Source organism: Rhizorhapis sp., assembly GCF_035276005.1.
GTDB lineage: Bacteria > Pseudomonadota > Alphaproteobacteria > Sphingomonadales > Sphingomonadaceae > Rhizorhapis.
The window spans coordinates 1-57,671 of sequence record NZ_DATEMB010000055.1 but is presented as its reverse complement, the minus strand read 5'-3'; the positions used below and the strand labels follow the sequence as shown (position 1 = coordinate 57,671).

The 57,671-nt window shown below is 60.6% G+C and carries 48 protein-coding genes and 2 pseudogenes (1 of these 50 running past the window's edge); 20 read left to right on the top strand and 30 right to left on the bottom strand.

All coding sequences use genetic code 11. The features are described from left to right. The 3 genes from VJS46_RS11790 to VJS46_RS11780 all read right to left on the bottom strand — a co-directional run. Positions 1-1,304, bottom strand: the beginning of a protein-coding gene (locus VJS46_RS11790) for a site-specific DNA-methyltransferase (RefSeq protein ID WP_324060255.1). Its footprint begins 1,729 nt before the window's first position; 1,304 of the gene's 3,033 nt are visible here — the first part of the coding sequence; the start codon lies at positions 1,302-1,304; the stop codon falls past the left edge of the window. Further along, entirely contained in the window at positions 1,304-2,119 is an 816-nt protein-coding gene (locus tag VJS46_RS11785; protein WP_324060254.1) for an NYN domain-containing protein, read from the bottom strand. Before VJS46_RS11785 ends, VJS46_RS11790 begins: the two co-directional genes overlap by 1 nt. A gap of 169 nt (positions 2,120-2,288) precedes the next feature. Next, a complete protein-coding gene (locus VJS46_RS11780) occupies positions 2,289-5,345 on the bottom strand; it encodes a BPTD_3080 family restriction endonuclease (RefSeq protein ID WP_414708010.1) in 3,057 nt (1,018 codons plus the stop codon). 532 nt (positions 5,346-5,877) lie between these two features. On the opposite strand from VJS46_RS11780, the gene VJS46_RS11775 reads away from it, so the two are divergent. Then, complete coding sequence (locus VJS46_RS11775) at positions 5,878-7,413, top strand: class I adenylate-forming enzyme family protein (protein WP_324060252.1); 1,536 nt, start codon at positions 5,878-5,880, stop codon at positions 7,411-7,413. A 271-nt stretch (positions 7,414-7,684) separates the two neighbouring features. On the opposite strand, the gene VJS46_RS11770 is transcribed toward VJS46_RS11775, so the two are convergent. The 7 genes from VJS46_RS11770 to VJS46_RS11740 all read right to left on the bottom strand — a co-directional run bounded on the left by VJS46_RS11770 (position 7,685) and on the right by VJS46_RS11740 (position 10,854). Continuing rightward, a protein-coding gene (locus VJS46_RS11770) for an IS5 family transposase (protein ID WP_324060251.1) occupies positions 7,685-8,466 on the bottom strand; the annotation gives its coding sequence in 2 pieces (ribosomal slippage) (positions 7,685-8,142 and positions 8,142-8,466; 783 coding nt in all). A gap of 75 nt (positions 8,467-8,541) precedes the next feature. Further along, complete coding sequence (locus VJS46_RS11765) at positions 8,542-9,003, bottom strand: hypothetical protein (protein ID WP_324060250.1); 462 nt, start codon at positions 9,001-9,003, stop codon at positions 8,542-8,544. 167 nt (positions 9,004-9,170) lie between these two features. Further along, on the bottom strand, positions 9,171-9,470 hold the full coding sequence (locus VJS46_RS11760) for a CcdB family protein (RefSeq protein ID WP_324060249.1): 300 nt from the start codon (positions 9,468-9,470) through the stop codon (positions 9,171-9,173). Then, complete coding sequence (locus VJS46_RS11755; RefSeq protein ID WP_324060248.1) at positions 9,470-9,712, bottom strand: type II toxin-antitoxin system CcdA family antitoxin; 243 nt, start codon at positions 9,710-9,712, stop codon at positions 9,470-9,472. Before VJS46_RS11755 ends, VJS46_RS11760 begins: the two co-directional genes overlap by 1 nt. Before the next feature lie 148 nt (positions 9,713-9,860). Next, complete coding sequence (locus tag VJS46_RS11750; RefSeq protein ID WP_324060247.1) at positions 9,861-10,097, bottom strand: hypothetical protein; 237 nt, start codon at positions 10,095-10,097, stop codon at positions 9,861-9,863. A gap of 81 nt (positions 10,098-10,178) precedes the next feature. Beyond that, positions 10,179-10,577, bottom strand: a complete 399-nt coding sequence (locus VJS46_RS11745) for a PIN domain-containing protein (protein ID WP_324060246.1) — start codon at positions 10,575-10,577, stop codon at positions 10,179-10,181. Beyond that, positions 10,567-10,854, bottom strand: coding sequence for an AbrB/MazE/SpoVT family DNA-binding domain-containing protein (locus tag VJS46_RS11740; protein WP_324060245.1), 288 nt, complete (start codon positions 10,852-10,854; stop codon positions 10,567-10,569). Before VJS46_RS11740 ends, VJS46_RS11745 begins: the two co-directional genes overlap by 11 nt. A 264-nt stretch (positions 10,855-11,118) precedes the next feature. Between VJS46_RS11740 and VJS46_RS11735 the strand changes: the two genes are divergently transcribed. Genes VJS46_RS11735 through VJS46_RS11695 form a run of 9 tightly spaced genes read left to right on the top strand, consistent with a single transcriptional unit; the run spans position 11,119 to position 22,412 of the window. Then, positions 11,119-11,583: a CheW domain-containing protein gene (locus tag VJS46_RS11735; RefSeq protein ID WP_324060244.1), complete on the top strand. Its 465-nt coding sequence runs from the start codon at positions 11,119-11,121 to the stop codon at positions 11,581-11,583. Beyond that, positions 11,580-13,082 (top strand): CheR family methyltransferase, encoded by a 1,503-nt coding sequence (locus VJS46_RS11730; RefSeq protein WP_324060243.1) that lies wholly within the window; start codon positions 11,580-11,582, stop codon positions 13,080-13,082. Before VJS46_RS11735 ends, VJS46_RS11730 begins: the two co-directional genes overlap by 4 nt. Beyond that, entirely contained in the window at positions 13,079-13,624 is a 546-nt protein-coding gene (locus tag VJS46_RS11725; protein WP_324060242.1) for a chemotaxis protein CheW, read from the top strand. The genes VJS46_RS11730 and VJS46_RS11725 overlap by 4 nt, the downstream gene beginning before the upstream one ends. A 5-nt stretch (positions 13,625-13,629) precedes the next feature. Then, positions 13,630-15,099: a HAMP domain-containing methyl-accepting chemotaxis protein gene (locus tag VJS46_RS11720; RefSeq protein WP_324060241.1), complete on the top strand. Its 1,470-nt coding sequence runs from the start codon at positions 13,630-13,632 to the stop codon at positions 15,097-15,099. A gap of 3 nt (positions 15,100-15,102) precedes the next feature. Further along, on the top strand, positions 15,103-17,145 hold the full coding sequence (locus VJS46_RS11715) for a hybrid sensor histidine kinase/response regulator (RefSeq protein ID WP_324060240.1): 2,043 nt from the start codon (positions 15,103-15,105) through the stop codon (positions 17,143-17,145). Further along, positions 17,142-18,218: a chemotaxis-specific protein-glutamate methyltransferase CheB gene (cheB, locus tag VJS46_RS11710; protein ID WP_324060239.1), complete on the top strand. Its 1,077-nt coding sequence runs from the start codon at positions 17,142-17,144 to the stop codon at positions 18,216-18,218. The genes VJS46_RS11715 and cheB overlap by 4 nt, the downstream gene beginning before the upstream one ends. Then, complete coding sequence (locus VJS46_RS11705) at positions 18,185-20,167, top strand: response regulator (RefSeq protein WP_324060238.1); 1,983 nt, start codon at positions 18,185-18,187, stop codon at positions 20,165-20,167. Before cheB ends, VJS46_RS11705 begins: the two co-directional genes overlap by 34 nt. 17 nt (positions 20,168-20,184) lie before the next feature. Further along, a complete protein-coding gene (locus VJS46_RS11700) occupies positions 20,185-20,631 on the top strand; it encodes a response regulator (RefSeq protein WP_324060237.1) in 447 nt (148 codons plus the stop codon). Between the two features lie 23 nt (positions 20,632-20,654). Beyond that, positions 20,655-22,412 (top strand): response regulator, encoded by a 1,758-nt coding sequence (locus VJS46_RS11695; protein ID WP_324060236.1) that lies wholly within the window; start codon positions 20,655-20,657, stop codon positions 22,410-22,412. Between the two features lie 229 nt (positions 22,413-22,641). Here the strand turns inward: VJS46_RS11695 and putA are convergent, their stop codons facing one another. Continuing rightward, complete coding sequence (gene putA / locus VJS46_RS11690; RefSeq protein ID WP_324060235.1) at positions 22,642-26,259, bottom strand: trifunctional transcriptional regulator/proline dehydrogenase/L-glutamate gamma-semialdehyde dehydrogenase; 3,618 nt, start codon at positions 26,257-26,259, stop codon at positions 22,642-22,644. A gap of 98 nt (positions 26,260-26,357) precedes the next feature. Between putA and VJS46_RS11685 the strand changes: the two genes are divergently transcribed. The 3 genes from VJS46_RS11685 (at position 26,358) to VJS46_RS11675 (ending at position 30,227) form a co-directional block, all read left to right on the top strand. Next, positions 26,358-26,834: an Lrp/AsnC family transcriptional regulator gene (locus VJS46_RS11685; protein WP_324060233.1), complete on the top strand. Its 477-nt coding sequence runs from the start codon at positions 26,358-26,360 to the stop codon at positions 26,832-26,834. Positions 26,835-26,916: 82 nt separating this feature from the next. Then, a complete protein-coding gene (locus tag VJS46_RS11680) occupies positions 26,917-29,127 on the top strand; it encodes a TonB-dependent receptor (protein ID WP_324060232.1) in 2,211 nt (736 codons plus the stop codon). Next, positions 29,124-30,227, top strand: a complete 1,104-nt coding sequence (locus VJS46_RS11675; RefSeq protein WP_324060231.1) for a PepSY-associated TM helix domain-containing protein — start codon at positions 29,124-29,126, stop codon at positions 30,225-30,227. Before VJS46_RS11680 ends, VJS46_RS11675 begins: the two co-directional genes overlap by 4 nt. A 23-nt stretch (positions 30,228-30,250) precedes the next feature. Here the strand turns inward: VJS46_RS11675 and VJS46_RS11670 are convergent, their stop codons facing one another. The 3 genes from VJS46_RS11670 to VJS46_RS11660 all read right to left on the bottom strand — a co-directional run bounded on the left by VJS46_RS11670 (position 30,251) and on the right by VJS46_RS11660 (position 31,010). After that, positions 30,251-30,451, bottom strand: a complete 201-nt coding sequence (locus VJS46_RS11670; RefSeq protein WP_324060230.1) for a hypothetical protein — start codon at positions 30,449-30,451, stop codon at positions 30,251-30,253. Between the two features lie 60 nt (positions 30,452-30,511). After that, on the bottom strand, positions 30,512-30,718 hold the full coding sequence (locus VJS46_RS11665; RefSeq protein ID WP_324060229.1) for a cold-shock protein: 207 nt from the start codon (positions 30,716-30,718) through the stop codon (positions 30,512-30,514). Between the two features lie 130 nt (positions 30,719-30,848). Further along, positions 30,849-31,010, bottom strand: coding sequence for a hypothetical protein (locus VJS46_RS11660; protein WP_324060228.1), 162 nt, complete (start codon positions 31,008-31,010; stop codon positions 30,849-30,851). Between the two features lie 233 nt (positions 31,011-31,243). Between VJS46_RS11660 and VJS46_RS11655 the strand changes: the two genes are divergently transcribed. Next, positions 31,244-32,998, top strand: coding sequence for a DEAD/DEAH box helicase (locus VJS46_RS11655; protein WP_324060227.1), 1,755 nt, complete (start codon positions 31,244-31,246; stop codon positions 32,996-32,998). Positions 32,999-33,117: 119 nt separating this feature from the next. On the opposite strand, the gene VJS46_RS11650 is transcribed toward VJS46_RS11655, so the two are convergent. From VJS46_RS11650 to VJS46_RS11640, 3 genes are all read right to left on the bottom strand, one after another. After that, positions 33,118-34,305: a hypothetical protein gene (locus VJS46_RS11650; RefSeq protein WP_324060226.1), complete on the bottom strand. Its 1,188-nt coding sequence runs from the start codon at positions 34,303-34,305 to the stop codon at positions 33,118-33,120. A gap of 437 nt (positions 34,306-34,742) precedes the next feature. Further along, positions 34,743-36,203, bottom strand: a complete 1,461-nt coding sequence (locus VJS46_RS11645; RefSeq protein ID WP_324060225.1) for an MOP flippase family protein — start codon at positions 36,201-36,203, stop codon at positions 34,743-34,745. Continuing rightward, complete coding sequence (locus VJS46_RS11640) at positions 36,203-37,150, bottom strand: sulfotransferase (protein WP_324060224.1); 948 nt, start codon at positions 37,148-37,150, stop codon at positions 36,203-36,205. Before VJS46_RS11640 ends, VJS46_RS11645 begins: the two co-directional genes overlap by 1 nt. A gap of 427 nt (positions 37,151-37,577) precedes the next feature. On the opposite strand from VJS46_RS11640, the gene VJS46_RS11635 reads away from it, so the two are divergent. Next, positions 37,578-38,051, top strand: coding sequence for a nuclear transport factor 2 family protein (locus VJS46_RS11635; protein ID WP_324060223.1), 474 nt, complete (start codon positions 37,578-37,580; stop codon positions 38,049-38,051). A gap of 62 nt (positions 38,052-38,113) precedes the next feature. On the opposite strand, the gene VJS46_RS11630 is transcribed toward VJS46_RS11635, so the two are convergent. Continuing rightward, positions 38,114-39,802, bottom strand: a complete 1,689-nt coding sequence (locus tag VJS46_RS11630) for a methyl-accepting chemotaxis protein (protein ID WP_324060222.1) — start codon at positions 39,800-39,802, stop codon at positions 38,114-38,116. A gap of 518 nt (positions 39,803-40,320) precedes the next feature. Then, a complete protein-coding gene (locus VJS46_RS11625) occupies positions 40,321-40,485 on the bottom strand; it encodes a hypothetical protein (RefSeq protein ID WP_324060221.1) in 165 nt (54 codons plus the stop codon). Positions 40,486-40,925: 440 nt separating this feature from the next. On the opposite strand from VJS46_RS11625, the gene VJS46_RS11620 reads away from it, so the two are divergent. Then, positions 40,926-41,666: a glutamine amidotransferase gene (locus VJS46_RS11620; RefSeq protein ID WP_324060220.1), complete on the top strand. Its 741-nt coding sequence runs from the start codon at positions 40,926-40,928 to the stop codon at positions 41,664-41,666. Here the strand turns inward: VJS46_RS11620 and VJS46_RS11615 are convergent. From VJS46_RS11615 to VJS46_RS11600, 4 genes are all read right to left on the bottom strand, one after another. After that, a complete protein-coding gene (locus tag VJS46_RS11615) occupies positions 41,623-42,297 on the bottom strand; it encodes a response regulator transcription factor (protein ID WP_324060219.1) in 675 nt (224 codons plus the stop codon). The two genes, VJS46_RS11620 and VJS46_RS11615, sit on opposite strands and share 44 nt — an antisense overlap. Beyond that, entirely contained in the window at positions 42,294-43,733 is a 1,440-nt protein-coding gene (locus VJS46_RS11610) for a sensor histidine kinase (RefSeq protein ID WP_324060218.1), read from the bottom strand. Before VJS46_RS11610 ends, VJS46_RS11615 begins: the two co-directional genes overlap by 4 nt. Positions 43,734-43,739: 6 nt before the next feature. Then, on the bottom strand, positions 43,740-45,641 hold the full coding sequence (locus VJS46_RS11605) for a potassium transporter Kup (RefSeq protein WP_324060217.1): 1,902 nt from the start codon (positions 45,639-45,641) through the stop codon (positions 43,740-43,742). A gap of 163 nt (positions 45,642-45,804) precedes the next feature. Next, the gene (locus VJS46_RS11600) at positions 45,805-47,472 is read right to left on the bottom strand and encodes a hypothetical protein (protein ID WP_324060216.1); all 1,668 of its coding nucleotides are present in this window, start codon (positions 47,470-47,472) and stop codon (positions 45,805-45,807) included. Between the two features lie 267 nt (positions 47,473-47,739). Between VJS46_RS11600 and VJS46_RS11595 the strand changes: the two are divergent. Together VJS46_RS11595 and VJS46_RS11590 are read left to right on the top strand one after the other, a co-directional pair. Then, positions 47,740-48,153: pseudogene (locus VJS46_RS11595) on the top strand (hypothetical protein); the annotation flags it as partial. Further along, positions 48,146-48,472, top strand: a pseudogene (locus tag VJS46_RS11590) (ATP-dependent DNA ligase); the annotation flags it as partial. The pseudogenes VJS46_RS11595 and VJS46_RS11590, both read left to right, overlap by 8 nt. Before the next feature lie 2 nt (positions 48,473-48,474). On the opposite strand, the gene VJS46_RS11585 reads toward VJS46_RS11590, so the two are convergent. Together VJS46_RS11585 and VJS46_RS11580 are read right to left on the bottom strand one after the other, a co-directional pair. Further along, positions 48,475-49,935, bottom strand: a complete 1,461-nt coding sequence (locus VJS46_RS11585; RefSeq protein WP_324060215.1) for a glycerol kinase — start codon at positions 49,933-49,935, stop codon at positions 48,475-48,477. After that, entirely contained in the window at positions 49,910-50,206 is a 297-nt protein-coding gene (locus VJS46_RS11580; protein WP_324060214.1) for a hypothetical protein, read from the bottom strand. Before VJS46_RS11580 ends, VJS46_RS11585 begins: the two co-directional genes overlap by 26 nt. On the opposite strand from VJS46_RS11580, the gene VJS46_RS11575 reads away from it, so the two are divergent. Then, a complete protein-coding gene (locus tag VJS46_RS11575) occupies positions 50,205-52,241 on the top strand; it encodes a TonB-dependent siderophore receptor (protein WP_324060212.1) in 2,037 nt (678 codons plus the stop codon). The genes VJS46_RS11580 and VJS46_RS11575 overlap by 2 nt on opposite strands. 129 nt (positions 52,242-52,370) lie before the next feature. On the opposite strand, the gene VJS46_RS11570 is transcribed toward VJS46_RS11575, so the two are convergent. The 5 genes from VJS46_RS11570 to VJS46_RS11550 all read right to left on the bottom strand — a co-directional run bounded on the left by VJS46_RS11570 (position 52,371) and on the right by VJS46_RS11550 (position 57,185). Further along, the gene (locus VJS46_RS11570; protein ID WP_324060211.1) at positions 52,371-53,240 is read right to left on the bottom strand and encodes an NAD(P)-dependent oxidoreductase; all 870 of its coding nucleotides are present in this window, start codon (positions 53,238-53,240) and stop codon (positions 52,371-52,373) included. Positions 53,241-53,299: 59 nt separating this feature from the next. Continuing rightward, the gene (locus VJS46_RS11565) at positions 53,300-53,674 is read right to left on the bottom strand and encodes a cupin domain-containing protein (protein ID WP_324060210.1); all 375 of its coding nucleotides are present in this window, start codon (positions 53,672-53,674) and stop codon (positions 53,300-53,302) included. An 83-nt stretch (positions 53,675-53,757) separates the two neighbouring features. Continuing rightward, positions 53,758-54,723, bottom strand: coding sequence for a sugar phosphate isomerase/epimerase (locus tag VJS46_RS11560; RefSeq protein ID WP_324060209.1), 966 nt, complete (start codon positions 54,721-54,723; stop codon positions 53,758-53,760). Between the two features lie 7 nt (positions 54,724-54,730). Next, positions 54,731-56,446 (bottom strand): CocE/NonD family hydrolase, encoded by a 1,716-nt coding sequence (locus tag VJS46_RS11555; protein WP_324060208.1) that lies wholly within the window; start codon positions 56,444-56,446, stop codon positions 54,731-54,733. A gap of 217 nt (positions 56,447-56,663) precedes the next feature. Then, entirely contained in the window at positions 56,664-57,185 is a 522-nt protein-coding gene (locus VJS46_RS11550) for a MarR family winged helix-turn-helix transcriptional regulator (RefSeq protein WP_324060207.1), read from the bottom strand. A gap of 258 nt (positions 57,186-57,443) precedes the next feature. Here VJS46_RS11550 and VJS46_RS11545 point away from each other — a divergent pair. After that, on the top strand, positions 57,444-57,671 hold a 228-nt coding region (locus VJS46_RS11545; RefSeq protein WP_324060205.1), incomplete at its 3' end, for a Rieske 2Fe-2S domain-containing protein.

Here is a 57,671-nt window from a genome sequence, read left to right as displayed (position 1 = left end):
CGGCTCATCCCGAGTTCGCTGGTTTTCCATCGAACCTTGAGGCTGGGGCGCAGCGCCCGTCCCTGAAAATCAACGGGAAACCAAGAGGCGGCTCCTTCGCCCTTTTCGCGCCCAACGCTCTGGCTGGTAAGGTTGTCAATCCGGTAGATGCGCCCATCGTCGGGAAGTGTTTCGGGCGCAAGCTTCTCCGCTGCCGTCAACGATCGTGATGAAAGATCGCCGTTGCGAAAGCGAGAATAAGCTGATCCACCTTCGCCGGATAGTTTCTTTCTCTTGTGCGGTAAGCGGAACTTCAATGCCTCCTTTCGTTTGGCATAGAAGAGAATGATGTCATAGGTTCCGGGAATGAACTGCGAGGTTGCGCCAGCCGTCTTTGAGAAGACGATCTGAGAAACAAAGTTTTCTGCCCCAAACACCTCGTCCAGAAGCGCCCGCACACGATGCACATTCTCATCGCTAATCTGCACAAAGATCGAACCGCTCTCGGTCAGCAACTCCCGCATCACCGTCAGCCGGTCGCGCAGATAGGTGAGGTAGGAGTGGATGCCATCCTTCCACGTATCGCGGAATGCCTTCACCTGCTCGGGCTCCCGGCTCACATCCGTTTGCTTGCCGTCCTTCACGTCGCGGCTTTGCGTCGAGACCTGCCAGTTCGAGTTGAACTTGATACCATAGGGCGGATCAAAATAGATCGCCTGCACCTTGCCTTTCAGCGACTCGCGCTCGACAAGGCTGGCCATCACCTGAAGACTGTCGCCCAGGATCATCCGGTTCGACCAGTGCTGATCGTGCTGGTAGAATTCGGTCCGCGCCATCGGATCGGTCAGGCCGTTGAAATCGGCGAACAGGTCCGGCGCGTCGGTCGCTTCCTCTCGCGCTGCCTTCGACTGGCGGACCAGATCGTCGATGATTGCCTTTGGGTGGACCTTCTCCTGAATATAGAGCGGCGGCGCGGTGACGATCAGGTCGGACCAGTCCTGCCGGTCCTTGCCCCGCCAGACCAGTTGCGCGTCGCCGATCTCGACCTCGCCAGTCTCGGCCAGCCGCGCGACCTGATCCTTCGTCAACCGGATGCGCGCGCCGTTCCAAACGATCTGCGGGTCAAGGTCTTCGTCTCGCTCCCGCACCTCAGCTTCCGCCAGTGGCCGGGCGCGCGGATAGACGGCGGGAGCAAGCGGATCACGCTCCTCCAGCATCGCAGCCAGATCGGCCATCTCCGCCGTGGGAATGTTCAGCCGATTTTCCGGGTGATTGAGCGTGTCGACCTGCTTGGGGCCTTTGGGTGAACGGGGCGCACGCGCCATTATTGATTTCCTTCGTTCTGATTTTTGGCAACGGCTTCCTTCTTTTCCGGGCGCTTGAGCACGGTTTGAAGGCCATCAATATGCTCGAACAGGTCATTCGAGACGGATTGCCAAAGAGGGTCGAGTATGAATTGCACGCCCTCTCGACGCGCCAGCTTGGCGGCGGGGACAAAATCCGCATCGCCGGCAACCAAGATGATGGTCGATGCCTGCCGCTTGAGCGTGATGGAAGCGATGTCGAGGCCGATCCGCATATCAACGCCCTTCTGACGAAGGTCGAGGCGGACCATCCAGTCCTCAAGAGCTGTCCAATGCGCGGCATGGGCTTGCATCTGTTCAGCGAGTTCGACCGACAGGGTTATTGTGCCGTCCTCAGCGCGCGGGAGGGCAGCCAGTTCGGTCAACGCCCCCTTTACCCTGAGGAGTTTGGTCACTCGGCCATGATCGACCGTCCAGCCGCTGAAATTGCTCAGATGCCCGAGGCGGAGCGCCATGTTCCGCTGCTTACGCAGCAGGGCGAACAACTCATTCTGAAATATCGCCTGATCGCTCTTCTTAAAGTTGATCTGCCGACCGGAGAGCGGATGATGCGCCTGTCCCTCAAACGGTGGAGCGTCGTAATAGAAGATGCGGTAGACGTGCCGATGCCAGTTCGAGCTTTTGTCATCCGTCAGCTTTTGAACATGGGCGCGGCACATGGACCGAATCACACCGCACATGGCGTGAGGGGTCAGTCGGTCCGGCTCGGCTACCAACTTCGCTAATCGCTTGGTCAGAAAACCGCCGTCGATCAGGATTGCGATCTCGCGACTCATGCGCCGCAACCCGTCGCAAACGCAAAAGCCCCAAGATTTCGGTAGCGCTCTGGATGGTCGAGCGAACCTACTCTCAAGGGGCGGATTTCGCCTGTATATGGGAAAAAGGTTCGCAAATTGCAAACGGAATTCGGCTCCGAATTTTTGCGCGGATTTTTTACAGCCATTCCTATTCGACCTCGTTCGGTGTCGATACCCGCGCCAGCAGGCGTTCGACCAGCTTCGCAAACGCGTCCTCAATCTCGAAAACATCAGTAAATTCGGCGAAGGCCCAGCGCCCATGCGTGCCGAGATTATTTACCCCCGGCACCCAGAGGGTTTTCATCGTCTCCGCCTTTAACTGCGCATCGCACTTGCGATAGCCCTTGGTCTCCAAAACAAGATTGAGCAGATCGTCAGGGCCTTTGCCGTCATCCAGCCGCACGACCATATCGGGGATGTAGCGGCGCGGCGTCGAGCCATCGCGATAGGGCACCTCCAGCCCGAAACCCTGATTTTTCACATAGGCAACGATACGAGGATGGGTTTCGAGCACGCGGGCCAGTTCCGCCTCCCATGTGCTGTCGCACACGACATGGCTGACATGGCTGCGCCGGGGATCGGTCGCGTAGGTGTCCTTGCTGGTCGTGAAATTGACGTGGCGGCTGGTGGAGCGGGGATTGTAGGGATCGAGGATAGCCTTGATCGCCTGTTCGCCATGCTCATAACGCTGGCAGGCAAGGAAGATGCGCTCCGCTGCCTGATCCTTGATCTCCAGATAGTCGAGCACGCCCATCGGCACGCCCTTCAGCACCAGATAACCACCATCGAGCCATTCGCGGACGATCCGGCGCACCTGCCCGAAGAGATGAACCGGCAGGCCGTCGCTGCCATCGCCGAACCGCTTCAGCAGATGGGCAGCCAGCGAATAGGCGATAGCGCTGGGTCGCTGATCGCCGACGCCTTGCGCCGTCAGTTCCTCTGTCGCGCCGACGATGCCCGACATGGTGACGCGCGACGGGCCGATGTCCTCGGGGCTGACGATAAGGCGACTGTCTTCGGTAAACGTCGCACTCAAGCGCTCGTCGGGTAGATCGACGCGATAGCCCTCGACATGGGGGAAGGCGATTTCCAGTTCCGGTCGCTGGACGACCCGTTCCTTGACCGCCTGCACGCGGGTAACGAGCTTGGGCGGCGTGGGCTTCACCACCACCGGCTTGGCGGTGAAATCGAAGGGGATGCCGAGCACATCGGCATATTCCACGTCGAACAGGCCGTGTTCGTTCAACTCATAGGACTGACGGCGCAAGCCGCGCCCCACGACCTGTTCGCATAGCAATTGCGTGCCGAACGCCCGCACACCGAGAATATGGGTGACGGTGTTTGCGTCCCAGCCTTCGGTGAGCATCGAGACCGAGACGACGCAGCGGATTTGCTCGCCCAGCCTGCCTACCTGGCCCACGGTGTTCATCACCTCGCGGAGCAATTCGGCATCGTCGATCTGATCGGCATCCTGCGCGACGCCGGTGCGTTCCTGCTTCTCACGCCGGAACTGTTCGATTTCCGCCGCAGCGAGTTTGCGGAAATCGGCATCCAGCGCCTCTCCGCTCTCGAGCTGGGCGCTGTCGATCAGCAGGGTTGGCGCACGGGCAATACGCTGTCCATGCTCGTCATAGTTGCGGAACAGTTCGAGATGGCCACGATGGATATTGACCATCTCGCCATCGGCGTTGGGGCGATCCCAGCCGGAGATATATTCGTAGATCAGCTTAGACGTGGAGGTGTTGTTGCAGACCACGATGAACACGGGTGGCACCGGGATGCCAGCGCGTTTCCATTGCTCGTCCACCTTCACATAATGGTTGTAGAGGGCGTCGAGCGCGGTCAGCAGTTCGGTCGGCAGCTTCAGCGGATCGAGGTCTTCGGACTTCTTCGCGCCCTTCTTGGGCATTTCTTTGCCGATATGATCCCAGAGCTTCCGGTAGATCGGCATGTCGGCGATGGGCAGATTGTCGGCCACCGGGACACGTGGCAGCTTGACGATACCGCATTCGATGGCGTCCATCAGCGAGAAGTCGCTGACGACCCACGGGAAGAGCGTGCCTTCAACATAGCCCGACCCGGCAAGGAAGAACGGCGTGGCCGACAGGTCATAGACCGCACGGACACCGACTTTCCGCTTCAACGCCTTGATGCCGTTGATCCAGAGCCGGGCCGCTTCCTTGTTTTCCTTCGCTTCGGCCTTGGTGTCGGCGTCGGTCAATTCCTCCACGCTGCCCTGCGGGCGTTCCTCGTAGCAATGATGTGCCTCATCGTTGATGACGACGACATGCTTCAAGGCCATCAGGTCGCCGCAGGCACGCTGGAGCATCTGCCCCTCGGTCTCGATCGTCACCGGGGCTTCGCCACGCCCCTGCAAGAGCGCCTTGCCGACCTTGGACACATCCATCGTCTCGCGCCGCTTGAAGGCGTGATAGTTAGTGATGACGACCTTGGCCTTGCCAATCTCGGGCAGCATGTCGGACGGCACCAGGTCGCGATGACGATAATAGTTGTCGGGATCATCGGGGAGCAGCACCCGCAGCCGGTCGCGGATGGTGATGCCGGGCGTGACGATGAGAAAGCCCCGGCTGAAATGCGAGCTGGCCGGTGAGCGAACCGCATTGATCGCCTGCCACGCGATCAGCATGGCCATCACGGTCGTCTTGCCCGCACCCGTTGCCATCTTCATCGCAATACGCAACAGGTCCGGGCTGGACTGCTTGTTGGCGGCGTCGATGTGCGCCCACAGATGGGCATAGCGTTTCTGGCTCCGCGCGACCTCGGTCAGCCAGATGACGGTTTCGACCGCCTCCACCTGACAGAAGAACGGACGAAGCCCCTCGACCTCGGTGCGCCGCCAGTGATGAAGGAGACGGGCCGTCGCGGGTGTAACGCCCCAATCACGGTCGCTTGGCAACGCCCGCCACGTTGCGACATGCGATCGGATTTCGTTGATGATGGGCTTGGGGTTGTATTCCTGTTCCTGATCATTCAGCCCGGCGACATCTCCGAAGACCATCGAAGCCTGCGCAGCCTTAGCTGACCGACGCTTAGGTTTGGGGACCGGCGTGACAAAGTCGCAAGGGCGCCGCCCCATAATCGGAGGGTGCTCCAGCGGCTGTCCGTCACCGTCCAACGCATGATAGCGCGTCGGCACATCATAAGGCGAGTTCAGGATTGGATGATCGAAGAAGATTTGTGACACGATACCCCCTTACTCAAGGGGTATTGCTTGCCAACCGTCGTGGCAAGTGGATCAAGTCAATGCAATGGTACAATTTTCTCTTTTAACTGCCAACCCTGATCCAAATCGCTATCCGCGAATATGTGCTGACTTACCCGTCCCTACACAGCAGCTTATTTTCTTTGCCCCTTCCGCCAGCGATTAAACCATCGTGTCCAACTTTGGCTGGACGGCCATTCCTCGCCGTTGCGCTTGATCCTGACGACCCGTGCGCAAGGCCGAAACCCTGGGCCGACCGGTCGGCTCGCGCGAATGGCTCGAAGACATGGGCAAACGCTCCGGAAAACTTTTGCTCCCCGGAAAACGCGGCCCCAAGCCGAAAAATATTTAGGGGTTTACGCACCTGTCACCGTAATTCCCACTCACCGTAATTCCCAGATTCTACACGGGAGCGCCCGCACGACAGCGGCAGCCCGTCGAGCGATACGACATAGTCAAGAAAGTCTGAAAGGTTTAAACTCGTTCCGCGCCATCACATGCCGGGACCAACAAAATGGGTATTTCTTCTTGGATAGCACATAAGGCTATTTGGTCTCCGCAGAATGTCGCGATACAGTTCAACGGTAAACAGATCACGTACCGTCAGTTGGAAGTACGGATCGCGGCATTAGCCGGCTATCTGAGGGATCGTCTGCAAGTGGGCGAAGGATCCCGCGTTGCGTATCTCGGCGCGAATTCTCCGGCAATCCTTGAGCTTCTCTTTGCCTGTGCCAGGCTTGGCGCTGTCTTTGTACCTTTGAATTCCCGTCTAACGGCCCCCCAGCTTTCTGTCATGCTGGAAAACGCCGCGCCACAGGTGCTGTTCTCAAGTGCGGAATTTCATGAAATTGCAGAGGCTTGCCGTGTGCCGTCTCGTGATTTCGCTTCGCAAGTTATCCAGGACCAAAGCGCTGTTCCGCTTGAAGGAACCCTTGACGCCGCCTGGCTTGCGGATCGACAGACGACAGTTGCCTGCAACCCCGGCCGGGATCAGAACTTACCTGTGCTGATCGCCTATACGTCCGGCACCACAGGAACGCCAAAAGGCGCCGTGTTCACTCAAGACGCACTGACATTCACGGCCATTAACTCAAACAATACCTATAACATGCGCGGCAAGGATCACGTGTTGACCTATCTGCCGATGTTTCATGTAGGTGGTCTCTTGATACATACACTGCCCGCCTTTCACATCGGCGCCAAGGTCACCATCCAGAAGAGATTTGATCCGGGCGTCGTTCTGAGCTTAATAGACCGCCAAGGCGTTACGCTCCTCCTCGCCCCACCGGTCTTTTCGCGACGGCTCACCGGTCATCCCGATTGGGCAAAGACCGATCTTTCGGGACTGCGTTGCGTCGGGATCGGATCGACTTTCGTGCCACCCGAAGTCATGCAAGCTTGGTTCGACCGGGATGTTCCGACCCAGCAGAACTATGGGCTGACCGAGGGCGTCCCGGTACTCGCGTCTCCCTGGGAACATCACCGCCGAAGGGCCGCGTCGGCAGGCACGTCGGTGCTCTACACGCAGGCCCGTGTCGTCGATGAGGAGCTGAACCCTTTGCCGCCGGGCGAGCCGGGAGAGATTGTCTTGCGGGGACGAAGCCTTTTTTCCGGCTACTGGAACAATGAGGAAGCCACCCGCTCAGCCTTCACCGAAGGATGGTTCCGGACCGGCGATATCGCCTACTGCGACGACGAAGGATATTTTTACATCGTTGATCGCAAAAAGAACATTGTGATTGTCGGGTCTTCGAACGTCTATCCCGCAGATGTCGAAAAGGTTCTGGAGGACATGCCCGGCATTGCGGAAGCTGCTGTGATCGGAATTCCTGACTCTGAGACAGGCGAAGCCCTGGTGGCCTGCGTCAGACCATCGGAGTGCGGAGCACCCGGGTTTTCGGATGTCCTTTCACACTGTAGAAAAAGACTCGCGGAGTATCAACTTCCCACGTACATGGTGATATGCGATGAATTCCCGCGAACATCTCTCGGCAAAATACGAAAACCGGAATTGAAGGCTTCCGCTTTGAGCTCTTTGAACGAACGCTGACATATTGATGGCTCAGCCGATCATGGCCGCGATCGACTTTGTCGCTGCCCATTTCAAGCGGCTTTTTTGCATAATACGTTCTATCGACAACTGACTGTTTACTTATTATTATTATACGATTCGAACTGTATTTGGCGTTCCTATTGAATTACGAATTGAATTACGAATTACGGTGACAGGTGCGAAAACCCCGAAATTGACGGTCGCGCCGTACTGGGTATAGTTCACGCATGACACGCCTCCCTGGCATCGTTCTCAAGCCAAAAAATGTTTAGGCGGCGTGGACAAATTTGAGCCAGTATCTGGCGGTGGCGAGATGGACCATGCCGAGGAAGCTGTTGGCCAGTTGATCGTATCGGGTGGCGATGACGCGGTTGATCTTGAGATGGCCGAACATGCGCTCGATACGATTGCGCTGCTTGTAGAGCGACCGGTCATGTTCGATCTTGACGCGGCGGTTTGATCGACCGGGAATGACAGCCTCGATCTTCCGTTGAGCAAGGTCGGCGCGGATAGCGTCGGCATCGTAGCCCTTATCAGCAAGCAAAGCATCCGGCGTGCGCTCAGGCAGACCTATGAGCGCGTCATATGCCTTGCAGTCTGCTGCTTCCCCGACCGTCAGGTGGAAGGCGAGCGGTCGTCCGAGGGCATCGGCCAGGCAGTGAAGCTTACTGGTGAACCCGCCCCGCGAGCGGCCAAGAGCGCGTCGATGAGTCCCCCTTTTCCGCCCGCTGCCGAGACGTGGGCGCGGACTGTCGTGCTGTCGATGCTGTAATGGCCGCTGTCCGCCATGACCTCGGCCAGCGTAACCGCGACGGTCTCCCAGACCCCGGCCTCGCTCCATCGCCGGAACCGTCGATAGATGGTGTTCCAACTACCGTATTTGGGCGGCACGTCGCGCCACGGAGCACCGCACCGAAGCCGCCAGAGGATGCCGTTGATGATCGCGCGGTTCTGCTCGGGCGGCCTGCCTCGACCACGGTTCTCGGCCTCGATGGGCAACAAACCCTTCAGAACGCGCCATTCTGCTTCAGTGAGATCGCCCCTGCTCAAGCCTGCCTCCAAAAAGCAGCCTTGAATCAATCCTCGCGCAGCACGTCAACATGCTTCAGCCCAGCGACGCGCTGATCAGTTGGCGTGATGGCCGTATCGACGAATACCAGCGTCGCGAAGATCATCGAGCGTGTGCTCATCGCCCGGTCGAATATATGGCTCGACTGACGAAATCCCATCAGAACAGCGAACAATCGCCGCACCGTCTTCCGGCACCACGACGTTGTAACCGCCTGCGGTATTCTTACGAAGCAGCCAAGTTCCTACGCGCGACACACGATAGGTATGCTGAACCGTCAGCACCCTCACCATCTTGCTGGGTAAGGCACCTTCAATGACACGCGTCACCCGCAAATCGACGAACCATGGCCACAACATGATGATGCAATCATTGCCGCAATCGCCGATCTCGCTCGGTACTTGGTCAACTGGTAGCGCACGAACTTTCGCATCATAGCACACCGGCTCGGCCAGAGCGGCGGAAGGCGTTGCAAGGCCAAGCAATATGGCGGCGGTCAAGCGCGTGTTATAGATCACGAACCAAGGCTACACGCACGAAGGCCGACCGTCACCAATTTGTCCACGCTGCCTAGGGGTTTACGCACCTGTCACCGTAATTCTCACTATAATGTCATATCATGATTTATAAAGCGGCAATTTATCGATCACGGCTTCGAGCGGCTTTCAGCCTGGCAAAGCTAACGTCAGTAACCCGAGATCAGCATGTCCAGAGCATTTCCAATCGTGAAGGCTTGCTCGCTTAACGACATGATCTTGGTTTTCAATTCGGAGCCGGGGACTGTGGCGGCAAATTGCGTTACCATCACATATTGTTCGCCATCGATATCGAAAATGGGATTCAAGCGCGCTGCGGGTGCCGGAGCTTCGCCAACCGGAAAAAGAGGGACGACAAACCTCGTGTTGAGGTCGCTGAGCAAATCAGCCTGACAATCCAGTAAATAGCTGCGGCCATCTCGCAGCCGATAGACATCAAACTTGGCCATCAGAACTGACGGAAGCCCGAAAGAGGCAGACCGTTGCGCTCAATATATTCATTCGACGATGCCAACGCTTCGGCGTTCTCGGCGCGCCAACGTGCAGCGCGGGTTTCCGCAATCTGCTCGGCCAAGCCCCGCTCACAGGCGCGGGAAATATTGATATCCAAGGCGCGAGCCTGTTCGAGCAAGCTGATGTCCAACGAGAGATTCGTGGCCTTGCGATGGGAGGAGGTTGCAACTCTGGCCATAGGCCCTCACTTTCTATGCGCATCATATATGCGCATACGTATTGTTGCAACCAAATCCTATGTGGAGATCACCGGCGGGTCGTTTAGACCGAACTTCCCCGTCCAGCATCGCACCAAGTGCCGCGCGATATTTCCCAGATTTTCACTCTCAATCGAATGCGTCATGCAGGGTATCGATGGGGTCACAGACGACCTGATTTAAGCGAAAGAATATGAATTCGCCCGAAGCAATATGCTTTTCTAAAAGAGTTGAAATTTCATAGAAAAATGGACGATACGCCGTGACAAGGTGATGCGTAATATTTTGAAAAGTAATACTTTTAATCAGTAGGTCGCTGGTTCGAATCCAGAAGGGCTCACCATATATTTCCGTATCGGACAGCATTATATTGGCCGTCACATTCCTGTGGCAATTGGTATTGCACTGCCTAGTCAGTCTTGGGATATCTCGCTGGGCACAAAATGTTCAACCGAACGGGTTCCTGATATGTAGCTGGTCATCGATCACTAAACCGTGATGCATGTCCTCCGACCACAGGACTTCGCAACCAGCGATCAGCGCGGCGCTAGCAATCATGCCGTCATAGACCGACAGCCCATGGCGGCTGCAGATCCGTAGCCCCTCTTCATGCACAGCTTCATCCAAGGGGACCACATCCAGCAATCCACGCAAGCCTTCGAGGAATTCAGACACCTCGCCCCATGAGAAACCCAGCTTTCGCCGACCGACATTGGCGAGTTCATTCAGAACCTGGACGCTGATCGTTCCGCCCTGGCGGAGTAAGGTTTCGGCCTGTCCTGCCTTGCGGTCATCATCGCCCAATAGATAGATCAGAACATTGGTGTCGATGAAATCAGCGGGCATTCGCCGTATCCCGGTCGAACTTGAAATCGGCGGGCATGCGGCCACGGAAGGCGCGCAGACGCTCAATCAGTTCATCGCGGCCAGGCTTGCGGGCGATACCCATGCTGCGTTCATCGACGATGTGGATTTCAATATCATCACCTTCATGGAGGTTGAGGGCTTCCACGACCGCAGCGGGCAAGCGCACTGCCAAACTATTACCCCATTTTGCCACTTGCATCGGAACTTCCTTGATATACATTCTCACAAATGTATATCGTAGCGCGCCAATTTTCAACGGGGCTTGTTCCTTAAGCGATTTTAGGGCGTGGATTACATATTCACATATTGGCCAATTCCGACCCGCCGGCCTGCCGCCAATGCGCGTCAGGTCTTCATGACCAGACCGTTATGGTTGAAACGGATCATGGTGAATATTTGGTTCCTTTTCAATGCGCTGATAGAGTCCTGAGGGCAGGCGGCGAGTCGTGCCGGCCAGTCGCCGGATCGGCCTCTGCCAAGAAAAACGGGTTCGCGAACAATATAGTTCCTGGGAGTTCCCATGGCTGTCCAAGGTTCCGGCCGCTTGATGCTGTGTATTGTTCGAGCCAGAACCTTTGCATTGCCCGTCACGCATGTGCTGGAAACGATGAGGCCATTGCCGGTCCGGCCTATTCCGGGATCGCTGCCCTTCGTCAGGGGGTTGGCGATCGTTCGCGGGGAGCCGGTCCCCGTACTCGACCTTGCATATTTGATGGATGGGAAGCGGAGTTCGCCGGACCGTTGGGTCACGGTCCGGTCCGGCGCGGCCGTGGCTGCGTTGGAAGTAGACGGAATTCTGGGTATCCGCACACTTCCCGCCGAAACATTACGCAGCCTTCCTCCCCTGCTTCGTAATGCCGATGCGGAAATCGTGTCGGCCATGGGGGCATTGGACGCCGACCTGCTGCTTGTCCTTGATCAAGGCCGCTTGTTATCGGACGGCCTGTCCGGGCAAGTCCAGATGATGGCAGGGGCTGGCTCATGAGCGCGCCCGTCAGCCATGAGGACGTGAAGACGTTCCGCAACCTGGTGACCGCCCGGCTTGGCCTGCTGTTCGATGACGGCAAGCTGGAGATGCTGGCGGAGATATTTGGCCGCCGGGCGGCAGCCACCGGCCTTACGCCGGATCATTATCTTGCGCGGCTCGATGGTGGATCGCTGCCCGGAGAAACCGCCGCCCTGGCGCAGGATTTGACGGTTACCGAAACCTATTTCTTCCGTAACGCGGCTCAGTTCCATGCCTTACGGGAGGTGGTTCTGCCGGATCGAATGGCCGCGCGCGGGCATGAGAAGGCGCTGCGCTTCCTGTCGGCGGGATGCGCATCGGGCGAAGAGGCCTATTCGATCGCGATGACGATCCGGGAAGTGATCGCCGATCCAGGCTGGGACATCCGGATCCAGGCCGCCGACATCAATCCGGCGATGCTGCGGAAGGCGCGGGAAGGCTGTTATTCTGCCTGGTCGCTGCGCGACACCTCCCCGGAGATGCAAGAGCGCTGGTTCCGCGCGGACGGCCGCAACATGATTTTAGACCGCCGCATCTTAAAGGCCGTCGATTTTCAGGAACTGAACCTGATCTCCGGCGCCCCCGACCCGCTGCCGCCGGAGGGCTATGATGCGATATTCTGCCGCAACATGTTGATGTACTTTCCAGAAGACACCGCACGGGCAGTGGTGGCGCGCCTTACGGGCTGGCTCGCGCGGGGCGGCTATCTGTTCCTGGGCCATGCCGAAACGCTGCGTAACCTGTCGCAGGATTTCCACCTGCGCCACACGCATGAAAGCTTTTATTATCAGCGGAAGGACGGCGGTCCCGGCTCAAGCTCCGCCGCTGCCGGAATTCCGCTCCCGCCTGTCCGTGCACCCGAAGACCGTTTCGTTCCGGCTGAAGCTTGGATATCCGCCATCCGCCGTTCAGCGCAGCGGATTCAGGCGTTGACCAGTCTAGTCAAGCCTACGCCGCCGCCACCTGCGGAAAGGACGGCCCGAATTGGCGCCGCGCTGGAATTGCTCGCCCGTGAGCGCTTCGACGACGCGTTGAACCTGGTGGAGCAGCTCCCACCTGAACATGGCGCCGATCCTGACGTCCTGCTGCTCAAGGCCACCCTGCTCAGCCATCGCGGCCAGCTCGAAGCGGCCGAGCGCATTTCGCGACGCCTGCTGCAACAGGATGAGCTGAGCGCCGGGGGGCATTATGTGCTGGCGCTCTGCCGGGAAGCAGCCGGGGATAGTGACGAAGCCGCCGATCACTATCAGCTTGCGGCCTATCTCGATCCCGCATTCGCCATGCCGCGTCTTCGTCTGGGGCTGCTTTTTCGTCGCCTTGGCCAGCGTGAAACGGCCCGGAAAGCGCTTACAAGTGCGGCGTCTCTTCTGGAGCGCGAGGACAGCTCCAGACTGCTGTTTTTTGGCGGGGGCTTTGGCCGCGATGCGCTTCTCGGCCTCTGCCGTTCGGAAATGAGGGCGCTGGAGGAACTGACATGAGGAGCAAAGCCGAGGACCTTACCAAACAGGCACGGGCGCTTGCCGCCCGGTTCGATCAGTCCTTTGCCTTGCCCCGGAACGGTGCAGTACCGGTGCGCCACGACTTCATCGCAGTCCGTGTCAGGGACGATCCTCATGCCCTCCGTCTGTTGCAGCTGGCCGAATTGCGCAACGGCACCGTCATAACGCGCCTGCCGGGATCAGGCGCGGAACTGGTAGGGATAGCCAACCTCCGGGGCGCCGCCGTCCCCGTCTATGATCTTGGCCTTCTGCTGGGCTACCCGCCCGGAAACGGGAAGCCTAGTTGGTGTGCGCTGCTTGCCATGGCGCCCGTGGCTTTGGCTTTCGATGCGTTCGGCGGCCATCTCCGGCTTTCCGCCGAAGCCAGCGCCGCAAGGGACGAAACGAACGAAGCGCGGCCGCATATCGATCAGATCCTCCGCACATCCGGGCAGGCTCTGCCAATCATAGACCTGCCATCAATTGTCGGCGTCATCGCCCGGGCAACAGGCGGACCCAATGCAGCGCAAAAAGGGGAGTAGGCATCGTGCGTCAGTGGACATTTTCCCGTAGGATCGGAGCAAGCCTCGCGATTACCGTCCTGTTCGCCGTGGCCATCGGCGGCATATCCCTCCTGACGCTCCGGAATATTGCCGAAAGCAACCGGCGCGTCACTGGAGTGAACGTCCCTTTGCTATTGGAGGCGGGGGATCTTCATCGGCTTCTGGAACAGAAAATTGCCGCCGGGCGAGGCTTTCTCCTCTCGCCGGACCAGAAATTTGCTGCCGAAATCGATGAAAACCGCCGGGCGTTTGCGGAAGTGGCGACGCGCATGAAGCAGGAATTGCCGACACTGGAAGACCGCAGGATTATTCAAGTCATCGAGAGCAAGGAGGCAGAGCATCAGCAGGCCCTGGACCGCGCGATGACACTGCGGCGCAGCGCCGGATCGCCAGAGGCAGTCAGTCGCGTCTTCGAAACCGAGGTCGTTCCCTTGGCCGGCCAAATCATTGCCGAGGTGGAAAGTTTCATCGCGCGGCAGCAGGAAGAGGCTGAGAAGGCCAAGCAGGCGGCGGCGGACGCAACATCCTCCGGAATTTGGCTGATGGCGGCCGTCGTGCTGGCCGTGCTGCTCTTCGCCATGACGGCGGCGATCCTGCTCTCCCGCATTCTGGGGCGGCAGATCGGAACGGCTGTCGCCCACGTTCAAAGCTCGTCGGCTGAGCTTCAGGCCGCCGCCAACCAGCAGGCGACTGGGGCGAAGGAGCAGGCGACCGCAATGAGCGAGATTTCGACAACGATCAGCGAACTACTCGCGACGGCCCGGCAGATTGCGGAAAGCGGGCAGCGCGTAGCGCAGATCGCCGACCAGACGGTAGCGACGGCGGGCGGCGGCGAAAACAAGGTCGACCAGGCGCATGAGTCCATCGCCGCCATCCGTCAGCAGGTGGATATGATCGTCAGCCACATGCTGGATCTGGGCAGGAAGTCGCAGCAGATTGGATCGATACTGGACATTGTCTCCGAACTCGCCGAACAGACCAACATCCTTGCCATCAACGCCACCATCGAGGCTGCCGGTGCAGGCGACGCGGGGCTTCGCTTTTCGGTGGTCGCTGACGAGATTCGCCAACTGGCCGACCGCGTGTCGGGTTCAACCAAGGAAATCCGTCCATTGATCGACGACATGCGGGCGGCGGTGAACACCACCATCATGACGACTGAAACCGGTTCGAAGGCGGTCGATGCCGGATCGCAACAGTTCGGAGAGGTCGCGTCCTCCTTCAGAGAGATCGCCCGGCTCCTGACCACGACGAACGAAGCCGCGCGCGAGATCGAACTTTCCACCAAACAGCAGACCAGCGCTGTCGAGCAGGTGAATGCCGCCATCGCCAATGTCGCGCAGACCACGCGGGAAACCGAGGTCAGCTCGCAGCAGACACTGGAAACCGTGTCTCAGCTTGCCAGCCTGTCCCGCGACTTGCGCCAGCTTGTACAGCCACAGACGGCAGGGTGACGGATGGAGAAAGATCCCTACAAATATTTCCGGGTCGAGGTAGCGGAACTGGCCGGCGATCTCAGCAAGGCCATCCTTCGCCTTGAAAAGGATGGAAGCGATACCGGGCAACTGGCGCAAATCCTTCGCCTGGCGCATACATTGAAAGGGGCGGCGCGGGTCGTGAAGCAGCGCGACATTGCCGACCTTGCGCATGCCATGGAGGAGGCGCTGTCGCCCTACCGGGACGGCCGCACGCCCGTTCCCCAACAGTCGGCGGGTGCGCTGCTGGTCATGCTCGACAACGTCCAGGCTTATGTCGATGGCCTGCCCCCTGTCTCCCTGGGTAACGGCAGCGGCCATCAGTCGGAACCAGCGTCATCTGTCACTTTTCGTCCCGATATGGCGGACCTCAATGCGATGCTGCGGATCGCTGCGGAGGCGCAGGCCAGCCTTGCGCGCTTCAAGGGCGAGCTTGTGACGCTGAAGACATTGGGGCAGCGGATCAACCTGCTTAGCCAGATCCGGAGCGGTTCGCGGCGGCAGGAGGAAAAGGGCGATCCGGGAAACAGGATCCAAGCCATCGGCTCCGACTTGCGCAGTGCCTTCGCCGGGCTTGAGCGGTCCCTCTTGTCGGAGGTGGATCAATTGGGGCGCGATCTGGTGCAGCTCTCCGCCGCCGCCGAACGCTTGCAGCTGGTGCCTGCCGAGACAATGTTCAACATGTTGGAACGCGTGGCGCGCGATGCTGCGCAATCGCTTGGCAAGCAAGTCGATTTTCAGGGACTGGGAGGTGATCTGCGGCTGGACGCGCAATTGCTGACAACGGCGCAAAATGCGCTGGTGCAGTTCGTGCGCAATGCAGTGGCGCATGGGATCGAGGACGGTGACACGCGCGAAGCCGCGGCAAAGCCGGCGACTGGCAGGCTGACGGTGGAGGTGACGCGGCGTGGCCGCCATATCGCTTTCATCTGCTCCGATGATGGCGGAGGCGTCGACATGGCCGCCGTTCGCCGCGCCGCCGAAGCCAAGGGGTTCACGGACAACCGGATCGAGGACCTGGATACCGAGGCGTTGCTCGAGCTGCTGCTGAAGGGCGGCATCAGTACCGCTGGAACAGTGACGGCAGTGTCCGGTCGCGGGATCGGCCTCGATATCGTGCGGGAAGCCGCCCTTCGCCTAAGCGGCGAAGTGAAGGTCCGCACGGACGCGGGCCAGGGCACAGCCATGGAACTGCTGGTCCCGCTTACCACCGCCTCGCTGCCAGCACTCCAGGTGGAAGCCGGGGGACAGGCGTTCACGATCCCGCTCGACGCAGTCAAGCGCATATCCCGTATCGCGCCTGAAGATATTGCTGGCACGGCCCATGGGCGGACGGCCCTTTACGATGGCCAGGCGGTGCCTCTGGCGTCGCTGGCCGCCATATTGGACGGTCGCGCGGACGGGTCGGAGAGCAGCCGGACTTTGCCAGCCCTATTCCTCGAAGACGCCAATGGGATGGCCGCCATTACGGTCGGTCGGCTGCATGGCATTGTGAATGCCGTCGTAAAGCCCCTGCCCCCCTTCACGCCTTGCATCGCGCTGGTGGCGGGCTCATCCCTTGACGCTTCGGGCAATCCGCAAGTCATGCTCTATCCCGACGCGCTGGTCGCCGCGGCGCAGGATTTTCATCAGAGCACCGGGGAGATGCGGTCCGTTCCATCGGTGCTTGTGGTGGACGATTCTCTCACCACCCGCATGCTCGAACAAAGCATATTGGAGACGGCGGGATATCATGTCCAGACTGCACAGTCTGGTGAAGAAGGGCTGAAAAAAGCGCGCAAGAGCCGTTTTGGACTGTTGCTCGTGGATGTGGAAATGCCCGGTATGGACGGTTTCACCTTTATCGAGCGCATCCGCGCGGATACCCATTTGCGCTATATCCCCGCCATATTGGTGACTTCGCGCGCATCGCCCGAAGACCGCAAGCGCGGCGAGGAGGTGGGCGCGCAAGGCTATATCGTCAAAAGCGAGTTCGATCAGGCGGCTTTTCTCGCCAGCGTCAGGCAGATGGCGGTCGCGTCATGACGAAGCTCCGCGTCCTTGTCGTCGAGGACTCGCTCACCGTTCGCAAGCGGCTGCGCGACATTCTTTCTTCCGCTGCCGGTATCGAAGTCGTGGGGGAGGCGGAGGACGGCAAACAGGCGATCGAGCTGTGTCAGTCCCTTCGGCCCGACATTGTCACCATGGACATGATGCTGCCGGTTATGAGCGGGCTTGCGGCCACCGAATATATCATGGCGCATCAGCCCACGCCGATCCTAATCGTTTCCTCGTCAGTGAATCGCGGTGAATTGTTCAAGACCTATGAGGCGCTGGCGGCGGGAGCGGTCGATGTGCTCGAAAAACCGGCGGGGGACGATAGCGACGCCGAATGGGCGGGGCGCCTTGTCGCGATGGTGAAGCTCGTTGCCCGCATTCGCGTGATCACCCATTTGCGGGCGAAGCTGGCGGCGTCCGCGAGACTGCAGCAACATCACTCATCCTCCCCCCCGGTTGCCGCGACCACCCCACGGTCCTTGCGCGCCGTCGCCATCGGCGCCTCCACCGGCGGGCCCGGCGCCATTGTCGAGCTGCTGCGTTCGCTCGAACCCTCGTTCAGGGTGCCGATCCTGCTGGTGCTGCACATCAATGAACCCTTCAGCATGGCCTTTGCCGACTGGCTCGACGGGCAGACCCCGCGCCGTGTTGCCTATGCGCGCGACGGGGACGCGGTCGCGGCGGCGGCAGGCGCCGTTCTAATGGCGCCGCCTAACCGGCATCTGATCGTGCAGGATGACCGGCTGCGGCTTACGCTCGGCCCGGAGCGGCATTCCTGCCGTCCGTCCGTCGACTGCCTCTTCGAAACCGTCGCCGCCGCATTCGGATCGCACGGGGCCGCTTGCCTTCTGACCGGCATGGGCCGCGACGGGGCGGAAGGGCTGCTGAGGATTCGCCAGGCGGGCGGCCTTGCGATCGCCCAGGACGAGGCGACGTCGGTCATCTATGGCATGCCGCGCGAGGCCGCGATGCTGGGGGCGGCCGAGCGCATACTCCCGCTTTCCGCTATCGGCCCCGCGCTGATGGCATGCACGCTGCCGGATCGGGCGGGGGCGGCATGACGGAGAAGGCTCTCATTCTTGACGACAGCCTTACCGTCCGCATGAATCTTGCCGACGCCTTCGGGGAGGCTGGGTTTCAGGCCGTACCCTGCGCCACCGTCGCTGAGGCGCGGGACGCGCTTGCCCGTCAGGACATCAGCGTTGCGGTGCTGGACGTGCTGTTGCCCGACGGCGATGGCATAGCCTTCCTGTCGGAAATGCGCGCCACGCCCGCCGGGGCCGGCGCCGCGGTGCTGATGCTTTCGACAGAAGCGGAAATCGGGGACCGTATTCGTGGGCTGGAGACTGGCGCGGACGAATTTGTGGGCAAACCCTATGACCAGCATTATGTCGTCACCCGCGCCCGCGAATTGCTGCGCCTGCGCCGTCCGGAAACTCCTCCGGCCCGGCCATCCATTTTGGTTATCGATGACAGCCTGACCTTCAGGGAAACGCTGCGCGGCATGTTGGAAGAGGCCGGCTATGGCGTCCTTACCGCCAGCGACGGAGAGGAAGGGCTGAGGATCGCGGCGGGCCAGAGACTGTCCGCCGTCGCCGTCGATGCGCGGCTGCCCGGTATTGACGGCGCGACCGTCATCCGGCGTATCCGCCTCGACACCGCGCTCCGGGGGTTACCCTGCCTTCTGGTCACGGCGTCGGACGAGCGGTCAGTCGAGCTGCTCGCCTTCGAGGCGGGCGCCGACGCTTTCATCCGGAAGGATGATGACGCCGAAATCATCCTTGCCAATATCGAAGCCATGCTGCGCCGCACGCCACATATATCTGCCGGCTGCACGGCAAGCCTGACAGGCGCGCGAAAGATTCTCGCTGTCGATGACAGCAACACCTATCTCCAGGAACTAGGCTCGGCGCTACGCGAGGAGGGCTATGATGCGGTGCTGGCCCGCTCGGGCGAGGAGGCGCTGGAGCTGCTGGCGGTGCAGCCGGTGGATTGCATCCTGCTCGATCTGATCATGCCCGGCCTGGGCGGAGAAGAAACCTGCCGCCGCATCAAGGCCGTGCCTGCCATCCGGGACATTCCCCTCATCATGCTGACGGCGGTCGACGATCCGGACGCCATGCTGAACGGGCTTGGCGCGGGGGCCGACGACTATATCCGTAAAAACAGCGATCTCGAAATCGTCAAGGCCCGGATCCACGCCCAGATCCGCCGGAAACAGTTCGAGGACGAGAACCGCCGCATCCGCGAAGAGTTGCTGAAGACCAGGCTGGAGGTAACGGAAGCCCGCGCCGCGCAAGAGCTGGCCGAAACGCGCAGCCAGTTGGTCGCCGAACTGGAGCGCAAGAATCGCGAACTGGAAGCCTTTACCTATTCGGTATCGCACGATCTGCGCGCGCCGCTGCGCAGCATCGACGGTTTCAGCCAAGCATTGCTGGAGGATTATTCACAGGCGCTCGACGAAACCGGTCAAAACCATCTGCGCCGTGTCCGGGCAGCGGCCCAGCGCATGGGTGAGCTTATCGACGACCTGCTCAAGCTCGCCCATATCGACCGCATGGATCTGCGCCGGGAGGATGTCGATCTTTCGGTTTTGGCGCATCTTGTCATCTCCAGCCTTGCCGCAGCCGATCCCAGCCGCAAAATGGAAGTACACATCGCCGACGGCCTCGAATGCCGCGCAGACGGCCAGCTCATACGGATCGTTCTGGAAAATCTGTTCGGCAATGCCTGGAAATTCACCGGCAAGGTGGACACCCCCTGCATGGAATTTCGCGCAGAGGCAACGCCCGAGGGCTTGGCCTATTGCGTCCACGACAATGGCGCCGGATTCGACATGGCCTATGCCGACAAGCTGTTCGGCGTATTTCAGCGGCTGCACAGCCAGGAGGCATTTCCCGGCACCGGCATCGGACTCGCAACCGTTCAGCGCATCGTCCATCGCCATGGCGGTCGCATCTGGGCCGACAGCAAGCCAGGCGAGGGAGCAACATTTCGTTTCACTTTATAAGGAAAGGACAAGCGGCCATGGACACCAATTGCATCCTGCTGGTCGAAGATAGCCAGGATGATATCGACCTGACGCTCCGCGCCTTCCGCAAGAACAATATTCTCAACAAGATCGTGGTCCTGCGGGACGGAGCCGAGGCTCTGGATTTCATCTTCTGCCGTGGCGCCCACGCCGAACGCGACAAACAGGAACCCATTGCGGTGATTTTCCTGGATCTCAAGCTACCTAAGGTCAGCGGTCTGGAAGTGTTGAGGCAACTGCGTATGGATCCGCATTTTCAATATGTACCCGTTATCGTCCTGACCTCGTCGCGGGAGGAGCAGGACCGCATCAGCAGCTATTGCCTGGGTGCGAACAGCTATGTCCAGAAACCGGTGGATTTCGAACGCTTCACCAACGCGGCCCGCCAGCTGGGGCTTTACTGGCTGGTCCTCAACGAACCGCCTCCGAAGCTGGCGCAATAAACAGATCTGCATAGGAGTTGCCGATGTCCTCGCCCCTGCGCGTCCTTATTCTCGAAGATGATCCCGACGATGCAGAGCTGATCATCCGGGAACTGAAACTGGCTGGCCTGCACATCGATTGGCGGCAAGTGGCGTCCGAAGCCGATTTCGTCGAACAGCTCGCCTCGCCTATCGACGTGATTTTGGCCGATTACGGTCTTCCAGGCTTCAACGCACTCTCCGCTCTGGCGCATGTCAGGAAGCGAGAGCTGCGCGTGCCCTTCATCGTCATTACCGGCATATTGGGCGATGAAGTTGCGGTCGACTGCATCAAGCAGGGGGCGACCGACTATCTTCTCAAGGACCGGCTGAAACGGCTGGGACCGGCGGTTACACGCGCTATCGAGGACCTACGTCACAGCGTCGCGCGCGAGTTGGCCGAAGCGCGAGCGCGTCAGTCGCAGGAAATGGCTGCGGAAATCCTGCGCAAGGCAAATGCCGAACTGGAACAGCATGTCGCCGACCGGACGCATGATCTGGAAGCGGCAAACGAGCTGCTACGCCTCGAAGCGGCGGAGCGGCGCAAGGTGGAAGGCCGGTTGCTGCAATCACAAAAGATGGAAGCGATCGGCCGCCTTGCGGGCGGTATCGCTCACGACTTCAACAATCTTCTGACCGGCGTCATCGGCAGTCTCGATATGCTCTCGCGGCGGGTGGAGGATGAAAAATCCGTCCGCCTTGTTCGCGGCGCGCTTGCCTCGGCGGAGCGGGGAACACGGCTCACGGCTCAGCTTCTGGCATTCGGGCGGCAGCAGGCGCTCAGCGTTCGGGCCGTCGATCTCAACATGCTCATCGGCAATCTGGAAGACATGTTCGCCAGTACCCTCACGCCTGCCGTCCAGGTCGATTTACAGCTCGGCCCCGGCCTGTGGCGTGCCCAGGGCGATGCCCCGCAACTGGAACTCGCACTGTTGAATCTAATCATCAATGCGCGCGATGCGATGCCTGAAGGCGGTTCGATCATCATATCGACGCGCAACGTGGCTCCGGAAAATCCGGATTACCCTCCGGAACTCCCGGACAGCGGGCCGGGCTATGTCCTTCTTGTTGTTCAGGACAGCGGCACAGGAATGAGCGAGGATGTCCGAGCACAGGCTTTCGAGCCATTTTTCACCACGAAGGCCGTGGGCAAGGGGTCCGGTCTTGGCCTTTCAATGGTATATGGGCTGTCACAGCAATTGGGCGGTACGGCCCGGATTGAGAGCAGTCCCGGCTCGGGAACCTCGGTGATGATCTATCTCCCCAAGGCGAATGCGCATGATGCGCTCGAAGGCATGGCCGATGAGACCAGCAACAAGAAGCGGCCAAAGGACCGACAGGCAGGCAGGCTGCTGCTCGTCGACGATGACAACCGGGCACGCGAGGTCACTGCCGATGGTCTGCGTGAACTGGGTTTCGACGTGATCGAGGCGGACAGCGGGGAAGGAGCGCTGGCGATCCTGAACGCCGACAGCGAGATCGACATGCTGGTCACGGACGTCATCATGCCCGGTATGTCAGGAACCACTCTGGCGCTGAAGACGCGCAGACAACGTCCGGAATTGCCGGTAATGCTCATTACCGGCTTTCCCGGTCCCGCCCAGCCAGGAAACAAATCCGGCCAGGCCTTCCCCGTATTGCACAAACCCTTCACCGCGTCCCAACTCGCCCGAATGGTTGCAACACACCGCTCGCAACCGAAGGGGGACAGCAAATTTCGAGGCTGTAATCGACGATCCGACCGCCAGCACCAACCTGAATGAAGGGCAATTCTCGCGACTAGTATCCCCAGGGCGAGAACGGCAATGAAGTTGGCGAAATCAAAATGGAAACCGCTTGGATGCTCAGGCGGTCGGCCGCAGTGAACGACGCCTGTGCCTGCAAAAGCGTGGTGAGATCGTCCTCGCCTGCGAGATATCTTTGTCGGGCCAGGCCCCGCCGCTTTCCTTGCCTCATTGCGCTCTACTGTGCCTTTTCAGGGAAGTCAGCCCTTCATCCGATCATCATCAGGCTGGCGTTACCGCCTGCAGCCGTGGTGTTGATGGACGTCGCCACTTCTTCCAGCAACAGGTTGACAGGATAGGCCAGCGATTGCTCTGTATCAGCCCGGTGGACGGGGATGACCGGTCTTTCGCTCGCGGCCAGACTTGCCAGCAGTTCCAGCACCTTGGCATCATCGCCTTCGACCAGGGCAGCGGCGGCGTTAGCCGGGTCCTGCATCGCAAACACAGCAGCAATGGAAGGACGCAAGTCTTTTGGGAGGGGCATCCCCTGGACACACCCCCGATTGCCGCTCGCAAGCACGGCCGCCATCTGCTCCAAAAGGCCATCATGCGTTTCGGGCAGCATCAATATGCTGCCGGGCGGACGCAGGGTATAGAGGTTCCGCTCACCGACCGGCCCCGGCAACTCCCTCTCTGTCCCCACTGCCGATTGCTCGCCGTAGCGCCTGGCCATGGCTGCTCCCGCAGCATCGCCTTGCGACGCGAGCCAATCAGCAAATGCCCCGAGCAGCGCGGGCGTCGATGATCTTGGCGTCTTGAGGGCTGGCGGTGTTGCAACCAGGCGCGAAAGATAGAGCGGACCACCTGCCTTCGGGCCCGTACCGGAGAGGCCGCGGCCGCCGAAGGGCTGGACGCCCACGACCGCACCAATGATGTTGCGGTTCACATAGATGTTGCCTGCCCTGATCCGCGCGGTGACGTGGGCCATCGTCTCGTCAAGCCTTGTGTGCAGGCCGAACGTCAGGCCGTAGCCCGTGCCATTGATGGCGGCGATGAGTTCATTCAGGCTTCCGCGCCGGTATCGGATGACATGGAGCACCGGCCCAAAGACTTCATGCTTCAGGTCCGCGATGCTGCCGATCTCGATGATCGTTGGCGGCACGAAGGTGCCATGGGCTGTCTCGGCCGCTAGTTCCAGTTGCTCCACCGGATGGCCAAGCGCGCGCATCGCTTTGACGTGCTGCTCGATCCCCCTTTTGGCTTCGGCCGTGATCACCGGACCGATGTCGACGGAGAGGCGGCCGGTGCGGCCGACATGCAACTCCCGGAGCGCGCCTTTCAGCATCGTCAGAATGCGGTCGGCCACCTCCTCCTGCAGGCACAGGATCCGCAGAGCCGAGCAGCGCTGGCCCGCGCTGTCGAAGGCCGATGCCATCACGTCGGCCACGACTTGCTCGGCAAGCGCCGAACTGTCGACGATCATGGCATTCTGCCCGCCGGTCTCCGCAATGAAGGGGATAGGCTTGCCCTCATGAGACAGGCGCTTGGCGAGTTGCCGTTGGATGAGGCGTGCGACCTCGGTCGAGCCGGTGAACATGACGCCCGCCACCTCCGGCGCGGCAACCAGGGCGGCGCCGATGCTCCCGTCGCCAGGAAGGAAGGTGAGAACATTGGCCGGAATGCCCGCCTCGTGAAGGATGCGGACGCCCTCCGCTGCGATCACCGGGGTTTCCTCGGCGGGCTTCGCGATGACGGGATTGCCGGCAACCAGCGCGGCGGCAATCTGCCCGGTGAAGATGGCGAGCGGAAAATTCCAGGGGCTGATACAGGCCACGGGGCCCAGCGGGCGCTGCGCGGGACCGAAACTGCGCCGCGCCTCGCCGCCATAATAGCGCAGGAAATCGATCGCCTCGCGCACCTCGGCTATCGCATTGGGCACGGACTTGCCCGCTTCCCGTACGATCAGGCCGAGCAGCACGGGCATGCGCGCCTGCAACAGGTCGGCAGCGCGATCGAGACAAGCTGCGCGCTCCTCGACTGGGGTTGCCGCCCATGCGGCGCTCGCCTCCGCCGCAACCTGCACGGCTCTGCGAGCGTCCCCTTCGGCCGCGAAGGCGACGGTGCCCACTATGTCATGATGGTCGGCGGGATTGAGCACGCTCCCGGTCTCGCGCCTGTCCTGCAGATGAGGAACGATCAGCTCCGCATGCCATGGAAGCGCCGCACTATGGGCAAGCGCTTGCGACAGGCTGGCGAGCGCATCTTCGTCGCTGAGGTCGATCCCGCTTGAGTTGCGCCTCGATCCCAGAATATCCGCAGGCAGGTTGATCGCTTCATGCCGCTGCCCCTGCTCCGGCGCGGCGCAGACGATACCAACCGGATCGGCGGTCAGTTCCTCGACCGGCACCGCCGGGTCGGCAATGCGATGGACAAAGGAGGAATTGGCCCCGTTTTCCAGTAACCTGCGCACCAGATAGGCAAGCAATGTGTCGTGTGTGCCAACGGGGGCGTAAATGCGGCAGGGACGGTCGAAATTTTGAGCTCCGACCACCTGTTCGTAGAGCGGTTCGCCCATGCCGTGCAGGCACTGGAACTCATAATCTCCGATCGCAAAATCGGGGCCCGCGAGGTGATACACCGCCGCCAGCGTCTGCGCATTATGCGTGGCGAATTGGGGGAACAGAACATCCTTGGCGGCAAGAAGCTTTCGCGCGCACGCGATATAGGCAATGTCGGTGTGAACCTTGCGCGTATAGACCGGGAAGTCGGCAAGGCCGTCCACCTGAGCACGTTTGATCTCCGCATCCCAATAGGCGCCCTTGACGAGGCGGACCATGATCCGGCGCCTGGCGCGGCGGGCAAGGTCAGCGATCCAATCGATGACGAAGGGACAGCGCTTGCCATAGGCCTGCACCACGAAGCCAAGGCCATTCCAGGCCCTCAATTCCGGGTCAAGCGCAAGGCTCTCCAGCAGGTCCAGCGATAGCTCGAGCCGGTCAGCCTCCTCCGCATCGATATTGAAACCGATGCCATAGCGCTTTGCGAGCACCGCCAGGCGCTTCACCAATGGCAGCAACTCGTCCATGACGCGGCCGGCTTGCGCCCTGCTGTAGCGGGGATGAAGTGCGGACAGCTTGATCGATATGCCTGGCCCTGCGTAAATTCCCCGGCCCTCCGCCGTGGCGCCGATGGCGTGAATGGCTTGCTCGTAATCGGCCATGTAGCGCGCTGCGTCGGCGGCAGTCATCGCCGCCTCGCCGAGCATGTCATAGCTGTAGCAAAAACCCTTTGCCTCCATCGCCCTGGCACGCTTCAGCGCTTCGCCGATGGTCTCGCCGACCACGAACTGCTCGCCGAGCAGCCGCATGGCGAGATCGACGGCCCGGCGGATCACGGGCTCGCCCGCCCGGGCAACAAGACGGGCAAGGGCGGCACCGAGACCCCGATTGTCCACGCTGCTCATCAGCTTGCCAGTAACGACCAGTCCCCACGTCGCCGCATTGACGAACAGCGGGCGGTCGCCGCCCAAATGGACGCTCCAGTCCCCGTTGGCGATCTTGTCGCGGATCAGCGCGTCACGCGTGGCGTCGTCGGGGATGCGCAGCAAAGCCTCGGCGAGGCACATCAGCGCCACCCCCTCCTGGCTGGAAAGAGCATATTCCTGAATGAGTGCCTCCGCAGGGTTGCGGCGGGGCCGGGCGCGCAAGCCCGTCACCAGCCGGCTGGCGGTTTCGCGGATGCCGGCGCGGACAGCATCGCCAAGCCTTGCGACTTCAATCAGGGGGGCGAGCGCTTGCGCTTCGTCGCGCCGATAGGCGGCGGTAATGGCTTTCCGTAGCGGTGACGGCGGGCGAATGGGCGGCGCGAATGCTGGTTGGCTGGTCATATATAGAGGATAGGCAAAATCCCTTTGCCAATCCGACTTTTCCTGGGCGTCGGACAGTCCTATAACACTGAAGTTGACAAGATTTTTAGGCGAAACATATGGAAAAATCCGCACCTAAAGGTGATCTGGACATCTTTGACCGTAAGATCATTGCCGCGCTTAGTGCAGATGGGCGAATGACCGTCACGGATCTCGCGAAAGCGGTGGGCCTTTCGAAGACGCCTTGTCAGGTAAGGCTGCGCAAGCTGATGGACATGGGCGTGATCCGGGGCTTTCGCGCGATCATCGATGCCGCGAAGATGGGCCTCGACCATGTCGCCTTTGCTGAGGTGAAGCTTTCCGACACGCGGGAACAGGCGCTGCGGGAGTTCAATGCAGCGGTGCAGCGCATCGCAGAGGTCGAGGAATGCCACATGATCGCGAGCAGCTTCGATTATCTACTGAAGGTGCGCACCACTGACATCCGGCGGTATCGCGAGGTCTTGGGCGAAAAAATCTCAAGCCTGCCGCATGTCGCGAGCACCTCTACCTTTGTCGCCATGGAAACCGTGAAGGAGAGGAGCGGCTTTCCATGATTAGGGCGCATGAATAGGACGATGATAATGACTTGCAATAGTATATCCCTTCTATTAGCCAGCCGCGAAAGAAGGGGTAAAAATGTCTGTTACGATTCGTGGTCTCCTCTCGACTACCGCTCTCCTCGTCGCGGGTACGGCTCACGCTCAACCGTCCCCTCCCGAAGCGGAAAATGGCGGTCCGATCGTCGTTACGGCAGCCCGCAGCATCCTTCCCGCAAACGCGCTGCCGCTCACGGTCGATGTCATCGTCAAGGACACTCTTGATGAGCAGCTTGCCATCGGCGGCTCCGTCGTCGATGCTGTCTCCAATCTGACGCCTTCCTTCTCCCCCACTCGCCAGAAGCTGTCCGGCGCGGGGGAAACACTGCGCGGACGCTCGCCCCTCTATGCGATCAACGGCATCCCGCAATCGACGCCCCTGCGCGACGGTGCGCGGGACGGTTTCACCATTGACGGCTTTTTCATCGACCGGGTTGAGCTGATCTATGGCTCAAACGCGCTGCAGGGGATTGGCGGCACCGGCGGCATCGTGAACCAGGTCACCGTCGGAGCGCCGAAGGAGGAAGGCCTCAGTGGCCGGGCGCTGCTGCAGGGCACGACGGATAACAATTTCCACTCCGATGGCATTGGCTGGAAGACGGGCGGCCTGTTCCAATACAAAGCGGGCGACTTCGACGCCACGATCGGCGGCACCTATGAGAAGCGCGGGGTGTTCTATGACGGGCAGGACCGCCGCGTCGGTCTCAACCTGACGCAGGGCGAGACGCAGGATTCGCAGACGACCAATTTCTTCGCCCGGCTGGGCTATGCCACCTCCGCCACCGGCCGAATCGACCTTATCGCCAGCCGCTTCGAATTGAAGGGCGATGGGGATTTTGTCGCGGTTCCCGGCAACCGCACGACCGGCCTGCCGACCAGCGCTGAGCGCGGGGATCCTCCAGGCAAGCCAGCGGCGAACCGGACTGAGAGCGCCGCGCTGTCCTATACCGACAGCGGCCTCTGGGGCGGCAATTTTGTCAGCCAGATATTCTTCAACCGCTCGCGCGATACCTTCGGCGGGGAGATCGCGCCGATCGCATCTTTCCAGGACCCCGCAATCGCCCCCGTGAACACGCTGTTCGACCAGTCACAGAACCGCTCACGCAAGCTGGGCGCCAAGTTCAGCTATGAGCGTGCGATGCCCGGTTTCGAGGCGCTGACCGCAACGCTCGGCTTTGATGCTCTGTGGGACAAGACCGAGCAGCGCCTGATCGCCACTAACCGGACATGGGTGCCGCCGACCGAATTCCGCAGCCTTGCGCCCTTCGCACAGGCCAATCTCAAACTGTTCGACGGCTTGGTGCGTGTCGCCGGAGGCGCACGCTGGGAGAATGTGCAGATCAAGATCGACGACTTCCACACGCTGGCGTCAACGACCTTCGTTGCCTGTCCGGCTGGTCAGCCAGCCACAACGCCTTGCGGACCTTCGACCTATGGGGGCGTCGCGGTCACTGGCGGGAAGCCCAAATTCGATGACGTGCTGCTGAACGGCGGCGTTGTCGTAGAGCCGTGGGAAGGCATCCGCGCCTATGCCAGCTACGCCGAGGGCTTCACCGCGCCCGATGTCGGCCGCATCACGCGCTCTATCAGGGAACCCAATGCCGACATCGACACCTTCCTCGCCATCGAGCCGATTGTCTCGAACAACCGTGAGATCGGCGTTGAAGTGAAGCGCGGGCCGCTCGATGCCTCAGCCACCTATTTCTGGTCCTCGAGCGACAAGGGCCAGCTCCTTGTGCCAGGCATTGGCCGCAATTTCGACGTCCAGCGCCAGCGCATCGAGATAGAGGGGCTGGAGGTCAACCTGCGCACGGCAACGCCCATCGAGGACCTGAAGCTCAGCGTCGGTTATGCCCATATAAGCGGTCGCTTCGATAGCGACGCCGATGACATAGTCGACACCGACCTCGACGGCGTTAACATTTCGCCGGACAGGGTCAACCTTTCGGCCATCTACAATCGCGGTCCGATCTCGGCGATCGTGCAAACGCAATTCTTTCTCTCACGCACCTTCCATGCTGACCAGAACAAGACGCAGCCTGACCAACGCAACAATTTCGGCGGCTACTCCTTGACCGACGCCAGCGTTCGCTACCAGACCGGTTTGGGCGGAGTGAGGCTGAGCGTGCAGAACCTGTTCGACAAATTCTACATCGACTATAGCAGCGACACCCGCCTGCCGAACGACAACCTCGCCTTTTTTGCGGGACGCGGCCGTACCTTCACGCTGAGCTGGGACTATAGCTTTTGAAGACGCTTGACCTTTTGCACCGCTGGATTGGCGGCCTCGTCGGCCTCGTTCTCGCGGTGTTGGGGATTTCCGGCGCATTGCTGGTGCACAAGGACGCCTGGATACTGCTGCCGCATACGTCCGATGCCCAGGTGCAGGCAACTGGAGCCATTGCCGGGACGGTCGAACGGATCATGGCAGATCCCGAAGTCCAGCCTGACATGATCATGTTCGCGACCCGCGATTTCGGCCTCAATCGCCTCAGCTTCGCCAACGGTTCGGGCGCCTATACCAGCCAAGCGGGCGACATAGTTGCTCGCTGGGACAGTCAGTGGCAAAGACCCGAACTCTGGCTGTTCGACCTGCACCACCATTTGTTCGCGGGCGATGCTGGCGAGACGGTCGGCGGGATCGCGGCGCTTGCGGGCCTGTTCTTCATAGTTTCGGGCATCCTATTGTGGTGGCGTACGCGCAAGACATTTGAATTTCGGCTGTTGCCCAAGCGGCTCAGCCGGCCCGCCATCCTGCGTCATCATCGTGACCTGGGCATCGTCGCCGCGCCGCTGCTGTTTGTCGCTTTGCTGACCGGCGCCATATTGATCTTCCGTCCGGTCGCGGCGCTGATACTTGGCCCTTCGGCGCCTGCCTTGATCGAGGCCAGCCTGAAAGCGCCCGAACCGCTTTCGGTGGCAATGGCGGCGCAGCATGACTGGCACTCCATGTTAAGCACGGCGCGGGCCCGCTTTCCGGAGGCGGAGATAAGGAGCCTTTCACTCTCGCGGAATGGGGACGGTCTCATCGCGCTGCGGATGAAAAAGTCCGAGGAATGGCTTCCCAATGGACGGACGACATTGTGGTTCGCAGCGGACAGCGGCCGCCTCATCGCCGTCAGGGATGCGTCACGCCTGCCGGGAACGGTGAAGGTCTACAATATGCTCTACCCGCTTCACGCAGCGAAGGTAGGCGGCCTCAGCTATCGCGTTGCAATGACCATAGCCGGATTGGCCCTTGGGCTACTGGGCGCTTTCACGTCATGGTCCTTCTGGTTTGGGCGCAGACGCTTGAAGGCGTCAGGCATCGGAATCAAGTTGCAGGGATCGCCGCTCCCCCGAGTCGATTGACAAGCGACGCGCCCGGGCTCCGCCTATTCGCCGGATCTGACGAACGTAGCTACGGCTTCCCGCGATTGGCGGGCGCGCTGGACCTTTCGCGCTCGATCCGCCATCTCTTCCCAAGCCTTCAGCGAACGAAGACAAGTGTCGCGGACATTTTCCAGCGTAGCCGCATCGGCCTGCTCCCGCGCCTCGCGAGCGCGTTCAAGGCAATATGCCAGATTAAGGCTCATGAAATGCCCCTGCCGACATGGGGCACGAAGGCGCATGGCATCCGCGCCCCAATAGCTGCATCAAGCCAGCGAAAGGTTCACGGCGGCCATCTTGCCCCGTTTGTCCTGCTGAAGCTCGTAGGACACCCGCTGATCCTTTTCGAGAGTGCGCAGCCCTGCGGCCTCCACTGCGGTGATGTGAACGAAGGCGTCGTTTCCTGAACCCTCGGGCGCGATGAAGCCGTAGCCCTTGTCGGCATTGAAGAATTTTACGGTGCCAATCGGCATAATCAGTTCCTTGTAGTCACACATGCCCAAGGGCGTGCGTCGATAGAAAGCCGGAAGTTCGAAACACCCACATACCGTCCGGCTTCAGCCGGCAGATGGGAATCGGATGGCCGATGGACGCCTTCAGCCGCTAGAGCGAAGCTACGCCCATTTCCCTGCGATGATCGGCGATCTTGCGGCCATAAGCGCGGGCAAGCGCCTGATGGGCAAGCCGCGCTTCGGTGGACGACGCCGCCTGTGCGAAGAGAAGCTCCTGCTGTTGGCGGTGGAGAAGATGATTGAGGTCCGGCAAGGCGCGGCTCCTTTGAAAGCAAGCGGGAGCGCACACGGTCTCTCAGTCTGGACGAATGCTTGCGGCAAATTTCGTCCGATGGCGCAGGCCATAGCATGATTATGCAGATGCGTCGCGGACATTATTGAATCACTGCCCTTGTGCTCCAGGGGAGAGAGGTCTAACGGCCCTCCAATGCGGGCTTTAGCCCGTCCCCGGACGGGCTTCAGTCCGATCACCTCGCAAGAGAGACAATGACCTTTCAAACCCATTCCGCGCTTCTTTCCGAAGCGCTCGCCGCACGCGGCTATGCCGCGCCCACCCCTGTGCAAGCCGCCGTTCTCGAAGCGGAGGCAGCCGGACGGGACCTGATCGTCTCGGCTCAGACCGGTTCCGGCAAAACAGTCGCCTTCGGACTCGCCATGGCACCGCAATTGCTGGACGAGGCAGGCACCCTTCGTCCTGCCGAGGCACCGCTGGCGCTCATCATCGCGCCGACCCGCGAACTGGCGTTGCAGGTAAGCCGGGAGCTGGCATGGCTCTATGGCGGCACCCGTGCACGGGTCGTGACCTGCGTCGGCGGCATGGACGCAGCAAAGGAACGGCGGGCGCTGGCCCATGGCGCGCACATCGTTGTCGGCACGCCCGGCCGCCTGCGTGACCATCTGGAACGCGGCGCGCTTGACCTCCATGCGCTTTCGGTCGCCGTGCTCGACGAAGCCGACGAAATGCTCGACATGGGCTTTCGCGAAGACCTGGAGGAAATTCTCGACGCAACCCCCGAAGACCGGCGAACGCTTCTCTTCTCCGCGACGATGCCCAAGCCCATCGTCGCCCTCGCCCGCCGCTATCAGCGCGATGCCCTCCGCATCTCGACGGTCGAAGCGGATCGGGGCCATGGCGATATCCATTACCAGGCAATGGCGATCGCGCCCGCCGACATAGAACACGCCGTCGTCAACCTTCTCCGCTTTCATGAGGCAGAAACGGCCATGCTGTTCTGCGCGACGCGCGACAATGTCCGGCATCTCCATGCCAGCCTGACCGAACGGGGCTTTGCCGTCGTCGCCTTGTCGGGCGAGCATAGCCAGAATGAGCGCAACCACGCGCTTCAGGCATTGCGCGACCGGCGGGCACGAGTGTGCGTCGCGACGGACGTGGCGGCGCGCGGGATCGACCTGCCAAGCCTGTCGCTTGTCGTCCATGTCGAGATCCCCCGCGACGCGGAAACCCTGCAGCATCGCTCGGGCCGCACCGGCCGCGCGGGCAAGAAGGGAACCGCGATCCTGCTGGTGCCTTTCCCTCGTCGCAAGCGGGTGGAATCCATGTTGCGTGGCGCGCGCATTCCGGCGGAGTGGACCGCACCCCCATCCGCCGCCGATATTCGCAGAGCGGACAGCGAGCGGCTTCTGGCAACGCTACTGGCGCCGGTAGAGGCCGATGACGAGGACCGGGCGCTCGCCGTCCGCCTGCTGGGCGAACGCAGCCCTGAGGACATCGCCGCCGCTCTCGTCCATGCCCATCGCGCGCGCATGCCGGAGCCCGAGGAACTGCTGGCGAGCGAACCCTCTCAAGAGCCGCGCGGCCCGCGCGCTGGCTTTGAAGGCAGCGCCTGGTTCCGCATGAATGTCGGCCGTAACCAGAATGCCGACCCCCGCTGGGTACTGCCGCTGCTTTGCCGGCGCGGCCATGTCAGCCGTGCCGACATTGGCGCGATCCGTATTGCTGCCAATGAAACAATATTCGAGGTGGCAGCTACGGCCGCCGCTCGCTTCCTGACGGCGGTGCGGCGCACCGAGGGCGAGGACGACGGTGTGCTTATCCTTCCTGTGGATGGCAAACCGCGGGACCAAGCACGGCGCAACCGCCAGGACAATGTGAGAGGCAAGCCCCACGCTCCGGGGCCTCGCCGCGGCAAAGCCGGACCTGCGGGGGAAGGCAAAAAAGGCTTTGGAAGAAAAAAGCCTGGGAAAAAGGGCGACCGGCAGCAGCGCACGGATCCGATGTAACCCCGGCAGCACCTCGGCTGCACCTTTGGTGCCGCGCCAGACGACCAGCACGGTGGCAATCCAGGTGGACTTCGCACCGGAACCGAAATAACGCCCGAATTAAGCTGATCCTCTGAACATCATGCAAGCAGCGTCGCCGTTTCGAGAAGCGTATCCTCACGAACAGACAATCTAAGGCCGATCATGCACAGTGCTGATTGAAGAACCCGCTGCATTGCCGATTGCAACTGGCGCTTGCTCTTTCTCGCCATGGCTCTCATCTTTGTCCCGAAGCTTACCGGATTGACGGGGAACTTAAGCAGATTTTTGTCAAAGCCCCGGATGATGTCATGCTGCAGAGATCCTGTGTATCTCTCCTCCGCCTCTGGAGCCATCAAGGCAGCAAAAAAGCGCTCGCAATTTACGGGCTGAACTGAATTTCCAGCCAGGACGTCCAGCCCCTGTTCCAATGCGGAGAGCCACCCGCCCAACCGCTGATCAAGATAGAAGCTGTCGGTAAGATCCAGCCCGTCCCGGTGGCTCCGGCGCCAGGCGAGCCACTGGTCCAGGAACCCCGCCATATCCCCTTTGGCTTCAGAACCGAATTTGGACAGTAGCTGCTCCCCAGTTGCACCCGCAAGTTCGAGCTCACCCAGTCGGCGCCGATAGAAGCGCCGTCCAACTTCAAAACATCCACCCCGAACGAGAGCGGTATCTTTTTCCAGGAAACCGTAGCTGTTCCCAGGAATCAGATAGATTCCATCGGCGCCCTCCGAGGAATCTGCAGTGTGGATCCGGAGCGCGGCCATTGCCCTTTCATCAGGCTTGTCCATCCGCACGACCTTGTGAGGAATCCCGGCATAGCGGCACAGATCCGCTGGAATTCGCAGATCGCCAGGATCCACGCCCGGAAAGCGTTGCGTAATGGCCTCGAACTTGACGTCAGCGGCCAGCAAAGCCCCAAAGAGCGTGCGGGAATCCAGGCCGGCGGTGAGCGCCAGGTAAACCTTGCCATGCGATTCCTCGACCTGGCGCAAGACGTGGATAAGGCCTGAGCTCAAAATATGCGCCGCCTGTTCCACAGAGGCAGATGGGATCACGTCTCGCGGAAAGAACTCGACGGCCAAATGGGGAATCTCCAACATCTGATCCCGCATGAGCCGGGCGACTCCCGCTACCCTGCTGCCGGGGGTTGGAATCCAATTGAGGCCGATCTTCCATTTCAGCTCAATCGGAAGATGGTCTGCCTCCGCGAGGTGCGCGGCCAAAGCCGGGCTCGATGTGACAAAAGGCCGAAGCGCGTCTCCGCCATAATATAAGGACATCAAGCCAGCGGCGTCTGTTTGCACATAAGGCCAGTTCAAGATCGCGAAGCGCCCGGCAAGATCGCAGCGTTCCATACTTTGCGGGACGCTTGAGAAGCATCGTCCCAGTATAGTGGTTTCCCCGGTCCCGTTTCTGATCCGCTGGATGGACAGATCAGTCTGGTAGGAGAGGATGAACCCGTCGGGCAGATCGAGACAGCGCCAATCAGGGCCGAATTCGTATCGGGAGCGGGCAATGCAAAATTGCCGCCTGTGTAGCACGATGCTCAACCTAGCCTCTCCAAACCGCCTTCAATACTGATGGACAGTTGATGCTGCCCTGTTACGTTGAAACAGTTGATGGCGAAGCTAGTGTTACGTTCAAAGGGAAATTAGGTATATTATTTCGTACGAATACAATGCTTTCGTATAGTCATCCACTAGACGGAAATTTGCTTTACTCAGCCGCGTGCCCGCAGGAATTCGACGACTTCGCTGGTATGCTGGCGCTGTATCAGCAGGGATGCTGCAGCGTAAATCGTTCCTCCCAGCGCCACCATTATGAACATTCTTGTCCAGAGCGAGCCCCAAGTCACCTCCTGGATGGCAAGCATGACGGCCAGCATCATCAGGCATGCCGCCAATACGGGGCGCCCGACATCACTCAGGAATGACCCGTCGAAACGCCCCAGCAACCGACGCGGGAAGAGCAGATAGCCAAGAACGAAAAGACACGCATGTATGGCGGCCAGCGTTGCGCTCACCACCACGAGCGAACCCGTGAATTTCGACACCACAATGATGGTGAGCGGCACCACGCAGAGCAACACCAGGCCCCAGTAAAATGGCCATTTGTACTTTTCCTTCGCCAGGATAAGGCCAATGTTGATGTTGGAGGCCGAACGGAACAAGGCCACAATGGTCAGCACCTGCACCACCGGAACGACCGGTTGCCAGCGAGGGCCGAGCAGCGCCGGCACCAGCAGGGGCGCGACTACCGCCAGTCCGAGCAACAGCGGTGCATTGACCGAGACCAGCAGGCGCAGCCCCTTGCGATATCCCTTGAGCAGCTTGTCATTATCATTCTTCACCTTGGCAAAGATCGGGAAGGACACCTGGGTGAGAATGGGGTTGATGCGCTGAAAGGGCTGCATCGCCAGATTGAAGGCGAGATTGTAATAGCCCAGCGCCGCCGGCCCCAGAAAAGCTCCGATCGAAAGCTGATCCACCCGGGAATTGAGGGCATAGATCAGCGAGGCTCCAACCCTGTAGGCGCCAAAGTGCAATAATTCAGTGATCTCCGACAGCGCTCCCCAACGGCCAGGAAGCCAGCGCTGCTGAATGGCAATTCCCCACAAGAGCAGGTTCATTCCAAGCTGCGCGGCGAGGTTCGCGAAAATCAGCGCCCACGCACCATATCCGGTGACCGCCAGCCAGACCGCGACTACCAGCCCCACTAGTTGGGTGGCGGTCCGAAAGAGAGCGAGCTGACGCAGCATCATTTCACGGCGCATGAGCGCATCGAACTGCACCACCAGGGCGCCGGACAACAATATCAATCCCATGACGCGCGCCATGCCGGTAAGGTCGACCGTAGTGAACAGGCCGCCGAACCAGGGGGCCAGGAGGAAGAGCAAGGCGTAAATCGCCACACCTACAGCCACATTGACCCAATATAGCGTCGAAAGCTGCCGGCGAGTGGCTTCGGACTTGACCACAAGGACGTCGGAAAAACCGACCCTTACAAACACATTGCAGATTTCCAGAATGACCAGCAGCAACGCGACAGCGCCAAAGTCCGACGGCTTGAGGTAGCGAGCCAGTACGGAGATCTGAACGACACTGATCAGCGCGGTGGCGATGGAGGCGAAAGTCGTCCATTTCGCGCCGCTGGCGGCCTGGCGCGTCAGACTGGCCGCCATCAGCCGCGCCTCGCCTTCGTGACTGGCTCCACCGCCATCTCAGCCGGGCCTCGATTGCCGGGGGCCGTCAGGGGTGGGAAGAAGTTCCAAGGATCGCCTTTTACACCCATATATTCGTAGAGCGCCCTGACCTCTGGAGCCAGTTGTTCGCGGATCTCATGCATCTCGCTGGCGGTGAGATCCGTATGATCGAACTCCGGGTTAGGCAAGCGGTTCACCAGCGCCCGCAATCCGAGCCGCAGGCGGGAAGGAATCATATCCTTTACCTTGGACGGCACAAGACGGCCGAAGCGTTTGCTCCAGGGATGATAGATGGCCTTTCCCGCACGGCTATTCTGCTTCCCGGCATGAAGCTCCATCGGAACGTCGGCGCGAACTCCAAGGAATAGGAGCACCTCGCGGACCGTCCCCGGAACGTCGGCAATGAATTTCTCGAACAGAATGACCTTGATGGCCTCATCCGCAAAATAGGTGCGGAACTTGCTCAAATTGGTCCAGTAGCGGCACCCGCCCAGAAATGTGGGATATGTGAACACCGCCTCGCGATAGGCACGCGGCATTTTCATCGGGAACAGCTTTTCCTCCGCCCAATGACCGGTGCAGAGCGTCTGTGCCCAGACGGACTTGAACCGGGCGAAAGGCTCGCGGACCAGATAGATGATCCTGGCGTCCGGAGAGAGGCGGTGAATATCGCGGGCCACATTCGGAAACGCCAGCGTTTCGGAATAGGCCGGGCTCGATTCGCCACGCCACATATGACCGGCCCCTTCGTGGAACATGGCCAGATAGTCCTCCAGATAATCTGCATGATCGGGACGAATGAAATAGCAGGGTTCCTTTTTTCGCGACATGAAGATGTTGGGGTGCTGGCCCAGCAGATCGTGAAAATATGTGGTGCCGCACTTTGACGCGCCAATGACAAACAAGTTCGGCACCGGGGCGCTCATCCTATCCTCCGTTTTGTTCGGCCGGATAATCTTGGTGAGCACATGGCGGAAAATTTCAGGCAAACCATAGGCTTATCCGGAAGCATTCCCCCAAAGTCACCGTAAAACGCCCTAAGCATCTAATTTATCCCGGAAAATGTGGGTAAGCCAGAATGGTTTGGGATGCAGGTCCCGCGAAATCCGCTCGCCACCCATATTGAAGATTTTCTGTCTATATTGACATTTTCAGTTCATCTTGAGATTTCTTGGCGGGGCACCGTTATCCCTACAGCATGGCGACAGAGGATCCCGCCCGAAGGCGCCCGTCAGAGAGGATTGCAGACACGTTGTGTAATGCACGCCATCGGCATCCGAGGGATAGCATGGGCCCCGGCATACAGCCGGAAGACGAAAGACCGCTGCATCAATAACAATAGAGGAGATAGGCATGAGTTCTGACCGCAATTTGGCCGAAACCGCCGCAAGGGCGTGGATTGAACGCTTCAACCGGGACGACGCCGCCGCATTCGCGGACCTGTACGCTGCTGATGGCGTCTATATCGACCTCGCTTTCGGCATAGAGCGGCAGGGCAAGGAATTCGTCGCCCTTCTTCACCAAAGGTGGCGCGGTGCAGTGTCGGCATTCAACATGGAGGCGGAACGGGTGCTCGTGGACGGCCCGGTTGCGGTCGTCCAGTACAAGGCGCAAGGCCGCTTTGACGGCTCGCCACTGGGCACGGCCGAACGGCCCCTTTTGCCGACGATGAAGAGCTTCAATGCACGCGGCGTCGTGGTGGTGGAAGTGAATCAGGACGGGCTGATAACCTCGACCTCCGATTATTATGATCGGCTGATCATGCCGAACGGAGAGGAACCGCTAATCCGGTCCGACTCCGTCCTCCCGCCACCTGGCTCGCGTTGAGGTCCGATGCGGGTGCCGTGGAAACGGCACCCGCGGACGAGCAGATTAGCCGTGGCACGTCGTCATGCGGCCTTTCTCACCTCCCCGGCCAATCGGGTAAATTCCAGGCTCAGCGTTTCCGCTTTGCCCGCAATATCGGCCGCCGTGAAAAGCAAGCCGTCGGCGGCGGTGCGGACCTGGTGCGCCTGTTCGGTGAGGTCCGCCATGCCGACCGCGGCATCGCGGCTGCCCTGACGAACAAAGGCCAGTGCCCCTACGATTTCCTGGCTGGAGCGGCTCTGCGTTTCCACGGCTTCTCCGATGAGATCGGCATTGCGGTCCAGCCCGCTCGCCATTTCCTCGACCAGCGCCACACTTCCAAGCACTTCGCCTGATGTTTCGGCGATCCGCGCCAGCCGGGCCTCGATCGTACCCGCCACGGTCTGCGTCTGCCGGGCAAGTTCCTTCACCTCCAGGGCGACAACCGCAAATCCCTTGCCCGCCTCACCGGCCTTGTTCGCTTCTATGGCGGCGTTCAACGCCAGCATATTCGTCTGCCGCGCAATTCCGGTTATGAGGTCCAGTGATCCGTGAATGTCCTCCACCAGTTCCTCAAGCGCATGCGCGCGGCTGCGGTTCTGACGGCTTTGCGCGTGAACATTGTTGCTCTGCTCGCGCGCTGACCGGGTGCTGTCCTCCACATTGCGGATCATCTGCAGCAGCGTGGAACTTGCCTCTTCGATCTGGGTCATGGAGATGGCGATCTCCTCGACATTGCTGGCCGCTGTTTCGGCCTGCAGCTCAGACCGCGTCGCAGCGTCGGACATGCCGCGCGCCATATCGCGCATCGTCGCGGAAGCCGCGGCGAGACCCGCAACCAGATCGGACAGGCCACGCTCAAATTCAGCGAACAGGCGGTCGAGAGTGGCCGCTCGCTGCTTTGCCGCCTCGGTGGCGGCCTTTTCCAGCATTCGCAGTTCCCGCTGCGCCCGATGCTTATCCTCCAGCAATGCCGTCGCTTCCGCCGAACGGGTACGGGAAAGCTGGATGGCACGAGCAATATCGCCGATTTCATCCTGCCGTTCCTGGTAGGGCACCACCGTGGCCAGGCCATTCGCCACCTCTTCGGCAGTGAAGCTCGCAATGCTGATCATTGGCTCTACGATTTCGCGGGACGCGGTCTTCAGGACAGCCCAGCCAATGCCAATGCCCGCCAGGAAGACAAAAGTAATGATCAGCATCGTAACCGACGTCAGGAGCCGGAGCTGGGCCCGCTCCTCCCGGCCAAGCTGCCGCAATCCCTGGCTATAGCTATGGCCAGCCGCAAGTAGCGGATCAACGCCGCTGTAAAGGCGGCCGGCCATCAGGAACTCAAGGCCGTCCGTGTCTCTGGCTTCCAGACGCTTGCCCAGTTCTTCAAGAACCGAGTCGGCTTCCTCCCGCTGGTCAAGCAGGTAGAGGAGCTCTATCCCTCCCGCCTGCCGCGGAGCATGGGTTTGCAGCGCCTCCCAGCCGACACTGATATTATGTTTTACGTTTTGAAGCGCGCTTTCGCCGCCCGGCATCGTGAGATTGCCGCTCCGCACCTTGTTGGCGATGCCCAAGGCCTCCTCATAGCCGCTGATGACATTTTGAAGATCGCTCACAGGACCCAGCCGGTTGTCGACCAACCTCGCGAGACCCGCCTGGCCGACGACCAATCCCGCAATGACGGCAAGAGAGAGGATCAGCAGCAGCCCGCACAGCAGGGCGACAGCCAGACGGACTCGCACGGCCAGAGAGCGCCTTTCGCCTGGCCGTACATGAAAATTTCTTGCGACCGCGGTTATTGCCCGGAGATACATTCTTGCCCCCTTTTCGCGGGTGGAATTCCCACGGCGCACCATAAAAAATGGTTAACGGAATTGGGGGCAGCAAGAAAAATAGCACGCAGAACTGACATAAAACTGCAATATTTCCATCAGAGCGCGTTAACTTTTACGCGAAGAACATGTCCGAACTGGGGTACCGGCATTAGATAGGGCAAGCTTCATTCAGCGCCTGGCTCCCCCTGCGGCAGGGCTCATTGGAGGCATGGGAAACAGAATTCCGAGTACAGCCATGTCGCTCGCGGTGTGGTCGATCGGCCGTATGTGAAAGCCTTGGCCACGGCGAAGCTTTAGAACCTCGAAGGCCAGGCGGCTTGTGCGCTATTCGGTATCTTCAGGAAAAGATCGGCCGCGCCGGGGTTGAGCTGAAGGCGCGGCCCAGTTTGGCCGGGTAAAGGGGAAATTCCCGGCTATTCATCCTGTCAGCGCGGCTTGCGGCGCGTCTGTTTTCTGGCTTGCGGCGCATTGCCCGCATAGTCGCTGGGCAAGGGCTCCCTTCCGCTCCAAAGGGCGCGGGCGGCCTCCTGAAGCGACAAGGGGTAGCGGGCGATTGCTGCAAGATCGGTTTCGGTGATGATGATGGACATGGCTGTTCCTCGCCGGAAACGCCGTGCAAAGCGTTCCGTCATGCTGTTGACTTCAGATTGACTGGTTCTACGGTCGGACGGCCGACCGTTTCCTTATCTGCTACACATCATGAAAATACGCATCGTTTTCTCCCAATTGGCTGGGGGAAACACGATGCCTGGCGTGGTCGCCCGAGCATCGCGCGCTTTAGCCGTTGGTTACGCGGAGCAAGCTGCATCCCTGTCAAAAGCCGCGGGCAACCGAGCGGTCGAAAGACCGTGGACCTTTTACCAGAAGGCCCTTGCATCAGTAATCTCTACTTATATGGTAGAAATATAGCGGTCAAGCCAAGTTTAGGTTGACCAGGCAAAAGGCGGATTATCCGCGACAGACAAAGATTGAAGGCATTGAAGAAAGTCTATCTTTCCATTCCCCCCGCCCCAAACCCATAGGAGCGACCATGAAATCCGCCCTGATCATCCGGCATGTCCCCTATGAAGGCGTCGCAGGCTATAGGCAGCCCATAGAGGAGGCAGGCTATCTTATCGACCGGATCGACGTCTCCGATCCCGCCTTCAGTTCTCTCGAACTGCGGGAACCCGATTTGCTGATCATGATGGGCGGCCCGATGGGCGTTTATGAACAGGATCAATATCCCTGGATCGCCTGCCAGCTCCGCCGCTTGCGTCACCGGCTTGAGGCCGGCCGGCCCACATTGGGCGTCTGCTTTGGCGCGCAGATGATGGCGGCGGCGCTGGGCGCGGAGGTCTATGCCGGACCACATAAGGAGGTGGGGTTTCATCCCATTCGCTTGAACGCAGCGGGAATCTCATCTCCCCTCCGGCATCTGGAGGATGTGCCGGTCCTTCACTGGCATGGCGACACATTCACCATGCCGGACAATGTAGAGCCGCTCGGCTCCAGCCATCTTTATGAATATCAGGCTTTCCGGCGCGGTCCCAATATCCTGGCGCTCCAATTCCATGCCGAGATGGGTGAGGATGAGCGCTTCGATGCCTGGATCGAGGAATGGCCGGAATCAGTGATCGAAGCTGGAGGGGACGAAGCCTCCCTGCGGGCTGCGCATGACCTTCACGGTCCAACAGCCGTGGCAGCAGGCCGAAAGATGATCGCAGAATGGGTCAGCCAGTTCGCGTTCAATCCATCAGCCGATAGCCAATGGCTGGCTCGTTGCGAATAAGGGCCGGCCGTGCGGGGTCCGTCTCCAGTTTGAGGCGCAGCGCGCGGATGACGACCCGCAAATAGTCGACGTCACCGGTATGCGCCTTGCCCCACACGCGTTCAAGCAATGCCGCGTGGGTGCACAGGCGGCCTCCGGCTTCCATCAGCGTCTGCAACACCGCAAATTCGCGTGGGGTGAGCGCAACCGGTTGCCCCCGGCACGTCACCTGATGCCGCGCTGCATCCAGCATGACCGGCCCGAAGCTGAGATCTGACTTCGAAGCGGACGATCCTGCACGGCGCAGCGCGGACCGCAGCCTTGCTAGCAGCTCATCGGCATCGAAAGGCTTGGTCACATAATCGTCAGCGCCAAGGTCAAGCGCCGCGATCTTCTCAGCGGTGTCGTGGCGGGCAGTGATCACAATGACAGGAAATTGATGCCGGGCGCGAACCGCAGCGATCATCTCCATCCCATCGCGGTCAGGCAGGCCAAGATCGAGCAGCATCGCGTCGGCGCCGCCACGCTCCAGGGCCGCCATCGCGTCCTTTGCGGTCCCGGCAACCTCCACCCGATAGCCACCGCGTTCCAGCACGCCCGATAACAGCCGGAGGATTGCCGGTTCATCGTCGACAATCAGAATGCGTGTCATGGCCCTTTCATCTTCCGCACCGGCATGGTGAGGCGAAAAAGGGCGCCGCCCTCCCCGTTTTCTTCGGCCTTGATCGTCATGCCCATCACATCGGCGAAGCCTTTGGCAATGGCAAGCCCCAGCCCGCTGCCGCCGCTGCGGTCACTGCCGTCAACACGCGCAAACCGCTCGAAAATACGGGTCCGGTCCTGATCGGGTATACCGGGACCATCGTCCTGCACGGTCAGATCCACTGAACCGTTGCGTTCCCGTGCGGAGACCTCGACCTTGGATCGTGCATGCCGGACGCCATTGTCGACGAGGTTGACGACGATGTGCCGCAACAGCACCGGATCGGCCTCCACCAAGGGCAATGTCGCACTCACATCCTGCGTCATCCGTAGCCGTTCCGTGCCATCTCCCAGAGCCGTGCGCGCATCGGCAACGATGTCGACGAGATCGACGGCTTCCATCTGCGGCGTCAGTGCGCCGCTTTCGATCCGGGCCGCCCCGATCAAGTCGTCCATCATGCGGTCCAGCCGCCGCGCCTCCACCAGTGCATGCGCAGCGCCTTCGTCCCCCGGCGCAAGTTTCGTCAATTCCCCGGTTACCACTGTCAGCGGCGTGCGAAAGTCATGGGCGAGCGCAGCCAGCAGCGTACGGCGGAAGGCATCTCGATCCTCCAGGCGTTCACGCTCGCGCCGTTCCTCTTCGAGCGCGATCCGGTCTCGCGCCTGCCCCAATAGCCTAGCCAGCGCCTGAAGCTGAGCCAGTTCCAGTTCGCTGCGGGTAGCACCGCTCATGGGACGCGCCACCGCAAGCAAGTCGGTGCCGGATTGGCGGCGCGGGCTCAAGGGCAGAAATGTCCACTCGGCAGCGGGCATGATGCTGGAGCCATGTCCTGTTACGTCGCCATTGTGCATCGCCCATGCAAGTGCGGAGAGATCGAGGGTGGACAGGCTGCTTTCCGCCTGGAGCAATGCGCCAAAAGGGATGATCCTGGCCTCGCCATAGGTCCGGCCGAGCCAATCCAGAGCCCCATCAAGGGAACTGGCCGCCTTGCCCTGCCCGAGCAGACCCGCAAATTGCGCGGCTTCGGCATTTGCCTCGGCGCGCCCGGCTGCGTCGGCTTGGCGTGCCTTGAGCGCCGCTGCCAGGCGGCTCGTCACGATGGCCACCGAGAACAGGACCAGCACGCTCACCAGATTGTCGACGCCATGGATCCGGAAAGTGTAGCGCGGAGGGAGCAGGAAGAAATTATAGGCGAGCGCGCCTCCCGCCGCCGCGACCAGCGCAGGACCAACGCCGCCGCGTGCGGCAACCAGCAGGAGCGGCAGCAGGAACAGCAATGCCGAGGAGGCGACGCCCAGAACCGGCAACCATGCTGCGGTAATGGCGGCGACTATCGCCACCCCTGCAAGGGCAAGCAGATAGGAGACCGGATCGCCGCGCATCATTCCCCTCTATAGCTCTATTTGCGAGCCGAGTTCGACCACCCGATTGGGCGGGATCGCGAAAAAGGCGGTCGGATCAGCGGCATTCCGGTGAAGGAAGCTGTAGAGCAAGGTCATCCAGCGGGGCATGACCGGACGGCTCGCGCGGCGTATGGCGTTGCGGCCCACAAAGAAGGAGGTGCCTCCAACACCGGTCAGCAGATTGCTTCGCGCGAGATCGCTCGGCACGTCAACCCGGTCCATATAGCCATAGGTCAGCCGCGCCCTAGCGAAATGGTCGTCGATCCACTCGAGAGAGAGGCGTTGGTCCGGCGCGATATGGGGGGTGGGGCCAGTCGCGACGGTCAGCAGCACGTTTGTCCGGTGCAGTGCCTTGTTGTGCTTGAGATTGTGCAGCAGCGCCGATGGAGCGACATTCCCATCCTGGGTCAGGAACACCGCGACACCATCGACGATCAGCGGGGGCCGGACTGCGAGCGCAGTGGCAAGATCGGGCATGGATACCCCCTGCTCGCTGGTGCGGGCGATGGACACCCGCCGTCCATGCATCCAGGCGACGATGATAAGCCCTATAATGCCGCCCACCACCAGCGGCACCCATCCGCCTTCGCTGACGCGCAGAATATTCGCGCCGAAGAAGATGAGGTCGATCGCAAGGAATGGGACGAACAGCAGGGTCGTCCAGAGGACATGCCAGTGCCAGCCTCTCCACGCGATTACGAAGGCAAGGCAGGTCGTCACCACCATGGTGCCGGTGACCGCGATGCCATAGGCCGCTGCCATGGCCGTGCTGCTCTTGAACGCGAACACGAGGACTAGCACTCCGGCAAGCAGCGCCCAATTGACGAAAGGCATGTAAATCTGGCCGATCTGGTCGGCCGAAGTCTGACGGATCGAAAGCCGCGGCAGCAGGCCGAGCGCAACCGCCTGCTGGCTCAGCGAATAGGCGCCGGTGATCACCGCCTGGCTGGCGATGATCGTGGCAAGGGTGGCAAGGAATACCAGCGGCGCGCGCAGAACCTCGGGCGCCATGATGAAGAACCAGTCGGCATTTTTGAAAGCTGCACCGCTCGCCTGCGCTGCTTCGAGCGTTGCGAGGGCGAGAGCGCCTTGGCCAAGATAATTGAGCGTGAGCGCGGGCCAGACCAGGCTCAGCCAACCAAGCTGGATCGGCAGTCTCCCGAAATGCCCCATATCGGCGATCAGCGCCTCGGCGCCGGTCACGGTAAGGAATACGGCACCCAGCACAAACAGGCCCGGAACGCCGTGACTCATCAGGAAACGGACTGCCTCAACGGGGTTGAAGGCCAGCAGGATTTCGGGCGCGCGGGCGATATGCCACAGGCCCAGTGCGCCGATGCTGAGAAACCAGATAGTGCATATTGGTCCGAACAGACCCGCGACCCTTGCCGTTCCGCGCGCCTGAATGGCAAAGAGGGCGGCGAGGATCCCCACGGTGAGGCCGAGGATTGAGGGATGGCCCATGCCTCCAAGTCCAGGGATGGTCTTCAGCCCTTCCACCGCCGACAGCACCGATAGCGCAGGCGTGATGATGGCATCGCCATAGAAGAGCGCCGCGCCCGTACCGCCCAGCAGCAGTACGACGGGCCATTTGCCCTGTGTTGCGCGGCTGGCGAGCGCCATCAGCGACAGCACACCCCCTTCGCCATGATTGTCCGCGCGGGTCAGGAACAGGACATATTTGAGCGTGACGACGATGATGAGCGCCCAGAGCATGAGGCTGAGCACCCCGATGATCTCGCCGCGGCCGATCACGCCCGCCGATGTCTGCGCCAGAGCCTCGCGAAAGGCATAAAGCGGGCTTGTACCGATGTCGCCGTAGACGACGCCGATGGCGCCGAGCGTGAGGGCGGCGAGGGAAGACGATGCGGCGGTTTTGCGAGCGAACATGAAGCAGCCTTACTGAAAATGCTGCAACCGATGTGAGCCGGGAAGACATTAAGCCGCCATGTGGAATGACGGGCGGCGGCATTAAGCGAGCATTAAAATGGCAGAGCCTCCCGCAAAGGCCCGCATCCCTCGACCGCGCTCAGGACGAATGGGATGTCTTTATCTAAGCCTTGTGGCCTTGGCTACGGATCCTTGCTGCAATTGTCTCCAGAAACGCCTTGCCCTCTCGCGGCATGCCGCAAACGGGAGCTGATCGCGGCAGCACTTTGGCGAAAGCGGAGGATGAAGGTCCCTCGATCCTCATCAGTTCCGAGCCGGGTACGGAATCGGCAGCAGTGATTGCACCATCCTGCTCAAGAACGCGCGTCATGAAGGCAATGCTGCGCTTATCCTCTTCGGTGTTGGAATGATAAAGGATCAGCCAGGCCGGCCGGGCTGCGGTAATGCGCCGGATGTCGTCATTGATGCAAGTCGGACTATCCCGATATCGGCTAAGCAGTTGATAGCGCACATTCTCCATCCCATAGCGCCGAGCATAGAGGAGATAGGGCCGCTCGGCCGAGACGCTCAGGAACAGCGCGTCGCCCGGCTTCATATGGCGAGAGAGATAGCGGAGATTGGACTTCACCTCTTCTACTGGCCAGGCAGGGATCTGCGCGGCCGACGTGGCGGTGAGCCAGAGCGGCTTTGCCCCGAACAGGAGCAACAGGGCGATGGCCGCAAGTGCCGGATAGCGGAAAGACCGGACCGCCGCCACAAGCGCAATCGCCACGCCAACCGCAGCCGAGGGAGCAAGGAACAGCAGGAAACGGGTCTCGAATGGGTAGGCCTGCAGCCCTGAAGCGATGACAGCAATGACGAAGGGCGACAGGAGCAGGGCCAGCAGCCACCGGTCACGCCACCAGATGCAATAGCACCCGAAGAGGAAAAAGACCGTAGCGGTCAGCCCGCCCAGCCGCGAAAGCAGAAAGGAAAGCGCGCTTGCGAGCGCCGCAGGATACCAGCGGATGGCCTTTAACGACAAGGGCATCGGAGCGAAGTCGTCGACCCAGAATATTTGGGTCATATTGCCCACCGTGGTCTGCTGCCCTGCATAAACGAAGACGTAGAGGCCGGCGAACAATGCCAGCCAGGCGCAGCCGGTGGCGGCAAGCGCGATCGCCCACGGCTGGTCGCGCCGGACGAGCGCCGCAGCGAACAGGACAAGGCCCGTTCCCGCCATCACCATGGCCCCGCCGAAGGACAGGGGAATGCAGACAAGACCGACAAGCGCGTAGCAGGCAGTAATCCGCAAGCGATGGCTTGCTTTCCCCAACATCGTGGCAGCCAGAAGCAACAGCGCAATCGCGAACAGAGCATCCAGGATATAAGGCTTGACCATCGCCGAATAGGCGATGAGCGCCGAAGTCAATCCGAAGAGCGAAACGCCAGCCAGCGTTTCCCACGAATCGGCGACGGCGCGCATGAACCGCCAAAACAGCACGACACTTCCGATTCCTCCGATCAGTGCCACGAACCGCAAGGAATAATCGAAATCCGATGAGACCTGCAAGGCGGCCTTTTCCAGCAACAACCATCCCACAGGTGCCAACTGATTGAAATAAAGCTGCCCGAAAAGGGCTCGCGCCGGAAGATGGATGATATTGATCGCCACCATCGCCTCGTCCGTCCAAAGCGAACGGGCGGCAGCAAAATTCCACAGCCTCAACAAAATTGCTGCCGTAAGAACCGCAAAGGTCGCTGCCTTCAGTCCGTCACCGCGAAGCGAGGAAATAATCGTCCGCTGCCCTGGGGCGGATGAGCCAGCGTCACCTGAATATCGGTCGATCATTCTGCCTCTTTCCCGGCACGCGCCAGATTTCGATCCGCCTCTGCGGTAATTCATTCCGCGCAGCAGCAACCGGTCCTCTTCTGGGCGCCGGTCAGTATCGCTCTCGTGCTTGGGTCCGCCTTCGCGATACCATGGCCTCCATGCCGGCCCAAGTTAGCGACCGGCCGATTAACTCCTCGGGGATGAATGCTATTCTGAATAGTCAGGGATGGACTACGCCAGGTCTTGCGCTGGACTTTCCGTAGCGGGGCACCATCTTGAACCTTGATGGCCGGAACAAGCCTTTGGTTGCGAGCGGAATCCTATGGGCTCTATGTGGCGCCGGCGGACTGCTGGATCGATCCCTCGCAGCCGGTCGGCACGGCATTGGTGACCCATGGCCATGCCGATCATGCGCGCGGCGGGCATCGCCGCTGCCTCGCCACGCCTGAAACGCTCGCCATCATGGCGCTGCGCTACGGGGGCAAGGCGCAGCGGCTGATCGCCGAATTGCGCCGGGCCGGCTATGGGCAGCCGATCTGGCTCCACGGCGCGCTGGAGCAGATGTGCCGTCTCTATGAGGAGTTTGGCGTCGATTTGGGGCCGCTGCAGCTCGTTTCCGATGCCGCCAAGACAGACCTGACGGGACAGCTCATAATCTGCCCGCCCGGCGCGCTGAACGACCGCTGGAGCCGCCGACTTCACCTTCGGCTGCTGAGATGGCGACCCGGACCAGGGCGCCGACCTGTTGCCGGTCGGCAAAGCCTATTTCGGTTTTACTGACGAGGAACTGAAATGGCTCGACAGCCATGTCCGCCGTCATACGGTCAACCGCTTCGGTCCTGTAAGGGAAACGGACAAGAGCCTGGTCCTCGAAGTAGCCTTTGATTCCGTGCACGAAAGCAAACGGCACAAGTCGGGCCTTGCCATGCGTTTCCCGCGCATCAACCGGATCCGATCCGACAAGCCGGCGCATGAGGCCGACCGCATCGCAACCCTCCGGGCAATGGCGAAGGATTGAGGTCAGATCTTCGAGAGTGCCGTGGCCCAGCCTTTCAGCCTGGCGGTTCGAACGGAGGGATTGATCGCGGGCCGGAATTCCTGCACCCCCTTGCGCATGATGGCCGCGTCTTCGAGCGAGGCGTACAGCCCTGCGCCCACGGCCGCGAGCATGGCGGCGCCCAATGCGGTTGTCTCGACCAATTCGGGCCGCTCCACCGGAATGTCCAACATGTCGGCCAGGTCCTGCGCCATCCAGTCATTGGCGGCCATTCCGCCATCGATCTTCAGCCGCTGCCATAGCACCCGGTCGGCGGCAAAGGCGCTTTTCAGGTCATGCGCCATATAGGCCATGGATTCGAGCGCTGCACGGGCGATGTGCGCGCGCGTGGTTGCAAAGCTGAGGCCAGTGAGCGCGCCCCTTGCATCAGGATTCCAATGTGGAGCGCCAAGACCCGTCAGGGCTGGGACCAGATAAACGCCGTCATTGTCGGGAACGGTCGGCGCGAGCGTTGCCGTTTCGGCCGCCGACGCCAATATGCCCAGCTCATCGCGCAGCCACTTGATGAGGCTGCCCGCGACGAACACCGATCCTTCCAGGGCATAATGGCGCTTGCCGCCAATCTGATGCAGCACCGTCGCGAGCAGCCTGTGCCCTGATCGCGGAACGATGCTTCCCGAATTGGCGAGCACAAAGGCGCCCGTCCCAAATGTCGCCTTGGTATCGCCCATGGCAAGGCAGGCCTGGCCGATGGTCGCGGCCTGCTGGTCGCCTGCCGCGCCGCAGATCGGGATGGAGCCGCCCAGAAGGCCCGGGGCCGTTGCGCCGATCAATCCCGCGCAGTCGACAATTGCTGGCAAGCTTGCCGCTGGTATTCCGAACATCGCCAAAAGCGCGCTGTCCCAGCCTTGTCCATCGAGCGCCATCAGCATGGTGCGGCTGGCATTGCTTGCGTCTGTGACATGCAGGCCCCCGGTCAACCGGAAAATGAGGTAGGATTCAACCGTTCCCAGCGCGAGACGTTCGCCCGCCTCGCCGACGTTCGTCCAGTTTTCGAGCATCCATGCCATTTTGCTGCCGCTGAAATAGGGGTCGAGGAGAAGGCCCGTCTTCGCCTGAACGAGCGCCTCATGCCCTGATTTCCTAAGGGCCGTGCATTGATCGGCAGTGCGCCGGTCCTGCCAGACTATGGCGCGCGCAAGCGGCTCTCTCGTCCGCTTGTCCCAGGCGACCACGGTTTCGCGCTGATTGGTGATGCCAAGCGCGGCGATGCGATCCACACCCCCCGCGCGCTCCACCATTTCCTGCAAGCAGGCAAGCGTCTTGTCCCATATCTCGGCGGCGTCATGTTCGACATGGCCGGCCGCCGGATAATATTGGGTCAATTCGCGCTGAGCGAACCCCAGGCACTCGCCCGCGGCATCGAACAATATGGCCCGGGTCGAAGTCGTTCCTTCGTCAATAACCAGAATATTGCCGCTCAATCTTTCTCTCCCGCCGAGGGGGCTCCAGGACGGCGCTCAGCGGGTGATGCTGCCCAAAGCGTGAACGCCCGCCTTCAATATCACATTCCGAAATCTGTGTTCGCACTTTGAAGGTCGTCCTGCTGAGAAACAATCTTTCGATCATTTGGATGGCAATATTGCTAATCAATCGCATTAACTGTAGAGGCGCGAAACTAATGCCTTCAGGGGGAAGTATGAAATCCAAATTATTCCTGTCCGCAGCTTTGCTTGCGTTTCCAGCCGCCGCCATGGCGACTGAAGCCGAGTCGGAAGATGGCCGCACAATCATCGTGACCGGCAAGTCAGTGGGCTATGTTGCGATCAACTCGGCCACTGCGACGAAAACGGACACGCCGCTCATCGACGTACCGCAAAGCATCAATGTTGTGACGCGCGAACAGCTCGACGATCAGGCCCAGCACAGCATTGCAGACGTGCTGCGTTATGTTCCCGGCACTACGGTCGGCCAGGGTGAGGGTAATCGCGACCAGATCACCCTTCGCGGGCAGAACACGACCGCCGACTTCTTCCTCGATGGCGTGCGCGACGACGTCCAATATTATCGCAGCCTCTACAACATCGAGCGCGTGGAAATCCTCAAGGGCCCCTTCGCGCTGATTTTCGGCCGCGGCGGCAGCGGCGGCATCATCAACCGCGTGCAGAAGACTCCATCTGTCGACGCGCTGGCGATCGGCGGCTCGGCCAGCGTCAACAGCTTTGGCGCCTGGGATGTTTCGGCAGACATCAATGCGCCGATCAGCGGCAATGCCGCCTTTCGCCTCAACGCCAATTACGAAGACCTGAACAATCACCGGGATTTCTTCGGCGGCGAGCGCTACGCAATCAATCCCTATCTCGCCGTCGATCTGGGGCGGTGGAAGCTCGGCCTCTCCTATGAATATGTGAACGACGATCGCGTGACCGATCGCGGCGTGCCCTCGATCGCCACCGCGGCGGGACGGCCCAATCGTCCCCTCACCGGCCACCGCGAAACCTTTTTCGGTGTTCCCGGCGTCAACCGCACTGGTCTCGAAGCCCACATCGTGAAGGCTCGGCTCGACGGCGAACTGGCCGAGAACCTGAACTGGTCGACGACGGTGCTCTATGGCGACTATGACAAATACTACACCAATGTCTTCGCCAATGGCGCGGTGAACACCACAGACAATACGGTTGCACTGTCGAGCTATACCGACCCTACGAAGCGGCAGAATTTTATCGCCCAGAGCAATCTGGTCTGGGACGTCAATCTCGGCTCGATCGGCAATAAGATCCTGCTCGGTCTCGAATATGGCGATCAGGACTCCACCAACCAGCGCCGCAATGGCACGCTGTCGAGCAGTTCGCTGGACCTCGACAATATTGTCTATCCAACAGTGACTTTCGGCGCGCCGGTTCGCAACACCGAGTCCGACGTGCAGTTCTTCTCGGCCTATGCGCAGGACCAGATCAGCTTCGGCGAGCATGTCGATCTCGTCGTCGGCCTGCGCTATGACCGGTTCGAGATAGAGGGCACCGACCTGATCGGAACGCCGCGTCCCTTCTCGCGCACCGATGAGAAGGTCAGCCCTCGTGTCGGCCTGATCCTGAAACCGCAAGAGAATATCTCAATCTACGGCAGCTACAGCAAATCCTTCCTGCCGCGCTCCGGCGACCAGTTCCTGACCCTCGCGCCCGCGTCAGGAACCACGCCGGGACAGGAAGACCTCGCGCCAGAGAAGATGACTAATTACGAAATCGGTGCGAAGTGGGATATCCGCCCCGATCTCAATGTCACCCTTGCCCTGTTCCAGCTCGACAGGAACAATACCGGCGTGCCAGTCCCGGGCGTACCGGGATCGCAGTTTCTGACGGACACGCGGACCAAGGGCGTCGAACTGGCACTCGTAGGCCGGATCCTGCCAGGCTGGCAAGTGAGCGGCGGCTACAGCTATCAGGATGCCTATCGTAAGAACGACGACAGCATCAGGCTTGGCCAAGTGCCGGAACATCAGTTCGCGCTGTGGAACCGCTATGACTTCAATAGCCATGTCGGCGCAGGCCTTGGCGTGATCCACCAGTCGAGCCAGTTCGCCGCAATCCGCACATCCGCAACGACCACACGCCTGCCCGCCTTTACCCGCGTGGACGCCGCGTTGTTCTTCAATGCCTCGGACAATGTCCAGCTTCAGCTCAACGTGGAAAATCTGCTCGACGAGGACTATTTTTCCGACGCGCACAATAACAACAACATAACACCTGGTGCGCCGATCAACAGCCGGTTCACGGTGCGTGTGAAGTTCTAAGAGCAAGGCAGGGGACGGGCGTGCCGCACACTCCCGTCCCCTATGCGCCGCAAACAGGTCTGGAGCAGCGTGCGGCCATTTGAAGCCACAGGCATTTTGCACCCCTATCTTCCAAAACTAGACCGCCGTTTATCGACCTTTCTCAAGGCAGGTCAAAAGCGCCGTTGCATCACGATCGCCAAACTCCTCAATGACCTTGCGGTAAATTGCAGAAGCCAAGTGCACCATTGGCAGCCTCGTCTCCGCTCCCTCGCTAACGAGATCAAGATCCTTCGCGAAGGTGCCAAGGGCCACAAGCGGTGGCTCAAAGACATTTCGCGCCATACGCGATCCCAAAATTTGGAGAGGGAGCGAATCCGCCCAGCCGCCGGCCAAAGCGTCGGTAAGCGCACCAAGATCAAGCTCCTGTGCCCGGCCGAGCCTCAGCGCTTCTGCTATCGCGACAACATTGACGGCCACGATCAGTTGATTGCACAGCTTTGCAGCCTGACCGCTGCCAACCGGTCCGAGATGACAGATGCGCTTCGCCAACGGATCCAGGATCGGCTTTGCTTGATTTACATCCCGCTCATCGCCGCCACAGAAGATGACCAGCTCTCCGCTTTCCGCTCCGTTGACGCCGCCTGAAACCGGCGCGTCTATCCAGCGAACGCCCGGAGCCGTCCGGGCCAGGCGTTCGGCGAATGCCTTCGTTGCATTGGGTCCAATGGTGGAAAAATCTATGATGGTCGCGTCCCCGCCAAGACGGGAAACCAGATCGCCACCGCCAAAGAGCACGTCCTCCACCGCATTTGCATCCGTCAGGCAGAGACAGATATGCGAGGCGTTCGCTACGGCGTCCGCCGCTGTTGCACACATAAGGGCCCCGGCATCAACAGCCCGGCGTGCCTTTTGCTGGGAGCGGTTCCAAATGCGAACGACGAATCCGGCCGAAAGCAGCCGCAATATCATCGGCGTTCCCATAAGGCCGGAGCCGAGAAAAGCGACGTTCCCCTTCATGCCGCCGCCTCGCGCTGGTTCATGGAAGAAATTGGCCGGGCTTGAACCATTTGGCCTCGCTAGCGCCGCATATATCCGTCACTGCCGTCCAGCCAATCCTGGCGGGGTGGATTGAAGATATCGAGTTCGAACGTGTCTTCCAATGCGAAAGCACTATGCACCAGCATCGCGGGAATGAAGACGATCGATCCGGCACGCACGATCATTGTTTCGGACTGCTCGTCCCCGAATTTGAACTCCAGGGCGCCCGTCAGCACATAGGTAAATTGCTCATTGTCATGGGAGTGCGCCGGCACGAAGTCGCCTTTGCAAAAATTCACCTGTGCAACCATCATATTGTCGGAATGGACAAACCGTCTCGTCATGCCCATGCGCATCGCTTGGAGGGGCATGCTGTTCCAGTCAGTAACGATCGGACGGGAAGTGTGGCTCATGCTTTGGACCCTTTCCTTTAGACCCGTGGAAGCCATGCCGGGCAGGACGGAGCGCGACAAAGCCCTCCTGCCCGGGCCGATGATCAAATGTTGAGTTCAGCGACGTGCGTTTTGCTTTCGACCGGATCGAGGGGCACCATGCCCTCGGCCAGCATCTGCTTTGCTTCGGAATGGACGCGGGCGAAATTGTCATAGCCTTCCTGCAGGAACTCCTGGTGCGGCTTGGCCCAGAGTGAGTCGGGCCAGGCATTGCCCCAGCGCCCGTCGTCGGAAAAGACCTCATAGTCGTACCAGCCGTCAAAGCCGGCGTCGATCAGCGTGGCGACCATCTCGCGGCACTTGTTGTGCCCCCAGCCGGGCTGGACCCGGTCACACCAGGACCGTTCCTGGATGCGGGCGTCGTTCACCTGCAGCGCGATGATGCGGTCGGCATATTGCCGCAGCTCCTGGTGCACATTGGGCTCGGGCCAATAGTGCCAGACGTCCGGGAACAGATCGACATTGTCGCGGCCCGCGCGATCGATAACGTCCATGGCAATCGTCAGATTGTGGATTACCGCGCCGCGGCGCCGGGCATAGGGTTCGAACGCGATGCGAAGACCGACCTCTCCTGCCGCGTCAGCGATCACTTTCAGGCCTTCGACAATCTCATCCACCGGTCGGCCCATCATGCTGGGATCGCCATGTCCGCCCGGTCCGACCAGTACACCGACAGGGCTGAATCGGGCCATTCGCTTGCAGCTTGCCGCAATGTTTCCCGAAAGATCCTTCCAGGTCAGCGATGCAGCCTGCGGGTTGAGCGGCACCGGCAGGATCGTCCAGTCATGTGGCACGACAATGCCGGCTTTCATGTTGTGCCGGGCCAGTGCCTCTTCGATTTCTTCTTCCTGTCCGGGTGCAATCTTCTGCTCGAAAAGGCCCACGCCTTGTGCCCCGATCGCCGCACATTGCTCAATGTCCTCGACGCATGTGTTCTTTGGGGTACTCCAGCAGCAAACTGCGAATTTGAAGTCGGCGCCCTTGTTATCATTGCTATTCATGTTGGTCATGGAATCCTCAATTGATGCGTGCTGTCGTATCGAGCGGCGGCAAGTCGCCGCCTGAGATGAACGTGCCAATGATATTGCCCTTGGTCACCGGCAGCAGCAGCTGCGAGGGGTGGTCGGCATTGTGGTGCACGGTGACACGCGACGTCGGCACGCGCGCGATGTGGCCCATCGCCATGTGCTCGATGATGTCCTGCGCCTCTTCATTGTCCGCGCTCTTGATGCGCAGGCCGATCTTCTCTCCCGGCTTCACATGCAAGCCGATCGCATTCACCTCGATGTCGAACTCGTAGATGCGACCAGGTTCGAGCGGATCGCGGCTAGTGTGCTTGTGATAGGGGCGCCAGGGGCGGGATTCCTCTCTGTCCAGCTCGCGCTGCGATCCGCGCAGCCATCCCCGCGTGATCGTCCGTTCATTGCCTTCGGCATCCTGGTGGAGCAGCGTGACGAACCAGAGCACCTCGTCGGATGTGGTCGACCCGTAGAGCTTGAGCGCGACAGGGCCGCAAAATTCGGTCGCCTCGACGAATTTGGGCGTCCAGAACTTCACCTCGCCGCGATGGAAGCTCCCATCCTCATAGCTGCTCGACCCTTCGCTCGGCCAGAATTCATGTTCGGACAGCAGGCCGCCGTCGTGCAGGTAGAAGGGCGTCCACCGCGTTTCGGGCAAGGGCCAGGAATGCGCCTTTTTCCATTCGCCCGTGCCTTGGATGAAGAGCTGTACGGGGGGTTCCTCAAGCATGCCGGTGTCATTGCCCTTCAGCCAATGATCGAACCAGCGCAGCGCCTCATAGGCATATTGGTAAAGCGGCCGGTCAAGATAGAGCGGCGGACCGATCGTCAGCCGACTCGGGCCTTTCCACTTTTCGAATGCGCGGATGTCGCCGCCCAGATGGATGCCATAGAGCCCCCAGTCGGCGCCGAAATAACCCGGAATGCTTGTGTCGGCGGAGAAGTCCACCGACCGTTCCCGGTAAAAGGGACCATCGAGTGGCTGAAGCGTCAGTTCATTGACCTGCGGACTATGCGCCTCATCCGGATTTTCCAAGGCATGGACCAGCCAGGGGTTTGCCCGAATATCGGGATCCGCCAAAGCGGTCTTCACGGCAGCATCGTATTTCTCTTCACCCCAGTCCTCACGCAGCTGATTCTTGGTGTTCAGGAAGGTATTTTGGCGGCGATGCCAATATTCGAAGAAGGTATGGGCGTATATTCCGCCGTGATAATAGAAGTCGCGATAACCATCGCTAAGGCCATACATTGAGAAGATCGCCTTGAGCGCTTCAGGCTTCAGCGCGGCGACCCGCTTGGCGAGCACGGCAAAATAGGATGCGCCGAGCATTCCGACTTTGCCATCGGCCCAAGGTTGCGCAGCAAGCCAACCGATCGCTTCATAAATGTCCTGTACCGTTTCGCGATTGGGCTCGATGTTGCTGAAATAGCCGGTGGACCCGCGCGCTCCACGGATCGTCGCGACCACCATCACATAGCCGCGGCGAACGAAGAAACTGGGATCGCCCGACTCCAGCCAGGCGCGCGGATAGGTAAACCCGACCGGCATCATCGGCGCCGTCTGCGGCTCGAGCGAATAAGGGCTCGGCGCAAACAGAACAGGAAAACGGCCACCAGCATCCGGCCGGTAAACATCAGCCTGAAGTTCAATGCCGTCCGCCACCGGGATCTTTATCCCACGCTCAACAACAACCCCATATTCACGGGGCGACAAGCTCCAATCGGTTGAAAACACCGTTCTCTCCTGAAATTCGAGGACTGCGCTCTCAAAAACGGAACAAACAAGACTGCAAGAGAGCGTCGCGGCTCAATACATGGCTCAGCTCTGATCCGGAGACAAGAAAAATATCTTCTTCGGAAGATGTTTTTTGAACATCCGGCGGCGCAGCGCTACTCGGAGGAGAAGATACTATGCTGGTAAGGTGTTGAAATTACCTGCTCTCTAGGTCCTTGAGGAGCTTGCGGCATAGATCGGCAAGGCGGTCTCTCTCCTTCGCGGTAAAAGATAGAGTCGAGGAGGAAAGCGGCGAGGCACGTACCATTTCCGTCATGGCTCTATCCGCCCATGCAATGCCCTTTTCAGTCGCAAACACGGCCATCCCGCTGCCATCACTCATCATCCGCCGTTCGATAAGTCCCAGTTTTTCGAGTCGCGAAAGTTGCTTGGCCATCGCGCCGGTTGTCACGACCTGGCTCTCCGCCAGTTCGGCGGCGCGGGGTGCATGCTCTGGCTGCTGCCGTCGCAGGATCATCAGAATCCGAAGATCGGGTCCGCTGATGCCGAAGGCTTGTCGCGAGAACCGGTCGTTCAGGCGATCGATGATGCGGCCGAGGCGGAAAATGTGGATCAGAAAGAGATATTCGGACGGGTCAAGGTCGGGCCGTTCCCGCGCCCAAGTGTCCTCGATAAATTCCGTCGGATTACCGAGCTTTCTAACGCGACGTCTGACCACTTCTATGTCCCCTGAAAGTCGTATCGGATAGCGTTTGAAACAGGTCATGCCAAGTTCGCACATGCCTGCGAGCCGGTTTAGGGGATCCGGGTCGCCTTGACATGCTGCGAAGCATCACATAATGCTTCCATGGAAGCGTGATGGGCCTGGCTGACGGTCGGCGCCAACCTGTGATGGAGTGGTCTTTATGCCCGGTCATCCAAGGCGCGGCGAGCACATTGAAAGAACATCAATCGGGGTTGGTTGAGAGGATAAGCCATGTTGTCGACAAAGGAAAACGATCTGATCTGCCGTGTCGGTCCCGGAACGGCGATGGGAACGGCCATGCGCCGCTATTGGACGCCGGCGATGCAATCGAGCGACCTGCCTGACGCTGGCGGCGATCCCCGGCGGGTGGTGTTGCTGGGCGAGGCCTTCGTCGCGTTCCGCGGCGAGGACGGCAAGGTCGGCATCCTGGACGAAGCCTGCCCGCACCGCGGGGTCAGC

Bases quoted from the DNA above. Each gene is read 5' to 3' on its own strand.
- VJS46_RS11570 (WP_324060211.1), bottom strand. From the start codon at position 53,240: ATGAAGGGGAACGTCGCTTTTCTCGGCTCCGGCCTTATGGGAACGCCG.
- VJS46_RS11600 (WP_324060216.1), bottom strand. From the start codon at position 47,472: ATGATCGACCGATATTCAGGTGACGCTGGCTCATCCGCCCCAGGGCAG.
- VJS46_RS11745 (WP_324060246.1), bottom strand. From the start codon at position 10,577: ATGCCCGCTGATTTCATCGACACCAATGTTCTGATCTATCTATTGGGC.
- VJS46_RS11755 (WP_324060248.1), bottom strand. From the start codon at position 9,712: ATGGCCAGAGTTGCAACCTCCTCCCATCGCAAGGCCACGAATCTCTCG.
- VJS46_RS11735 (WP_324060244.1), top strand. From the start codon at position 11,119: ATGGCTGTCCAAGGTTCCGGCCGCTTGATGCTGTGTATTGTTCGAGCC.
- VJS46_RS11665 (WP_324060229.1), bottom strand. From the start codon at position 30,718: ATGCCGATTGGCACCGTAAAATTCTTCAATGCCGACAAGGGCTACGGC.
- VJS46_RS11615 (WP_324060219.1), bottom strand. From the start codon at position 42,297: ATGACACGCATTCTGATTGTCGACGATGAACCGGCAATCCTCCGGCTG.
- VJS46_RS11575 (WP_324060212.1), top strand. From the start codon at position 50,205: ATGGCGACTGAAGCCGAGTCGGAAGATGGCCGCACAATCATCGTGACC.
- VJS46_RS11725 (WP_324060242.1), top strand. From the start codon at position 13,079: ATGAGGAGCAAAGCCGAGGACCTTACCAAACAGGCACGGGCGCTTGCC.
- VJS46_RS11560 (WP_324060209.1), bottom strand. From the start codon at position 54,723: ATGACCAACATGAATAGCAATGATAACAAGGGCGCCGACTTCAAATTC.
- VJS46_RS11750 (WP_324060247.1), bottom strand. From the start codon at position 10,097: ATGCTGTCCGATACGGAAATATATGGTGAGCCCTTCTGGATTCGAACC.
- VJS46_RS11635 (WP_324060223.1), top strand. From the start codon at position 37,578: ATGAGTTCTGACCGCAATTTGGCCGAAACCGCCGCAAGGGCGTGGATT.
- VJS46_RS11625 (WP_324060221.1), bottom strand. From the start codon at position 40,485: ATGTCCATCATCATCACCGAAACCGATCTTGCAGCAATCGCCCGCTAC.
- VJS46_RS11620 (WP_324060220.1), top strand. From the start codon at position 40,926: ATGAAATCCGCCCTGATCATCCGGCATGTCCCCTATGAAGGCGTCGCA.
- VJS46_RS11775 (WP_324060252.1), top strand. From the start codon at position 5,878: ATGGGTATTTCTTCTTGGATAGCACATAAGGCTATTTGGTCTCCGCAG.
- VJS46_RS11580 (WP_324060214.1), bottom strand. From the start codon at position 50,206: ATGGCGGCGGCTGGAAACGCAAGCAAAGCTGCGGACAGGAATAATTTG.
- VJS46_RS11610 (WP_324060218.1), bottom strand. From the start codon at position 43,733: ATGATGCGCGGCGATCCGGTCTCCTATCTGCTTGCCCTTGCAGGGGTG.
- VJS46_RS11605 (WP_324060217.1), bottom strand. From the start codon at position 45,641: ATGTTCGCTCGCAAAACCGCCGCATCGTCTTCCCTCGCCGCCCTCACG.
- VJS46_RS11700 (WP_324060237.1), top strand. From the start codon at position 20,185: ATGGACACCAATTGCATCCTGCTGGTCGAAGATAGCCAGGATGATATC.
- VJS46_RS11655 (WP_324060227.1), top strand. From the start codon at position 31,244: ATGACCTTTCAAACCCATTCCGCGCTTCTTTCCGAAGCGCTCGCCGCA.
- VJS46_RS11695 (WP_324060236.1), top strand. From the start codon at position 20,655: ATGTCCTCGCCCCTGCGCGTCCTTATTCTCGAAGATGATCCCGACGAT.
- VJS46_RS11680 (WP_324060232.1), top strand. From the start codon at position 26,917: ATGTCTGTTACGATTCGTGGTCTCCTCTCGACTACCGCTCTCCTCGTC.
- VJS46_RS11785 (WP_324060254.1), bottom strand. From the start codon at position 2,119: ATGAGTCGCGAGATCGCAATCCTGATCGACGGCGGTTTTCTGACCAAG.
- cheB (WP_324060239.1), top strand. From the start codon at position 17,142: ATGACGAAGCTCCGCGTCCTTGTCGTCGAGGACTCGCTCACCGTTCGC.
- VJS46_RS11670 (WP_324060230.1), bottom strand. From the start codon at position 30,451: ATGAGCCTTAATCTGGCATATTGCCTTGAACGCGCTCGCGAGGCGCGG.
- VJS46_RS11730 (WP_324060243.1), top strand. From the start codon at position 11,580: ATGAGCGCGCCCGTCAGCCATGAGGACGTGAAGACGTTCCGCAACCTG.
- VJS46_RS11645 (WP_324060225.1), bottom strand. From the start codon at position 36,203: ATGGCGGCCAGTCTGACGCGCCAGGCCGCCAGCGGCGCGAAATGGACG.
- VJS46_RS11760 (WP_324060249.1), bottom strand. From the start codon at position 9,470: ATGGCCAAGTTTGATGTCTATCGGCTGCGAGATGGCCGCAGCTATTTA.
- VJS46_RS11705 (WP_324060238.1), top strand. From the start codon at position 18,185: ATGCACGCTGCCGGATCGGGCGGGGGCGGCATGACGGAGAAGGCTCTC.
- VJS46_RS11685 (WP_324060233.1), top strand. From the start codon at position 26,358: ATGGAAAAATCCGCACCTAAAGGTGATCTGGACATCTTTGACCGTAAG.
- VJS46_RS11565 (WP_324060210.1), bottom strand. From the start codon at position 53,674: ATGAGCCACACTTCCCGTCCGATCGTTACTGACTGGAACAGCATGCCC.
- putA (WP_324060235.1), bottom strand. From the start codon at position 26,259: ATGACCAGCCAACCAGCATTCGCGCCGCCCATTCGCCCGCCGTCACCG.
- VJS46_RS11715 (WP_324060240.1), top strand. From the start codon at position 15,103: ATGGAGAAAGATCCCTACAAATATTTCCGGGTCGAGGTAGCGGAACTG.
- VJS46_RS11640 (WP_324060224.1), bottom strand. From the start codon at position 37,150: ATGAGCGCCCCGGTGCCGAACTTGTTTGTCATTGGCGCGTCAAAGTGC.